Source organism: Cedecea sp. AS113, from assembly GCF_037152415.1.
Classification (GTDB): Bacteria; Pseudomonadota; Gammaproteobacteria; order Enterobacterales; family Enterobacteriaceae; genus Cedecea.
Genome location: NZ_JBBCMI010000005.1, coordinates 1 through 57671 on the forward strand (window position 1 = coordinate 1; position 57671 = coordinate 57671).

Sequence of the window (57671 nt, forward strand, 5' to 3'; positions counted from 1 at the left end):
GAAAGTGGGGGTGATCGACCTGAAGAATAAGTCGATCACCATGGGTAAAGGATGTTAAAAAGTGTTCACCATGTCTGCGAACACCTGTCTACCATGTCCCCGGACTGTACATGGGGAGAGGGCCGGGGTGAGGGGCGTGGCGTAATGCCACCTGAGACATTCACATGTCCGGTAGCGGAAGATAAAACTGAACGGACCCCGATCCGCCCCAGCACAATCGCTTGTGTTTGTGACGAAGAGGCGAAACAGAAAAAAGGCCAAAAAAAGCCCCCACGCGCTGGTGAGGGCTTCTCTATTCATCCCCTCTCCCGCACGGGGAGAGGGGCAGGGTGAGGGGAAAAACTACTCGTTAATCCTCGGATGCTGATCCACCAGCAGAGCACGCTTCGCCTGCAGCGTTTCGATTTCCTTATCCAGGTCCTCAATTTTCTGCTCGATATTGTCGTGATGCTCCTGCACGATTTCACGCGCTTCGGCAATATCAGACGCCGCAGGCGTCGCGCCTTTCAGCGGCTTATTGGCGGTCTCTTTCATGGTGATCGCGGTAATCAAGCCGATAATCGCCACCACCATCAGGTAGTAAGCCGGCATCATCAGATTTTGCGTACTTTCGACCAGCCATGCGGCAAGCGTTGGTGTCAGGCCGGCAATCAGCACCGAAATGTTAAAGGCGCTCGCCAGGGCGCTATAGCGGATGTGGGTCGGGAACATCGCCGGTAAGGTCGAGGCCATCACCCCAATAAAGAAGTTCAGCACCACCGCCAGCACCAGCAATCCGGCAAAAATCAGCCCAATGGCGCCGCTGTTAATCAGCATAAAGGCCGGGATAGCGAACGCGAACAGGCCAATACTGCCGAGGAAGACAAACGGGCGACGACCAAAACGGTCGCTCAGCAGGCCGATCATCGGCTGAACGAACAGCATCCCCACCATAATGGCGATGATGATCAGCACCCCGTGCTCTTCCGAGTAATGCAGGTTATGGGACAGGTAGCTCGGCATGTAGGTCAGCAGCATGTAATAGGTCACGTTGGTTGAAATCACCAGACCTATACAGACCAGCAGACTGCGCCAGTGCTTAGTAGCAATCTCTTTGAACGAGACTTTTGGCCCTTCGGCCAGGCCTTCACGATCGCCTTGCTCCATTTTCTCAACGTGCTGCTGGAATGCCGGGGTCTCTTCCAGCGCATGGCGCAGATAAAGCCCGATAATACCTAACGGCAACGCGAGGAAGAACGGAATACGCCACCCCCAGTCGAGGAAGTTTTCTTCGCCAACGATAGCGGTAATCAGCACAACCACGCCCGCGCCGCAGACGAACCCGGCTATCGAACCGAAGTCCAGCCAGCTGCCCATAAAGCCGCGTTTACGGTCGGGAGAGTATTCGGCTACAAAAATAGACGCGCCGGTATATTCCCCGCCGACCGAGAAGCCCTGGGCCATTTTTGCCAACAGCAGCAGGATAGGTGCCCAGATGCCGATAGTGGCGTAAGACGGGATAAGCCCGATGGCAAACGTACTGAGCGACATGATGACAATGGTGATAGCCAGGATTTTTTGACGACCGTATTTATCCCCTAGCATCCCGAAGAACAGTCCACCTAGCGGGCGAATCAGGAAAGGAACAGAGAAGGTCCCCAGGGCGGCAATCATCTGCACGCTAGGGCTGGCGTCCGGGAAGAAGACTTTACCCAGAGCGTAAGCAACAAAACCGTAAACACCGAAATCAAACCATTCCATCGCGTTGCCCAGTGAAGCGGCAGTGATGGCTTTTTTCAGACGCGCATCGTCAATGATAGTGACGTCACTGACCTTGATCGGTCTGACTTTCTTTTTCCTTTTTAACATTCTTTATCCTCGTGTTTTCCTTGCGGGGGTAAAAATTCCCTCTGTAAGTGTAGTGCGCTGCGCAATAAGCGCTGGCGAAAACTGCAGCACTCAGATGAGGCGGCAATAAAGAGAAGTGAAAAGTAATAACCAATTGAAACTATGTGAAATGCAATGCTTAAACTAGTCTCATAAATTATGTGGCTAATACTTAGAACTGTGATCAATATCAAATTTTTTAACTAAAGTAAAATTTCGCTACGCCGAAATAACATGCATACCACCAAAGAATTAACATCTGGATAACCTCTCAAAGGGAGTTGCTATGTCCGCCCATGTGCCGGTCACCCAGCGTGAATACACGCTTGATGACGATACGACCCTGATGTCCACCACCGATCTGAAAAGTTACATTACGCACGCGAACGATACCTTCGTGCAGGTCAGTGGCTACTCGCTACATGAGCTAAGCGGCGCCGCGCACAACCTCGTGCGACATCCCGATATGCCCAAAGCGGCCTTTGCCGATATGTGGTTCACCCTGCAGCAGGGCGAGCCGTGGACGGGCATCGTGAAAAACCGCCGTAAAAACGGTGACCATTACTGGGTACGTGCCAATGCGGTGCCGGTGGTGCGTCACGGCAAAACCACAGGCTATATGTCTATTCGCACCAAAGCCTCGCCGGAAGAGATTGCCGCTGCGGAGCCGCTCTACAAGGCGCTGAACGAAGGCCGCAGCAACAAGACCGTCTATAAAGGCCTGGTGCTGCGTAAAGGGCTGTTCGGCAAGCTGCCGACTATGTCTCTGCGCTGGCGTATTCGCGGGTTAATGAGCGGTTTGTTTGTTCTGCTCATGGCCTCGGCGTTTGCCCTCGGGCAAAGCCCGCTGCAGATGTTAGCTATTGCGGCATTTACCGCCTTCACTTGCGTATTACTGGAATGGCAAATTGCCCGTCCGCTGGAAAACGTGGCTCGCCAGGCGCTGGAAGTGGCCACCGGCAACAGCCACCGCGTGAAGCATCTTCAGCGCAGCGATGAAATCGGGGTGATCCTGCGCTCCATCGGCCAGCTTGGGCTGATGTGCCGCTGGCTTATCAACGACGTCAGCAGTCAGGTCGCGAACGTGCGCAGCGGCAGCGAGGCGATGGCCAAAGGGAATGACGATCTGAATGAACGTACCCGCCAGACGGTGGTTAACGTGCAGCAAACGGTGGCGACCATGAACCAGATGGCGGCGTCGGTGCAGACCAACTCGGAAACCGCCTCGGCGGCAGACAAACTTTCCAGCTCCGCCAGCGACGCGGCGGCGCAGGGCGGGCAGGCGATGGAAACCGTGGTCACCACCATGGACGACATTGCCGACAGCACCCAGCGCATCGGCTCCATCACCAGCCTGATTAACGACATCGCCTTCCAGACCAATATCCTGGCGCTTAACGCGGCGGTAGAGGCGGCTCGAGCCGGTGAGCAGGGCAAAGGGTTTGCCGTGGTGGCCGGGGAAGTGCGTAACCTGGCGCAGCGTAGCGCCAGTGCGGCCAACGATATCCGCAAGCTGATTGACGCCAGCGCCAGCAAGGTGCAGTCCGGCACGGTGCAGGTGCATGAGGCGGGGCGCACCATGCAGGATATTGTAGCTCAGGTGCAGAACGTCACTCAGCTTCTCGGGCAGATAAGCCACGCCACGTCAGAGCAGGCGGATGGCCTGGCGGACATTACCCGCGCGGTGGCAGAGCTGAACGCGATAACGCAGAAAAACGCTGCGCTGGTGGAAGAGAGCGCGCAGGTCTCGGCGATGGTGAAGCACCGCGCTACTCGCCTCCAGGATGCGGTCACGGTTCTGGGTTAAGGTGTTTCCGGCGGTTAGCCAGCGCTATCCGGCTGGCTCCGCTTATACAGGCGGCGAGGGTGACCAATCTTGCCGTACAGCATTTCGACGCTGAGAAAGCCTTTTTCTACGCAGTGTTCCAGGTAGCGGCGGGCGGTGGTTTTGCTGAGTTTGGTTTCGCTGACCACGTCGTCTACCGAGAAACAGCGCTGAGCTTCGGCTTCGCGAAACAGGCGCTGGACCAGTTCCAGCGTGTTCTCCTCGATACCTTTGCTGCCCGCATCCAGCGGGGCGTTGCGCGCCTGCAGCTCATAAAGCTTATCGACGTTCTGCTGATCCACCACTTTCCATTCGCGCTGCTGCTGGCTGAACTGCACGAAGCGCTCCAGTGAGTGGCTCAGGCGCTTCCACGAGACCGGCTTGAGGATGTAGTCAAACGCGCCGCTGCGAATCGCCTGGCTGCAGGTGTCCATATCGCTGGCGGCGGTAATGAAGATCACCGAGCAGGCGTGCTGTTTTAAAAGGTCGCTGCCAAACAGCGTGATGCCTTTCCCGTCCGGCAGATAGTTATCCAGCAGGATAAGCTGCGGCTGCTTTTCCAGCATCAGGCGCTGGGCGGCCGCCAGGCTGTTGGCTATTCCCACCAGGTGCAGGTGGGGATGCTTATCAATCAGCTCCGCGTGAAGTTCGGCCAGTTCGCTCTCATCCTCCACGATAAGCACGTTAATCATTTCATTTTGCATACTCAAAAGCCTTACGTTGGGCTGAGGTCGCTCCCCGGAACGACAACATCTGGAATAAATACTGAGAACACGGTGCCGCTCGGCAGGTTATCGGAAACCTCCACCGTGCCCTTCGCCAGCGCGACGTAGCTGGCGATCAGGTGCAGGCCGAGCCCGTGGTCGCCGTGGGTTTTGGTGGTGACGCCCGGCGTGAAAATATGGTCACGCAGTTCAGGCGCAATGCCGACGCCGTGGTCGGCCACCTCGATGACCAGCTCCCGGTCGTTTATCACGATATAGACTTCCACCGGCTGGTGCTCGCCTTCGGCGCGCTGGGTGGCCTCGATGGCGTTATCCAGCAGGTTACCAATAATCGAAATCAGCTCGGATTCCGGCACGTTGCTCGGCATTCTCGTCATGCTGCAGGCCGGATCGAACGCCAGCGACACGCCTTTCTCACGCGCTCTGGCGTATTTGCCCAACAGCAGGCCGCACAGCGTGGCGGAACAGAAGCGTGCGGAGACAAAATCCAGCACTTCCTGGGCGTGCTCGGACTGCGCTTTGATATAGCGTTTGGCGTCATCGTAGCGAGCCATGTGCAGCAGCCCGGCGAGCGTTGCCATGCGGTTAAGCTGCTCGTGCCGCATGATGCGTAGGTTGTCCACGTAGCGTTTCACCTGGCTGAGCTGGAAGCTCAGGCTATCAATATCTTTGCGGTCGCGGAAGGTGATCACCCAGCCCTGCAGCACGCCCTCAAGCTCGATACGAACCCGGCTGGCAAGCACGCTGAGATCGTTAAAGGCGCAGATTTCATCGTGGGTATCTCGCGCCAGCATGACTTCAGGATCGAAGAACGTCACCGGCTGGATCACCTCGGCAATCTGCTTGCCGCGGATCTCGCGTGAAGGTTGTTCCAGGCCCAGCAGTTTCTTCGCCGCCTTGTTGATCACCTCGATCTGCGAGCGGCTGTCGATGGCGATCACGCCTTCGTAGATCGACTCCATCATCGCTTTTTGCTGGCGCACCAGCAGGCTGATCTGCCGCGGCTCCAGCGAGAACATCTGCCTTTTGATACTGCGGGTGAAGTACCAGGAAAAGATAAACAGCGCCAGCAGCAAAATGATCGCCGCCAGCAGGATGTTGATCACCTTGCCGGACGTGACGTCATCGAGGTAGCTCTTCAGGTAGCCCACCGACACAATGCCAATCACCTTGCCGTGCTGGTCGAAGATTGGGGCTTTGCTGCGCAGCGACAGGCCGAGGCCGCCTTTGCGCAGCGTGGTGATGCTTTTGCCCTGCAGCACTTCCTCGTTATCGCCGCCGACCAGCGTTTTGCCCACGCGGTCGGCATGCACGGAATGATAGAGATGAATGCCGTGCTCGTCGCCGATGACGATAAAGCTGGCATCGCTATGCACGACCAGCTTTTGCATAAAGTTGTGTATTGCCGGAATATCTTTTTTTTCCACCGACTCCTGCAGGGTAGGAATTAAGGCAATCTCTTCCGCCTGAATTCTCGCCCGGGTGCTCATTTCCTGATAAAGCTGGCGGCCAACGTCGAAATAGTAATAGGTTCCGAGCATGGCAAAGAGGACGGAAAAAAAGGCAACCAGGTAGATAAACAAGCGTATCTGAAAGGAAACTTTCATAGGCCAGGCGTGTATTCAGTGAGGCAAAATGGCAGCTTAACACCGATGCCCCGCTGGCTGCGCGGCTTTGAACGAAAGTTTGAACAACCTCACGCAACGGCACTTTTCGTTAATTTCAGCCAATTTTTTTGCACTCTCTTAAGGTTTGTCTAAGCCAGGAATAAAAACCATAAAAACCACGAAGAAATAAAAACCATTAACGCCATAGATGCCTTTAAATTAACGGTTTTAATCTGCTACCCCTCACATTACAGGGGTATTTAATCTTTTAGTCTGCCCCGACAAATTAAAAAAAGGGGCTTGATATGAGCACGACCGATGATTCCTACAACATCATTCCTGAATCCATTGATATTAATAAGCCGACGCTCAAAGAGCGCTGGTGGCATATTCTCGACAGTTGGAAAGTGGGGATTATCCCGCTGCCGCTGTTTGTGCTGGCAGGGGCGCTGATCGCCATCGACTGCCTCGGCGGTAAACTGCCGAGCGATATCGTGGTGATGGTGGCGACGCTGGCCTTCTTCGGCTTTGCCTGCGGCGAATTTGGTAAACGCCTGCCGGTGATCGGCAAAATGGGTGCCGCCGCCATCTGCGCCACCTTCATCCCTTCCGCGCTGGTGTACTACGGCCTGCTGCCGGACGTGGTGGTGGAGTCCACCACCAAATTCTATAAATCCACCAACATCCTTTACCTCTACATCTGCTGCATCATCGTCGGCAGCATCATGAGCATGAACCGCACCACGTTAATTCAGGGCTTCCTGCGTATTTTCTTCCCGATGCTGTGTGGCGAAGTCGTGGGCATGATTGTTGGCATGGGCGTTGGTCTGGCGCTGGGCCTTGAGCCGTTCCAGATCTTCTTCTTCCTGATCCTGCCGATCATGGCCGGGGGCGTTGGGGAAGGGGCGATCCCGCTTTCCATCGGCTACGCCACGCTGCTGCATATGGATCAGGGCGTGGCGCTGGGCCGTATTCTGCCTATCGTGATGCTGGGCAGCCTGACGGCGATCGTTATCTCCGGCTGCCTGAATCAGCTGGGAAAACGCTTCCCGCACCTGACCGGCGAAGGTGAACTGATGCCGGGTAAAACCAACGGCGGTGAAAAAGAGCAAACCGCCGCCCTGTTCAACGGCAAAGCAGATGTGACCACTATCGCTTCCGGCGCGCTGCTGGCGGTGCTGCTCTACATGGTGGGTATGCTGCTGCACAAACTGATTGGCCTGCCGGCTCCGGTCGGGATGCTGTTTGTCGCGGTGCTGATCAAACTTTGCCACGGCGTTTCCCCACGCATGCTGGCGGGCTCGCAGGTGGTTTATAAATTCTTCCAGACCGCCGTGACCTATCCAATTCTGTTTGCCGTGGGCGTCGCCATTACGCCGTGGAATGAGCTGGTTGACGCTTTCACTATTACCAACCTGCTGGTCATCGTCAGTACCGTCAGCGCGCTGGTGGCGACCGGTTTCTTCGTCGGTAAAAAAATCGGTATGCATCCTATCGACGTGGCCATTGTGTCCTGTTGCCAGAGCGGGCAGGGCGGGACCGGCGACGTCGCCATTCTGACCGCCGGTAACCGCATGTCGCTGATGCCGTTCGCCCAGATTGCAACCCGCATTGGCGGGGCGATCAACGTCTCGGTGGCGCTGCTGGTGCTTGGCAACTTTCTTGTCTGACTTTTGATTAACCAGGAACTGTTATGAAACTCGCAAGTTATGTACTTCAGGGCCAGCGGAGCTACGGCGTGGTAACGCCGGAAGGCATCGTTGACCTGGGCCGCCGTTTAGGCTCGCGTTTTGCGGATTTAAAGGCTTTGCTGGCGGCAGACGCGGTGCATGAAGCGCTGGCGTTTGCCGGGCTGAAGGCCGATGTGGCGGCGTCAGACGTTCGCTGGCTGCCGGTCATCGAACGCCCGGAGAAAATTCTCTGCGTCGGCATGAACTACGCTGACAAGCGCAAAGAGTTCGACCAGCACAATCCGGCTCCAACCCTGTTTGTGCGCTTTGCAGACTCCCAGACCGGGCATGACTCCCCGGTGGTAAAACCGCATCACTCCAGCGAGTTCGACTATGAAGGCGAGCTGGCGGTGATCATCGGCAAAGGTGGGGTGAATATTTCTGCGGCGGATGCCCTGAACCACGTCGCGGGCTACAGCTGCTATATGGACGGGTCGGCGCGCGACTGGCAGCACACCTGGTTTACCGCCGGGAAAAACTGGCCGCAGACCGGGGCTTTTGGCCCGTGGATGACCACGTCGGATGAAATTCGCGATCCGCACGATCTGGCGATCCGCACCTGGCTGAACGGGCGCATGGTGCAGGAAGACAACACCAGCAGCATGATCCACAAGGTTGCCGAGCTTATCGAATACATCTCGACTTTTACCTCGCTCAGCGCGGGGGACGTGATCATCACCGGTTCTCCCGGTGGCGTCGGCAAAAAGCGCACGCCGCCGCTGTTCATGCAGCCGGGCGACCGCATTGAAGTTGAAATTGAGCGCATTGGCCATCTCAGCAACGTGATCGTTGCGGCCCGCGAGCCTCTGGCTTCCGGGGCGGTGGCGCACTAACGCTATGTTCCAGCCCAACCCCATCGAGTTCAGTACCGTCGATCCGCTGCGGCAGCCGCAGGCGCTGGCCGCCATTCGGGATCTGCTGGGGCGGAACCAGCTCGGGCTGGACGGCGACATTCAGCTGTTCGTCGTCGCCCTTTCAGGGGCAAAAATCGTCGGCTGTGCCGGGCTGGCGTGGCGCACCATCAAATGTGTGGCGGTGGATGAAGCCTGGCGTGGGGATAACCTTAGCGTGCGTTTACTGGGGGAAATCCAGCATATCGCGATGGAGCGCGGGCAGGCGCATTTGTTCCTGTTCACCCGCCCCTACAACCTCGACCGGTTTCGCCAGAGCGGCTTCTGGCCGCTGGTGCAGGTGGATGAGGCGGCGGTGCTGATGGAAAACACGCCCGTCGGCATCAGCCGCTACTGCGCCGGGCTGGAGAAACTGCGGCAACCGGGCAACCGGATCGGCGCCATTGTGATGAACGCTAACCCGTTCACTCTCGGCCACCGCTATCTGGCCGAGCAGGCGGCGCAGCGCTGCGACTGGCTGCATCTGTTTGTGGTACGTGAGGACGCTTCGTTTTTTCCGTTCGAGGAGCGGTGGGAGATGGTTCGCCAGGGAGTGGCCCACTTGCCTAACGTGGTTGTGCATCCGGGGTCCGACTACCTGATCTCCCGCGCCACCTTTCCGGGCTATTTCCTGAAAGAGAGCGGGCTTATCGACAAAACCTGGAGCGCAATGGACCTGATGATTTTCCGTGACTACGTTGCCCCGGCGCTGGGCGTGACGCACCGCTTTGTCGGAAACGAGCCGTTCTGCGCGGTGACCCGGGAATACAACCAGGCCATGCGCTACTGGCTGGAAGTGCACCGCCACCACAGCGCGGCGTCAATTCAGGTGATCGAGCTGCCGCGAAAATGCCATGCCGCCGGACGAGAGATTTCCGCCTCTGAAGTGCGAGCCTTACTCAAGAGCCAGCAAATGGCCCGCATCCGGGACATTGTCCCGGACAGTACCTTTAGCCATCTCCAGCGGCACTACGCGCGGGATGTGGCCTGAATTTTTTAACCAGGACAAAGCCTTATGAGAATCGTAAAGCAAGCCTTAGCCGGGACGCTGGAGTCCAGCGATCTGCTGGTGAGAGTCGCCCCCGCCGAAGGTGAGTTCAGCCTGATGATACACAGCGAAGTACAAAAGCAGTTCGGGGAGCAAATTCGTCGTGTGGCGGAGCAGACGCTCGCTCAGCTCGGCGTGAAAGAGGGGATTTTTATTCTGGAAGACAAGGGGGCACTGGACTGCGTGATCCGCGCCCGTTTGCAAAGCGCGGTGCTCCGTGCCGCCGATGCCGAACAGATTGACTGGGGAAAACTACAATGAAAAAACTCCGTCGCAGCATGTTGTTCCTCCCCGGCGCTAACGCCGCCATGCTCTCCACCGCTTTTATTTACCGCCCGGATTCGATCATGTTCGACCTGGAAGACGCCGTGGCGCTGCGTGAGAAAGACACCGCCCGCGTGCTGGTGTTTCACGCGCTGCAGCATCCGATGTACCGCGACATCGAAACCGTGGTTCGTATTAACCCGCTTAACACCCCGTTTGGCCTGGCCGATCTCGAGGCCGTCGTGCGCGCCGGAGTGGACGTGGTGCGCCTGCCAAAAACCGACACGCCGGAAGATATCTTCCTGCTGGAATCTCACCTCGAGCGCATTGAGCGTGAGTGTGGCCGAGAGCCAGGCTCCACCAAACTGATGGCGGCGATTGAATCCGCCGTCGGCGTGATCAACGCCGTCGCCATCGCACGTTCTTCCCCTCGTCTGATTGGTATTGCGCTGGCGGCGTTTGATTACGTGATGGATATGCAAACCGAGCGTGGCGACGGCACGGAGCTGTTCTATGCCCGCTGCGCGGTGCTGCATGCCGCGCGCGCCGCCGGGATTGACGCGTTCGACGTGGTTTGGTCTGACGTGAATAACGAGGCCGGGTTCCTGCGGGAAGTCGAGCTAATCCGCAAAATGGGCTTCAACGGTAAATCGCTGATCAACCCCCGGCAGATTGAGCTGCTGCATAACGCCTACGCGCCAACTCAGGACGAAGTCGATTATGCCCGCCGGGTGATTGCCGCCGCCGACGAAGGGGAGCGCAACGGCCTGGGCGTAGTGTCGCTCAACGGCAAGATGATCGACGCGCCAATCATTAACCATGCGCAGGTGGTGCTTGAGCGCGCCGCGGCTTCCGGCGTGCGCCGTTAAGGACAAAACAATGAGCAATATGACCGAACTTTTACACCTTGAGTATCCGCATCTGGCCCATCTGCGAAGCTTCGACGGGGCGCATCAAACCACGCCGTGGCTGGCGGATGCCGAAGCGAAGAAAACCCGTAAGCTTTGCGACACGCTGGAGCAGGCGATTGCCCAAAGCGGGCTGAAGGACGGCATGACCATCTCCTTCCACCATGCTTTCCGGGAAGGCGATCGGGTGATTAATCACGTGGTTGCCACGCTGGCTCGCCTTGGATTTAAAGATCTGACGCTGGCCTCAAGTTCGCTGATGACCTGCAACGAAGCGCTGATTGAGCCCATTCGTAACGGTGTGATCACCCGCATTTACACCTCCGGGATGCGCGGCAAGCTGGCGGAAGCGATCTCTCATGGCCTGATGGCCGAGCCGGTACAAATCCACTCCCACGGCGGGCGCGTGAAGCTGCTGCAGGACGGCGAGCTAAAAATCGACGTGGCATTTCTCGGCGTGCCGTGCAGCGACGAATACGGCAATGCCAACGGCACTCACGGTAAATCCTGCTGCGGCTCGCTGGGCTACGCCAAAGTAGACGCCCATTTTGCCCGCAAAGTCGTGCTGTTAACCGAAGAACTGGTGCCGTTCCCCAATATGCCCGCGAGCCTGATGCAGGATGAGGTGGACTACATCGTGCAGATCGACACCGTAGGCGATCCGGCCAAAATCAGCGTCGGGGCAGCACGTGTCACCAGCAACCCCCGCGAGCTGATGATTGCCCGCACCGCAGCGGAAGTGATTGAACATTCGGGCTACTTCCGCCCCGGCTTCTCCATGCAGACCGGCTCCGGCGCGGCGGCGACCGCCTGCACGCGCTTTATGGAAGAAAAAATGGAGCGTAATGGCGTCGTCGCTCGCTTTGCCCTCGGGGGGATCACCGGCAGCCTGGTGGATCTCCATGAGAAAGGGCTGATCGAAAAACTGCTCGACACCCAGTGTTTTGACGGCCAGGCCGCCGCCTCTCTGGCGCGTAACCCGAACCACGTTGAGATCTCCACCAACGTTTATGCCAATCCCGGAGCGAAGGCCACGAGCTGCGATCAGCTTGATGTGGTGATCCTCAGCGCGCTGGAGATCGATATCGACTTTAACGTCAATGTGATCACCGGATCTGACGGCGTTATGCGCGGCGCATCCGGCGGACACTGCGACGTGGCGAGCGCGGCAAACCTGACTATCGTGGTTGCTCCGCTGCTGCGCACGCGCATTCCTACCGTTGTTAAACGGGTGACCACGCGCGTTACGCCAGGTGAAAGCATTGATGTGCTGGTGACGGATCACGGCGTGGCGGTTAATCCGGCCCGGCCGGAGATCCGTGAACGGCTTGAGGGTGCGGGAATGAAGATCGTGAGCATAGAAGATCTTTACCAGCGCGCTATTTCCCTGACCGGCGAGCCGAAGCCGATCGAATTTACGCCGCGCATCGTCGGCGTGATCCGCTACCGCGACGGCAGCGTGATCGACGTGGTGCGTCAGGTCAAAGAGGAGTCAGCCCAATGAGTGAAACGCTTGTGGAAGCGGAAGGCGTTACCCTTGCAGCCCTGCTTGAGGCGAAAGAGCGGCGGGCGCACCGGCAGCAAGAGTGGCTGGTTAAGTACCGGCAGCCGGTGCTTTCCCTGACGCTGGTGACGCCCGGCCAGGTAAAGGACAGCATTCGCTACCGCAACTGCATGGCGGTAGCGCTGCAGGCCTGCGACCAGCTGCTGTGGGGCAACCGCTGGCCGGTGCTCGAGCGGCAGGTACTGTGGCTGCCGACCGGGGCCGAAGCGATGTGGAGCGTGGCGCATTCGGCCAGCGAACTTAAGGCGGCAACCGTCGGGCTGGAGCAAACCCATCCGCTCGGCAGGCTGTGGGATGCGGATGTGATTTGCCCCGACAATGGCCCGGTCGGGCGGACTTCGCTGGATTTGGCGGGCCGGCGCTGCCTGGTGTGCAACGAGCCCGCGCATGCCTGTGCACGCTCCCGCCGCCACCCCATGGATGAAGTGACCGCGCGCGTCGAGAGGCTGATAGATGGCTGGTTTGCCAGGGATTAAATCAAATACTGCCGCCGCCCCGGATGTGCCAGCCCTGGCGCGGCAGGCGCTGCTGGACGAGGTGTGGCTAACGCCAAAGCCGGGGCTGGTGGATGCCGCCAACAACGGCTCGCACCGGGACATGGATCTGCCAATGTTTCTCGGCAGCATTGCGGCCATTGGCCCCTGGTTCAGCACGTTCCACGCTTTAGGACGTGAACATGCCGGGCGAGGTGCCAGTGAGATGCTGCGGCTCATCCGTCCGGCGGGCATCGCCTGCGAACAGGCGATGTATCAGGCCACTCATGGCGTGAATACGCACAAAGGTGGCGTGTTTTCGCTGGGGCTGCTTTCTACCGCCGCTGGCCGTCTGCAGGGGCAGGACAAAGCGCTAACTGCATCGGCGGTGTGTTCCACCGTGAGCGAGATCTGCAGCGGGATTGTGGAAAGAGAACTGGTCGCGGCCCGGAAGGCTTCTTCCGTTGGCGAAAGGCTTTATCAGCAGTTTGGCCTGACCGGCGCACGCGGCGAGGCGGAAAGCGGATTCCTTACTGTGCGCCAGCACGTGCTGCCTTACTGGCAGGCGGAAAGCTGCCCGAAGCGCCGTCTGCTTGCGGCGATGTTGCGTCTGATGGCTGCTAACCCAGACACCAATCTTGTGTCGCGCGGCGGGCTAAACGGACTGCGCTATGTGCAGCGTTACGCTGCGCGCCTGATTCAGCAAGGCTGGCACGAGGACGATCTTCGGCAAATGGATGCCGATCTTATTGCCCGCAACCTCAGTCCCGGCGGGAGCGCGGATCTGCTGGCCGTCAGCGCTGTTTTAGCGGAAATTGCGGTGTGAAGGCAACGCAGCACGAATTTCATGCTAATGAGACCCGTTTTTGTCTAGTCTGAGGTTTTCACTCTTGATAATAAAAGGAGTAACTCATGGCTCAGACCGCAGAGAAAAACCGTCGCTTTGTGCTGGCGAAGCGCCCGCAGGGGATGCCGACCCGCGAAGATATCCATCTGGAAGAAGTGGCTGTTCCGACGCCGGGAAAAGGTGAAGTGCTGCTACGCACGCTTTTCCTCTCCCTCGACCCGTATATGCGCGGGCGCATGAGCGACGCCAAATCCTACTCGGCGCCGATTGCCATCGGTGAAGTTATTGTGGGGGGAACCGTCAGCCGCGTGGAAAGCTCTCAGCATCCTGATTACCAGCCGGGCGACCTGGTTCTGGCCGACTCTGGCTGGCAGGATTATTCACTTTCCAACGGGGAAGGCCTGCAGAAGCTGGAGAAAAACATGTCTCATCCTTCCTGGGCGCTGGGACTGCTTGGCATGCCGGGCTTTACCGGCTATATGGGGCTGACGGACATCGGTAACCCGCAGCCGGGTGAAACCGTGGTGGTTGCGGCAGCCAGCGGCGCGGTGGGTTCGGTTGTAGGGCAAACGGCTCGCCTTCGCGGGGCGAGAGTTATCGGCATTGCCGGCGGGGAAGATAAGTGCCGCTATGTGAAGGACACGCTGAAGTTTGATGAGTGCCTCGATCACCGTGCCAGTGATTTCGCTGAACAGCTCGCCAAAGCCTGCCCGAACGGCATCGACGTCTACTTTGAAAACGTCGGCGGGGCGGTGTTTGACGCCGTCTTCCCGCTGCTGAATACCAAAGCGCGTATCCCGGTTTGTGGCATGATCAGCCAGTACAACGGCAACAACAGCGCCTTTGAGCACGATCGTCTGCCGGAGCTAATGGCGACTATCCTGAAAAAACGTATGCGCGTGGAAGGGTTTATCATCAGCCAGGATTACGGCCATCGTTACCCGGAATTCTACAAACAGATGAGCGAGTGGATCGCCGCCGGAGAGATTGAGTTCCGCGAGGATATCGTGGACGGGCTGGAAAACACCGTGGAGGCGTTCCAGGGGCTGCTGGCCGGGAAGAACTTCGGCAAGCTGATTGTGAAGGTGGCGGAGTAAAGGGAGGACTCTGGCGGCAGAGTGTCGCCTCTTAGTCAAAATCTTTACGATTATGTAGAGTCGGCTAAGGTTCCGTTCACTTCCAGCCCTGTTTTATATGTAACCCGGCATAGGTGAACGTCTCAGGGGAGTCACCGTCACTCCCCTAAGAACCCGGACTCCCGGCCAAATAAATCGACCGCTGAAGCGGCAGACCTCCGTTTTATCTCCCAGTCCTGGGTCGCCTGAGATGCGTTCCCGACGCTCTCGGCCACAACGTCTCTGCTTCTTTTACCCTCTCCCTCGAAGGGAGAGGGAATAAACAATGTTTCCCGTAGATTTTGTTTTCTCCCTCGCCCCTTTGGGGAGAGGGCTGGGGTGAGGGGAGATTTGTTCCCGGCTCTCATCGCCCCCGGGTATGACCCAACTCAGGCGGGGTTGAGCTGTCGGGAACAGCGAAAGAGAGCGATCGTCGGGAACGCATCGCGAACGACCCCGAATGTTTGGGTGATGGCCGGTGGGTTTACCGCTTCAGCGGCGATGAGCTCGCCGGGCGCCGGGGGTTGTCAGGGGGCATGGCGTAGTGCCCCCTGACACGTTCACTGTCTCTGTACCTGTAGGGTAAAAAGAGATACGGGTGAACGGAACTTAAGCCGCTCTCTTTATAGATAACTTGTGTGAACAGCCAACAGTTTCATGTCCCCCTTAAATGAGAATTTTTTTTATTTCCCTGCTGTACTTGCTAAATGACGGCGGACGTGAGAGATTAGCACCCGGTTTGGAACACAGACCTTATGAAAGCAGTTTTAGTAAAGCAGTCCTCAGTTCAAGCGCTATCTTAGATATCCCTTCTTCTCGAGTCTCCTCCTAAGTGCCCAAATAAGTCCAACTCTGCTGAACAGACCATGTTCGCCGCGTTTAGTGGCTCAAGAAACTGAAAAGGTAATATCTATGTCTAACAAAATGACTGGTTTAGTAAAATGGTTCAACGCTGAGAAAGGTTTCGGCTTCATCTCTCCTACCGATGGCAGCAAAGATGTATTCGTACACTTCTCTGCAATCCAGAGCGACAGCTTCAAAACCCTCGACGAAGGCCAGAAAGTTGAGTTCTCTATCGAGAACGGCGCTAAAGGCCCAGCTGCTGCTAACGTTGTTGCGCTGTAATCCAGCCTGACGTTTCAGAAGTGAAGAAACCCGCTACGGCGGGTTTTTTTGTGCCCGCAGTTTGTAGATGTCTGATATCTTTTGCCCTCTCCTGCCTAATGTTGTGTGTTAAATTGTGATTTTGGTTAACCAATTATCCCTTCCTGATTGACACGCTTGCCGAATTGGCCGAACTTAGACGTTATCTTATGCACCAAAAGAGGTGCTTAATCATCAGTGTGTACTGGTCAACCAATTTGAGTTGTGAGGGGATATTATGAAGCAAACCTGGCGCTGGTATGGTCCAAACGATCCGGTCAGTCTGGCCGACGCCCGGCAGGCGGGGGCGACAGGGATCGTCACCGCGCTGCACCACATTCCGAACGGTGAAGTGTGGCCGGTCGAAGAAATACTGAAACGCAAAGCCGTGGTGGAGGCCGCCGGGCTGGTCTGGTCGGTGGTGGAAAGCGTGCCTATCCACGAAGAGATCAAAACCCATCGCGGGCAGTACGATTTGTGGATCGGCAATTACTGCCAAAGTCTGCGTAACCTGGCGGAATGCGGTATCTACACCGTGTGCTACAACTTCATGCCGGTGCTGGACTGGACGCGCACCGATCTCGAATACCCGCTGCCGGACGGTTCCAAAGCGCTGCGCTTTGACCAAATCGAATTCGCCGCGTTTGAGCTGCATATTCTGAAGCGCAAAGGGGCTGAAGCTGACTACAGCGCGGAAGAAATCGAACAGGCAAACCGACGCTTCGCGGAAATGCGCGAGGATGAAAAAGCGCGGCTGACTCGCAACATCATCGCTGGCCTTCCTGGCGCAGAAGAAGGCTACACGCTCGACCAGTTCCGCGCCCAACTGGACACCTACCAGGATATCGATAAAGCGAAACTTCGCGAAAACTTTGCCTACTTCCTTGAGGCAATTATCCCGGTTGCGGAGCAGGTTGGCATCAAAATGGCGGTTCACCCGGACGATCCTCCGCGTCCCATCCTTGGCCTGCCGCGCATTGTTTCAACTGTGGAGGATATGCAGTGGATGGTGGAGGCGGTGAACAGTCCGGCGAATGGCTTCACGATGTGTACCGGCTCTTACGGCGTGCGGGCCGATAACGACCTGGTCGGCATGATTAAACGCTTTGGGCCTCGTATCTACTTCACGCACCTGCGCTCAACGCTGCGGGAAGAAAACCCTAAAACCTTCCACGAGGCCGCACACCTTTATGGTGACGTGGATATGTATGAAGTGGTGAAAGCCATTGTGGAAGAGGAGCAGCGCCGGAAAGAAGCAGGGCAAAGTGAACTGATTCCGATGCGCCCGGATCACGGCCATCAAATGCTGGATGACCTGAATAAAAAGGTGAATCCAGGCTATTCGGCGATTGGCCGCCTGAAAGGGTTGGCCGAAGTGCGTGGCGTTGAGATGGCCATCCAGCGCGCGTTCTTTGGTAAATAGCCCTCACTGGGCCAGGGAATGGGTCAACCAGTTATGCTATAGTCCGGCTCATTCCCTACCTGCCGTGAGTAAAGATGAAACCGCAAATCCAGGACAAACCTGCCGCGCAGCCGCAGCGGCCTTATCAGGAAGTGGGCGTGATGCTGCGCGACATGATTGCGCGACAGCAATACGCCCTGGGGGATCGTCTTCCGCCCGAGCGTGAAATCGCGGCGCTGCTGTCGGTGAGCCGGACCGTGGTGCGTGAAGCGCTGATCATGCTGGAGATTGAAGGGCTGGTGGAAGTCCGCCGTGGGGCGGGTATTTTTGTGGTTGCCATGCCGGATAAACTTGTTAACCCTCCCGTTAGCACGAGCCAGTGCAACGATGCCGGGCCGTTTGAGCTATTGCAGGCGCGTCAGCTACTGGAAAGCAATATCGCGGAGTTTGCCGCCCAGCAGGCCACACGGGAAGATATTCTCAAAATGCGTCAGGCCTTGCAGGTAGAAGAGCAGGAACTGGCTGCCGGGGATAACGAAAGCGGCGACAGGCAGTTCCATCTTGCCGTGGCCGAGGCCACCCACAACAGCATGCTGGTGGAGTTGTTTAAGCAGTCCTGGCAGTGGCGTGAAAACAACCCGATGTGGATCCAGCTGCACAGTCATCTGGAGAACAACCACTATCGGCAAGAGTGGCTCGCCGACCATAAACAAATCCTTGCGGCGCTGATCAAGAAAGACGGCAAAGCGGCCAAACACGCGATGTGGCAGCACCTGGAAAACGTCAAAAACCGGCTGCTGGAACTGTCCGACGTCGATGATATTAACTTCGACGGATATTTGTTCGAGTCTTGGCCGCTGAACGAGCCTGGGCGTTAACCCGGGCTTATTTCACACGAACTGCCGCTGCAGCAGCTCGCCGCTTTGCTGTAAATCCTGCTGCGGGTTGCGGCCTATCAGCACATATTCATACCCCTTACTGCGCCACCAGACCAGGTTAAGGCCGCGGCGGACTTCGTGCTTCAGCGTAGGGCTGTCGGCTGCCTTGCTGCGGGAAATACACAGCGCCATCGGCCCGTAGCTGGCGTGCAGGTAGGCCATCTGCGCGATGGAGGTGCTGTCGTAGCGCAGCATCCTCACGCTTTTTAGCTCGGCTTCCGGCAGCTCAACTTCACCTTGCTGCAGCCTGAGGCCGATATCCTGCTGCATACGGTTCAGGCCGTTTTGCAGCGCCTGAGGCGTGACGTTGATGTCCGCCAGCGTTTCGGCGCTGTAAAGCGACATGTACTGCGCAATCAGGTCGCGAATTTCTGGCTCGCCGCTAAGTTTTTGCTCGCCGGGACGAATAAAGCGCCCGGCCAGCACGCCGACGGCGAGGAAGCTGAGGGAGGCGGCGATCAGGCTGCGGCGGCTAACGCCTTGTGTTTGCGGCTTCATGTTCACCGGCTGATGCAGCAGCACGTTGAGTTTGGCCTGCATTCTATCGACTGGCGCTTCTTCCAAAAGTGGGGCAAAAGCCTGTTCCAGCGGCAGATGGCTTTGCATGAGCGGCTCAACGCGCGCGGCCAGATCGGCGTCGTTATTCAACTGCTGCTCAAAGACGTGGCGTTCATCCTCGCGCATTTCGCCGTCCAGCCAGGCCACGATAGCCTCATCGCTCCACGGAGCGGAGAAGGATTGACGCGTCATTGGAGCTCCTTCTTCATCGTCGGCATCAGGCGCCTGGCCAGCGTCAGGCGCGCGGCGGCCAGGCGGCTCATCACGGTGCCAATGGGAATGGCCAGCGTGTCGGCTGCTTCCTGATAGGTAAAGCCCTCGACATACACTAAAAACACGGTATTGCGCTGGGCTTCAGGCAGCTCGCTAACCTGCTGCAGCAGCGCGTGATACTGGTGCTTGTCTTCGGTATTTTCGCTGTCTGCCAGCTGGCTCAGTTCGTCGATGTCGACAAAGCCCTGGCCCTGGCGAACGCGCAGGGCGCGAATTTCGTTGATCCAGATAGAGTACAAAATCGCAAACAGCCAGCGGTCTATCCGTGTCCCGGACTGAAACTGACTGCAGCGCTCTAAAGCGCGCACGCAGGTGGACTGAACCAAATCTTCAGCCACATCACGATTGCGGGACAGCACCATGCCGTAACGCCAGAGGCGAGCAAGGTGCTGGGCCAGCTGTAAACGAACTTCGTTGACGGTGATTTTTATGCCCTCAGCCTTAGGACTCTGGGTGCCCGTCAATGGCGGCTTTTAAATCGCGATACTCCTCGCAGCCGGTTCCGCAGAGCGTTTTAATGGTCCCTAACTGGGCTTTCGCCAGGTCAGGGCGGCCCTTAATCATCCACGCTTCGCCAAGATATTCGCGCACTTTGGCATAGTGCGGATCCAGGGCGATGGAGCGCTGATAATAGCCGATTCCTTCGTCGGTGCGCCCCAATTTTCTTGTGGCGTAGCCCCGGTAGTTCCAGGCTTCACGCGTGTTGGGCTGCTGCAGGGTATCCAGCAGGTTTAACGCCTCCTGATACCGGCCTGATTTTGCCAGATGGTAAGCATATTGCGTCTTGTCGCTGTCGCTTAACATGCTGCTCTTTTCCACGGTACAGGTTTTGGTTTTGCTGTCGTACACCTGGCCTTTCGGGCAGTCCGGCGTTTTGGCATCATCGTCGCCCATGGCGCTGGCGGTGGCGGAGTAGAAAAGTCCGCTGGTCACGAGGCACAGCAAAGGCAGCAGTTTACGAGTTGAAGGCATGTTCATGGTGTCGTCCTGTAGGTTAACGAGAGTGGCCTTTGCAGGTGGGGAGCATGCGGCGCAGCGTGCCGTCACGCAGAACATAGTGGTGGATCAGGGCGGCGACAGCATGCGCGCCCGCCAGCAGGATTAGCGCCCAGGCCACGTTGTTGTGCAGCATCGCCAGGGTATGGCGCAGCGTCGGATCGATGTTAAACACGTCCGGGACTTCAAACAGGTTGAAGAACCAGAAGGGTTCGCCCTGCGCCCAGCGGAACAGGAAGCCAAGCGTGACCTGAGTCAGCAACAGGATGTAAAGCACGCCGTGCGTGGCATGGGCGGCAAGGCGGAATGCGCCCGGCATCGGCACTTTCTCCAGCTTTCGCGACGGCGAAAAAGCGGCGCTGATGCGCCAGATTAGCCGGACGACCATCACCGCCCCAAGCAAAATGCCGAACGAAATGTGTAGCGATTGCAGGCCTTTGCGAAGCGGAGTGCCGCGCTCAAGCACTTCCCAGACGTGCGCGCTGGCAAACAGAAATATCACGCAGAAGGCGGTTAGCCAGTGGAGGGCCATGCTAAAGGCGTCGTAGCGCTTGTGAGGCGGCGTAGCTTCGGGGGGCAGGTAACTCATGATTGTCTCTTCCTCAGGTTCTTGTAAGGAGTAAACAATCGGGGTGGGGAAATTATTCGGCGAAAACGAAAAAAAAGTCAGGCGCTCCGCAGAGGCCTGACTTGATCGGGGCTGGAGGGCAGCTTAAAGGGCTTTTTCCCACACGGACTGCGGCAGTAAATAAACCGCTTTTTCAGCGTGCTGGCCGTCGGTCACGATGTGTTTGATGCCGCTTGCCATCACGGCCAGCGTCACGTCGAAGGCGTTCAGGCTGTCGCCGAAGCCGGCGGTCAGGTTCAGCATTGAGCCGTTCGCCATCAGGTAAAGCGTTTTGCCGTTGAGCTGGTACGCGTTGATAAACGGCATCACTTCTTCGGTCGGATATTGCTGCAGGTAGCCGCAGTCGATCTCTTCCGCAACGTGGCCCACGTTCAGCACAAACACGCCGTCTTTGGCTTTATCCAGTACCGCTGCGCTGACGACTTTTTTCGCCCCGGTGGCGGTGGCGACAACGTCAGTGGTAGCAATCACGTCATGAATATCAACCACGTGCCAGCCGTCATAGGCGGCCTGCAGGCGGCGGGCCGGATCTAACTCGGCAACCATCACCTGGCCACCGTAGGCTTTGGCGGCGGCAGCAACGCCCTGGCCCACCAGGCCATAGCCAATCACCAGCACTTTCTTTTCGTGCAGGGTGAGGTGAGTGGTCTGGAAGAAGGTCTGCCAGGCGGTGAGGCCAACCATGTGGCGGTTATGCAGGCCTTCTTTTACCGGCAGATCGTCCCAGTTAAAGATCGGGTAGCCAGGGCGGAGATCCGCGAGGCGGTTGACCCCGGAGCCGGTTGCTTCCAGGCAGGCAACCACGTCGCCAAACTCGCCACGCTGATGCAGCAGCGTGGTGATGTCCGCGCCCATTTCGCACAGATGCGTTGGGCGCCAGGCGATGGCTTTTTCCCACGAGTCGCGCCAGTCGGCGTCGTTCATATTGCGCCATGCGCTGGCTTCCGCCCCGGCGGCGACCAGGTAAGCGACAACGTCATCCTGTACGGTGGTTGGGTTGCAGGTGGTGAGGAAGACTTTGGCATTTTTCTTCAGCAGGCCTTCAACCAGCGGGATCATTTTCAGGTCGAGATGCATATTGCAGGCGATGCGAACGTGGCTTAAGTCGGGCAGCGCCTGAACCTGTTTGAGGGTGCGAACCATGTGGCGAGTAGACCACGCAATCTCTTTGTTAAACATCTCGTTCTGGGTGCTCACGTCTTTTCCTTATTAATTGTTTTTACTGATTTTTATAGAATATATCATCACGTTAACGGACGTCAGAATAGCAAAACGATGGCCGGTTGTTAATCGCTGAACCCGGCGCGGCAGGCGTGACGTCTGCTTACCAATGTTTTGTTTTTTTCCTCGGTTTCTTCTCTATAGTAAAAGTTTCATTCCCTGATAAAAACGAGAAAAACATGATCAAAAAAGCGCTTGTTATGTTGCTGAGCAGTGCCTTCTTGACCCCGATGATAGCGAATGCCGACAGCACGATAGTCTTCCTGCGTCACGGTGAGAAACCGGCTAACAATAGCGGGCAGCTCACCTGCAAAGGGCTGAATCGCGCGCTGCAATTGCCGTCGGTTCTGCTGAGCCAGTACGGCAAACCGGATGCCATCTACGCCGCCGCGCCGAAAGAGAACAAAACCGGCAGCTCGCTGCGCCCGTTAACCACCATCACGCCGACCGCGATCCGCCTTTCTCAGGCCATCGACCTGCACCACCACGCGGAGCAGACGGATGAGCTGGCGGATGATTTACTGAAAACTCAGAGCAGCGGCCGCCTGACTTTTGTCTCGTGGGAGCACAAAAACCTGGTGATCGCGGCGCAAAAGCTGGTGAAGGCAACCGGCGGCGACCCAACCGTGGTGCCAAAATGGCCGGGCAGCGATTTTGATTCGCTGTACATCATCAAACTGGACGATCAAAAGCGATTTAAATCTTTCACCCACGGGGCTGAAGGGCTGAATAACGTGCCGGACAGCTGCGCGGGCGCGAGCTGACAGAAAAGAAAAACCCGTCTGGAAGACGGGTTTTTTTATGCACTTAGCCAAAGAGGATTACCACCACACTTCAGCCTGAACGCCAGCCATAAACTCGTTCTTGCTGTTTTCGTTAAAGCGGAAGTTTGACAGCTCGTTGTCCAGAATATTCAGGTATGTGCCGTAGAAACGAATTTCAGGCCGCGAGCCGAGCAGGCTTGGGCCAACCTTCAGAGCGTGATAGAGCGTGGTTTTGTAGCCCGACTCTTTCAGGTTAACCCCTTGCTCGGTTTTGTTTTTCTGGGTAAACCAGCTCAGCTCCAGGCCGGTCTGATTCCAGGTATCCCAAATCCACGCCGGGCGAATCACGGCCCGAATGCTGCTGAAGTCGCTGTGGGCGCCGCTCTCATAGCTATAAACATCGCTACCCTGGGAGTAAACCAGCGCGTTAGCCATGATGATCCTGTCCGCGAGGTACATTTCCCCCTGCGAAATCAGACGCCAGGCCACGCCGTCCGTCTGTTCGCCGTAGTAATATCGGCCCGGTGCCATGGAGTTGCTGGCTCCCGAGAAGTTCGCGAAGCTGCTGGCATAAGAGTTATTGGCCACCTGCAGGGTAAACTCGTTGAAGGTGTCGCGCGGCAGATCCTGGCGCACAATGGCCGTCGCCATCCAGGTATCCTTCAGTTTAAAGAAGGAGCCGTTATTTTCGTTGTCCTTCTGGTCGTCAGTTTTATTGGCAAAGGCGTATTTGCCCATCAGCGACAGCGAGCCTTTTTCCCACAGCGGAATGTTGCGGTAGCGCAGGTCAACCGAGTTGGTGTTCATCTGCGTGGTGTGGCTGAAGTCGCGGGAATAAACGTCGACGTCGTTGCGGCTGAGGGAGGCGTCAAGCTGGCCGACGCCCAGGTTCCAGTTTTGGATCCCGACGGCCGCCGCCACCTGGGTGGTTAAGGATTTCCAGTCGAGCATCTGGATTTCGTACTCAGGCAGCTTGTGCTTCCCGACCCAGAAGTCTGCTTCCGGCGCAAACGGCAGGAAGCCTCTGGTGGTCAGGAAAATATCGCTGAACTGCATGATGTTTTCATTGCCATTGTTGTCGCCAAACCAGGCGTCGTTATACTGCTCCCCGACGTTACCGTCGTAGGTCACGATGGCGTTGGCGGTTTTGCCGTCCTGGTTGTAGACGCGCTGGTTCAGCGTTAAGTCGAACCAGCCGCTCATTTCGTTGCCGAAACGACCCAGCGACCCGGCGGCGTAGGTTTGAGCCGACCCGCGATTGGCCGCTGCCCAGCCGGAACGGAAATAACCTTCGTAGCTAAAGCCAATATCATCTTTAATGTATTTACTGATGTCTTTCAGGGTAACGTTTTCTACGGTAGTTTTGCCACCTTCGTTATTGACCACGGCCACTTTTTGCGTGCCTTTCACCGGCGTTGGTGCCGGCTTAGTATCGAGATGATTATTTTCATTCTCAATGTTGTCGGCTACCGGAGAATAAACCGTCTGATTGACCGGTGCCGGGCCAGACTGCACGTTGTTACCGGCTGGCTGCAGTTGGGCGACCTTATCTTTATATATGGCCAATTCTTTCTGTGTTTTATTTAATTCTGATTTGTTTTCTGATAATTGTCTTTCAAGTAATTCCAGACGCTGCTCTACCGTTAATTTTGCTGCCATTACGTGGGTTGAGGATAACGCCAGAAGGATGGATGAAGACAATAAGCTAACCTTCAATAAATTTGAATTCATAGAATGTCCCAGAAGTATAATTATTATTTGCCTCCGGTTTTAATAGCCGGAGGCGGGTGGAAATTAAATTGCTATCATCGGTTTATTTATTACTGCGCCGCCTGTGCTGCATTTACCTTATTGGCGGCCATAACGAACGGTAAATAAATTAGCGTGGAGATGGCCAGGCATAGCAGCCCGACAATCAATGCCATCCAGTTCCCCCCGGTGCCGAAGAAGGCGATGAGCGGCCCCGGCGTTGTCCACGGTACGGCATAGGCAATTGGTGGAATAATCTCCAGAGTGACGAAGGTGTAGCCCACCAAAGAGTTGACGAACGGCACCATGATAAACGGAATGATCAGGATCGGGTTCAGCACGATGGGCAGGCCGAAAATCACCGGTTCGTTGATGTTAAACAGGCCCGGCACGAAGGCCATTTTCGCCAGATCGCGGTAGTCGGCACGGCGGGAGGCAATAAAAATAGCCAGCAGCAGGCCGAGCGTCATTCCCGAGCCACCGTAGTTGGCGAAGGCGTCGTTGATGCTCCCCCAGGTGATAGGGTATGGCGCCCCCCACGTAGTGCCGTTGGATGCGGCAAAAGAGAGGTTTTCGAGGTTAGCTTCGGAGAAAATAGTCTCGCGAATCGCCGCCGTGGTGTTCGGCCCGTGAATGCCCAGCACCCACAGGAAGTTGGTGACCACGCCAAGCACCAGCACCGCGACGATATTGGTGCCCATGTTTTTCAGCGGGGCCTGAATCAGGGTATAAATCAGTTCGTTCAGGCCATTCGGGGAGATTTTCGTCAGGCAGTAGTTCAGCACCGAGAAGAAGATCATCACGAAGAAGATAGGAATTAAAACTTTAAATGAGCGTGCAACCGCCGGCGGTACGGCGTCTGGCATGGTGATGGTGATCTTCGGGTTGCGCGCCAGGCGGCAGAAGATTTCCCCGGTAATCAGCGCGACAATCACCGCCACAAAAAGCCCCTGCGGCCCCAGATATTGCGTGGTCAGATACGACTGCCCGCCCATCATTTGATAAGGGGTATAGACCACGAAGAACGCGCCGATAGCGGTCAGGCCGCACAGCAAGTCGTCCTGCTGATAGCTGATAGCGATATTGCGTGCGACCAGGAAGGCAATCATGATCGACATGATATTCACCGACCCATTCATCACCGGGGAGAATATGTTTTGAGCTTCGGCTAAGTTAGGGAATAACACGCCGAGATGCAGCAGTGAAGCAATGAAACCATCCGGTGAAAGGATGGCAAAGTTAATCAGCACGATCAGCGAGCTGGCCATAACGATGGGGAACGACAAAATAAATGCATCGCGGATGGCCGAGACGTGTATCTGAGAGTTTAATTTAATCGCAATAGGAACAAGGAGCTTTTCCATACCGCGCTCAAAGGCATTCATAATACTCATGATGCGCCCTTTATCATTAGAGAGATATTGACTGATGATATAAGTTTATTGGTGAAGCCTCTGCTTAATAGCAGGTCGCGTAACGATAAACCTAATCAATTACCCATTGGGTTGTTATTTTGGCTGGAAAGCTTAGCGTTCACCGAGTAAATTCAGTGCGGAATCAAGAACTGATTTGCCATCCATTTGCCCGTAATACTTCATGTCGATTACCGCTACCGGAATTTTCCCCTGGGCGATTTCTTCTATTTCACTTTTTTGGAAGCGAACCTGAGGTCCCAGCAGAACAACATCTGCTTCATTTCTTTTAATTCTTTCTTTCGCCTCGGCAATCGCCAGTGCATTAATATTGACCGAAATATTTCCCGCGCTGGCGTGATCCTGCATTCTTTTCACCAGCATGCTGGTAGACATCCCGGCCGCACAAACCAATAATATATTCTTCATTTTTCCCCTTAACGCTTCGTAGATAATCAACCAGCGGCTAACTTAATGAATATCAATGCGTTCATCTGCCATTTCGATCACAGTTAGTCATGCCCGAGTGGTGCAGAAAGCAAAGTGAAAATGGACCTGTGTTGCGCTTTTATTATGACTCGAACGGTAATTGACTGTTTTTAAATAAGTTCAGGAGGTTCAAAAGTGGTATACAAAGATGTTGTTAACTTACTAAAAAACAGGATCAGCAGCCCAACTTATCATATCGGCGACATCCTCCCTTCGGAGAAAGAGCTGGCTGAGTTCTACAATGTGTCACGTAATACCTTGCGTAAAGCATTGAAAGTACTGGAAGATGAGGCGTTGATTGAGCGTAGGCACGGCTCCGGCACCTATGTGCGAAATAAACATTTTCAGGCTTCGGTTACGCATCTGGACAGCTTCACCGAGATTGCCCGAAGTGAAGGGAAAAAACCGTCCAGCCAGGTGCTGAGATTTGAGCTGCAGCAGGCATCGGAAGAGATTGCCAGCCGCCTGCAGCTGGCCATCGGCGAACCGGTCTATTACGCCAAACGACTGCGCCACATCGACAACGTGCCGATGCAGCTGGAAGAGACCTGGCTGTCGGTGAACCGCTTCCCCGACCTGACGGTCAACCACATGAAGCGTTCGAAATTTTCCTACATCGAAGATGAATGCGGCGTCAAAATTCACGGCTGCTACGAGGCGTTTCAGCCCATTCTGCCGTCAACCGAGATTGCCAAAATGCTGCACATCAGTACCCGTGACCCGATTATCCGCATGGAAACCCAGTCCGTTGACGCCAGCCACAGCCCGATTGATTACTCGATCCTCTACACCAACGTGTTCGAGTTCCAGGTGAAGTATTTTTTGCCTCGTAAGGCGGGCTAGCCGCTGTGGCTGACCTTGTATTCGCCACGTCGGTCACAGTTCTGCTTTAAAAAGAGGTTCAATAATGTTCATGAAAATGAACCTGTCGATTCTGAAAGATGAATATCAGCGGTAACTCACTGTATATCATATCTTTTGACAGGTTCAAAAGTTGTTCAATGTGTTATCCCCCTTCTATTGCCTGATGCGCCTCCCATTGATTAAGATTTTCTTCGTTTTCAGAACTGATAATTAAAAATTGAACTCGTCAATTTTTGTATTCCTTTTACCAGGCATGAATATGACCGGTGCGAAATAGTTTCCTCGTTTCAGTGGAAATAAACGATGAGCCGGAAATATGCAGGAGGAATTAGCGTATGAATATCGCCGCATTTGATATCGGTGGTACGGCTTTAAAAATGGGGATCGTCAACTCGCAGGGCGAGATACTGGCAAAAGGCAAAGAGACGATCGACGACAGCGATGGCGAGCAAATTTTACAGGCCATTTTAGCGTGGATTGCCGAGCATCCCGGCTGTGAAGGTGTGGCGATCAGCGCCCCTGGCTATGTCAATCCGCACACTGGCTTTATCGAAATGGGCGGGGCCATCCGCCGCTTCGACAACTTTGCCATCAAAGAATGGCTGGAAGAAAGCACGCAGCTGCCTGTTGCCATCGAAAATGACGCCAACTGCGTCCTGCTGGCTGAACGCTGGCAGGGGAAAGCGGCGGGGATGAGCAACTTCCTCGTACTGACCATCGGCACCGGCATCGGCGGGGCGATTTTCTGCAATAACCAACTGGTACACGGCGCGCGCTTCCGGGCGGGAGAATTCGGTTACATGCTGACCGAACGCCCTGGCCCACGCGATGTTCGCCGCTACACCATGAACGATACCTGCACCCTGAGAACCCTGCGCAAAGACTACGCGGAGTATGTCGGCAAGCCGCTTGAGGCCGTCAGCGGGGAAGAGATTTTCGACCGCTTTGATGCCGGCGACGTGGCGTGCCAGCGTATGGTGAACGCGTTCTTCAACGATCTCGGCACCGGCCTTTATAACCTCGTCAATCTGTTCGACCCGGAAAAAATCCTGCTCGGCGGCGGCATTGTGGAACGCCCAGGCTTCCTTGCGCTGCTGCGCGAACATCTGGCCTGGTTCACCCTCGACGACTATATCGACACCGTCAGTCACGGCAACGATGCCGGACTCATTGGCGCGGTCTACCATTTTAATCAGCACTATCGGTCGCAGCATGCGATCTCTAATTAAGGGAGAGAATATGTCTGGATTCAAAGAAGGTTTTCTGTGGGGCGGCGCGGTTGCGGCGCACCAGCTGGAAGGTGGCTGGAAAGAAGGCGGCAAAGGCGTTAGCGTTGCGGATGTGATGACGGCCGGCGCCCACGGCGTCCCGCGTGAAATTACCGATGGCGTGCTGCAGGGGAAAAACTACCCTAACCATGAAGCGATCGACTTCTACCACCGCTACAAAGAAGACATCCAGCTGTTTGCCGAGATGGGCTTCAAATGCTTCCGTACCTCTATTGCCTGGACGCGTATTTTCCCGCTGGGCGACGAGCTGGAGCCGAACGAAGCCGGCCTGCAGTTCTATGACGACCTGTTTGACGAATGCCTGAAGCACGGCATTGAGCCGGTGATTACGCTGTCGCACTTCGAAATGCCTTACCATCTGGTCACCGAATACGGCGGCTGGCGTAACCGTAAGCTGATTGATTTCTTCCTGCGCTTCTCGAAAGTGGTCTTCACTCGCTATCAGCACAAAGTGAAGTACTGGATGACCTTCAACGAGATCAACAACCAGGCCAACTACCACGAAGACTTCGCGCCGTTCACCAACTCGGGCCTGAAGTATCAGCCGGGTGAAGATCGCGAGCCGGTGATGTACCAGGCGTCTCACTATGAGCTGGTTGCCAGCGCTCTGGCGGTGCGTGCAGCCCGTGAAATCAACCCTGCGCTGCAGGTTGGCTGCATGATTGCCATGTGCCCAATTTACCCGCTGACCTGTGCGCCAGGCGATATGATGATGGCGATGAATGCGATGCACCGCCGCTACTGGTTCACCGACGTCCACGTGCGCGGTAAGTACCCGCAGCACCTGCTGAACTACTTCGAGCGCCGTGGTTTTGAGCTGGATATTACCGACGAAGATCTTGCGGCGCTGGCCGAAGGCTGCGTCGATTACATTGGCTTCAGCTACTACATGTCGTTTGCCACCAAAGCCAGCGCCGACAACCCGCAGTTTGACTACGACGAATCAAAAAGCCTCGTGTCTAACCCGTACGTGCAAAAATCCGACTGGGGCTGGCAGATTGACCCGGTGGGCCTGCGTTACTCTCTGAACTGGTTCTGGGATCACTATCAGCTGCCGCTGTTTATTGTGGAAAACGGCTTCGGGGCGATTGACGTGGCGCAGGCCGACGGCTTCGTGGACGACCAGTACCGCATCGATTATCTTTCGGCGCACGTCGCAGAAATGAAAAAAGCGGTAGTGGAAGACGGCGTTGACCTGATGGGCTACACCCCGTGGGGCTGTATCGACCTGGTCTCTGCCGGGACGGGCGAAATGAAAAAACGCTACGGCTTTATCTACGTCGATAAAGACAACGAAGGCCACGGCAGCCTGAGCCGCAGCCGTAAGAAATCCTTCCAGTGGTACAAAGATGTGATTGAGAGCAACGGCGAAAAGCTCTGATAACGCCTGTGGCTGACTGACTGAACGCTGGTTTAAACACCAGCGTTTTTATTTGAATGTGTTCAACCCCTGAACTGAATTCACTCGGCTACCAGGTTGACGCTATTCCTGTATTTTTAGAATAAAGCGTTAAGTTAAATTATGGCTATCACCTTCTGTATTTAGTTTATTTTGTTCTAAAATATTCTTTTACCGTTTAATGACAATCAAAGTTAGCCTGTATTGAAACACCCGTCTGGATGTTTTTTCACTCCACATTTTCTTTATATATATTTAATTTATTAACTAAATAAACTTGTCGTGCATGATATTGACGAAATTGATTACCTCTGGTGTACTAACCTTGAATTTTGTTTTTTGTTACGGTGCTTTATTCACCGAAAAAGTGCTGGCTGAAATTAACCCTGGACACGATCATGAAAAAAATAACACGGCTTATGTTGGCCACCACAAGTTTACTTGTTTCAATGCTTGGACATGCCGAAGCCACAAAGACAGATGCCAGCGAACACCGTATTCCAGCGATAAAATTGATTAACACGGCTGATAATCACTCTGCGTTTGTAAAAGGTTCAATTCCCTCTCTGGCGAAACTTTCTTCTGAAAATCTCTATTTCAGTAATACCTTTGAAGAGTGGCAGAAAGGGGTGCATCCGGCACCGAAAAAGCAGTATGTGGTTACCCTGAAAGGCAAGCTGAAGTTTAAGGTTAGCGACGGCTCTACGTTCATCATCGAGCCAGGTACAGTACTGCTTGCAGCAGATACCGCCGGCGAAGGGCACAGCTGGGATATCGTTGATGGGAAGGAGTGGGTGCGCGTTTATATCCCGGTGGGAGACGACGATCGCTTCATCGCAGATAAATAAATCCTGCACAGATAAAGCGCTAATTTCAGTCCCGTTAACCACACAATGGAACGGGGCTGCCACTCCTAAAAATAGTAGTTTTAATTCTGTTTAGAACATTAATTCGTTCATTACTTGTCATCTCTTTGTCATTATTTTATGTGGCCAGATCATTATAAATAATGGCTAAAGAAGTCTCTCAGGCTGCCGATAAAAAATCGATAATTAAAAAAACACCGTCGCAACCGTTGATGTGATTTCTACCAATTACCTCCTCTTATTGCCTGCGATATAACCATTAAAGCTCAGAGGGATTTATGAACAAACTGAAGAATATGCGCCTTAGTACTATGCTGGGGGCTGGCTTTGCGCTGGTCATCGCTATTGGATTCTTTGTCGCATTATTTGCCAGAATGCAGTTGGTTTCTGTTGGAAATAACCTTAATTATGCTGCCAATGTCCGCCTGGTGAATTTGCTGCTGATCGTAAAGATTAAGGATAATATTACGGACAATGCCCACGATATTCGTGATATGGCGTTGTTCACCACGCTGCCGCATACCGAAGCTGAGAGTCGGGACTACATTACAAAAACCAACCAGGTACTCGAAAAGCGTATCGCGGACAACAACGTCCTCTTGAAACAGCTGGATAAGGCGCTGAGGCTTAAGCATTCTCGCGAGCTGTTCGACAACCTGAACAATGTTCGCCCGGCATATTCCCAGGCGCTTCGCAAGGTGATGAGCGTCAGCGCGGCGGGGCAGTATGATGCCGCCCGCGCGTTAGTCATCAGCGAAGTGGTTGGCCCCCAGGCCAGAGTACTCGATGCGCTCAGCGAGATGATTAGCGATCATTCCGGTAGCACGGTGGGCATGGCCCGTGGCTATGTGGAGGAAGCTCATTTTGCCGGTAACTTGTTGTTGATTATTACGATTATCAGTGCCGTGATTGGCTCTTTGATTGCCTGGAGCATCGGGCGAGCGGTGAAAGGTCAGCTTGGCGGCGAGCCCGTTTATGCCGTCTCCGTGGCCAAACAAGTTTCTGAGGGTCAGCTCAATACCGCCGTTGAACTGAAGCAAGGGGACACCAGAAGCCTGCTCGCGGCTATGGATGAGATGCGTAGCCGTCTGCTCGGGGTTGTGCGTGAAGTGCGAGACAGCAGCCATTCTATCTCCGTGGGTGCCAGCGAGATTGCGGCTGGCAGCACCGATCTCAGCCAACGCACCGAAGAGCAAGCGGCCAGCCTGCAGGAAACGGCCGCTTCGATGGAACAAATGAGCCAGACTATTCAGCAGAATGCCGAGACGGTGCGCACTGCGACTCGCCTGGCCAACTCTGCCAGCGAAACGGCCACGCAAAGCGGGAATGCCGTTAATAATCTGGTGCTGACGATGCGTGAAATTAGCGAAAGCTCACAGAAAATTGGCGACATTATTAGCGTTATTGACGGCATCGCATTCCAGACGAACATTCTGGCGCTGAATGCTGCCGTGGAAGCCGCTCGTGCAGGGGAGTCCGGGCGCGGTTTTGCAGTAGTTGCCGGGGAAGTTCGCTCGCTGGCGCAGCGTTCTGCTTCGGCGGCCAGTGAGATCAAAGCCCTGATTGAGGACAGCATGCGTACGGTAACAAAAGGATCGGATATGGTGAGTTCGGCGGGAACGACGATCGATGACCTGGTGCAACAGTCCCACCGCGTGGCCGGGCTTATTTCTGAAATTGGCGTGACGACGGAAGAGCAGGGGCAGGGGATTGCGCAGATCAACGTGGCGATCACTCAACTGGATCAGGTTACGCAGCAGAACGCTGCGCTGGTGGAGGAGTCTGCCAGCGCCGCTGAGAACCTCAGCGATCAGGCTACTCGGTTGGTGCAGCTGATGAGTATCTTCAATACCGGGCAGGTCATTGCCGCAGCTAACGCCCGCCAGGATAAACCCGCACCGGCTTCTACCACTCGCAGGCCACAGCTTGCCGCGAACGGTGGCCGTTTAGATAACTGGGAGCAGTTCTAAAATCTGCCGTAAGCTGTTTTAAAACTAAGGCCCGGGTTTACTCGGGCCTTACTGTTTTTAGGTTAAATTCACCTCGTTCTGCAAAGTTGATAAAAACAGGTGGGTGGGATATCTTTATTTTTAACATAGTGCCAATCTTATAAATGTTGAGAATATGAAAAGCGAATTATTTAAGTTTACTGAAGAAAATAATAATGGTTATACCTTTAGATGGACAAAAAGACATTATGAGTACTGTGCGGATAATAAGATATTTTTAGGTCACAAAGGCAGGAAGGTTTATAAAGAGAGAAGTTTATTGCGTTTCGTCAAAGGCGATAAAATAAAAATTGATGATAATGTTATCGCCGAAGAGTATTCCACTATGCCGATACGTAATTTTTCCAGCGTGGGCGCGTTTTCATTTCCAAGTTGCCATTTTTCAGGCAATACTGTCATCGGCAGATTCTGCAGTATTGCTGGGAATGTAAAGGTGATGGGTGGCAATCATCCCATGGACAGATTTACCACACATATGCTGACCTACAACGGGGGATTTGATAAATATGCCATGACTGAATTTAATCAGCAGTGGATATTAAAACCGTTTGATACGACGCAAAAAAATCCTGTAATAGGCAACGATGTCTGGATCGGCAATGATGTGGTTTTAAAAGGGGGAATTACCATCGGTGATGGCGCAGTTATTGCTGCAAACGCTGTGGTGACAAAGGATGTGCCTCCTTATGCCGTTGTTGCAGGTGTGCCAGCCAGGGTAATTAAATACCGTTTTAATGCTGATGTAATTAATGAGTTATTACATTTGAAATGGTGGGAATATAACTATCCAGAACTTCCTGATAATAACAAATGTGACGATATCGATTATTTTATTAAAGAGATTGGTGATGGGATTGCCAGTGGAAGATTGAAGGTAAAAGAGTATAAGAAATTCAATCTTTCTAAAGACTTTAAGACGCTTTAATTTTGCGACTGCTCATTGTCGTGAGGCTTTATTTTTCGTTTCTGCGATCCTCTGGGAACGTTTATCAATCATTGCCTTTCCCGCTCGATATTACAGGCTGGCATGTTCTTCACCATGCCGGCTTTGAGTGATAAAACAACGGAAATAGGGCTGGCGGGAAGGAAAGAACCCTTTGTACTGGTCATAAACGTGACTGACCCTGAAAAAATGAAGTTTGATTAATGGTACATTTGATCTCGCTTGTCACAGTCTTATTGATTAAGTGGTTAATTTTAAGGATAAATTATGCCAACAGCGATTGATAAAGCATTAGACTTCATTGGCGGTATGAATACCTCGGCCTCTGTGCCGCACCCTATGGATGAGAGCACCGCGAAGGGAATGTTGAGATATCTCAAACAGCTGGGCGTTCCGATTAGCGCTGAAGACATCACGGCCCGAGGTGCCCAGGAGGGATGGAACACCGACTTCACGAAAAAAGTCGCCGGTTGGGCGCACAAGGTTGAGTCCGGTAACCGCCTCGTGATTAAAAACCCTGAATACTTTTCTGCCTACATGAAGGAAGAGCTTCGGGCACTGGTGTAAACGAAATCCCCATGACCCGCACAGCAAAAAGGCTGACGATTTCTCGTCAGCCTTTTTTGTCTGGTGGCCCCTGCTGGACTTGAACCAGCGACCAAGCGATTATGAGTCGCCTGCTCTAACCACTGAGCTAAGGGGCCGTGGCGCTGAATTATAATGTAACTGTCGATGGCAATCCAGCGCTTAAATTACATGTGCTGATTTTATAAACAATGGCTAATCAATCCCTTATACTTCCCGCTCGATTCCTTCAGATGAGAAATGCAATGGTTAGCGATATCCTTCAGCCTGACCTTCGGGTCGTGTTTTGCGGCATTAATCCGGGAAAATCATCCGCTCATCTCGGGCTGCCTTTTGCTCATCCTGCCAATCGTTTCTGGAAAGTGCTTCATCTTGCGGGTTTTACGGACCGCCAGCTCAAGCCTGAGGAGGCGCAGCTGTTGCTTTCCTACGGCTGCGGCGTGACGAAACTGGTGGAGCGGCCAACCGTGCAGGCAAACGAAGTGGCACTGCAGGAGCTGCGTGCTGGCGGGCGAGAGCTGATTACAAAGATGCAGGAGTACCAGCCGGGAGCGCTGGCGATTCTGGGCAAGCAGGCCTTTGAGCAGGCGTTCAGGCAACGTGGCGCGAAATGGGGCAGACAGGAGATTACCCTCGGTGATACCGAGGTGTGGATTTTGCCTAATCCGAGTGGCTTGAGCCGCATCAAGGTGGATAAGCTGGTGGAGGCCTATAGAGAGCTGAATGAGTCGCTGACGGCGCGCGGGCGGTAGGTAAGGTGTTGCCGTTTTCCCTCACCCCGGCCCTCTCCCAGAGTGAGAGGGGAATGAAAAGAGGCTCCAGGAGGGTGAAAGGGAATGAAAATAATCTCCCTGAGGGAAAAGGGGAATTAAAAGCTGTGTACTGAGAGAGAGAAGTGAAAAAGAGGTGCCTGCGGGAGGCGGGAGAAACCGCAAATTCAAGGCAAAAAAAAGCTCCCTGGCGGGAGCTTTTCAATTTTTGACACCGATTAATCGTCCAGGAAGCTACGCAGGACTTCAGAGCGGCTTGGGTGGCGCAGTTTGCGCAGCGCCTTCGCTTCGATCTGACGGATACGTTCGCGGGTAACGTCGAACTGTTTACCCACTTCTTCCAGCGTGTGGTCGGTATTCATGTCGATACCGAAGCGCATACGCAGGACTTTCGCCTCACGCGCTGTCAGGCCAGCCAGAACATCGTGCGTTGCGGAACGCAGACTTTCGGAGGTGGCAGAATCCAGCGGCAGCTCGAGGGTGGTGTCCTCGATGAAATCACCCAGATGCGAATCTTCATCGTCGCCGATTGGCGTTTCCATGGAGATAGGCTCTTTGGCAATTTTCAGCACTTTACGGATTTTGTCTTCCGGCATCAGCATACGTTCGGCTAACTCTTCCGGCGTTGGCTCACGGCCCATCTCTTGCAGCATCTGGCGCGAAATACGGTTGAGCTTGTTGATGGTCTCAATCATGTGCACCGGAATACGGATGGTACGCGCCTGGTCGGCGATAGAGCGGGTGATAGCCTGACGGATCCACCAGGTTGCATAAGTCGAGAACTTATAGCCACGGCGGTATTCAAACTTATCCACGGCTTTCATCAGGCCGATGTTGCCTTCCTGAATCAGGTCGAGGAACTGCAGGCCACGGTTGGTGTATTTCTTAGCGATAGAAATAACCAGACGCAAGTTGGCTTCAACCATCTCTTTCTTCGCACGGCGCGCTTTCGCTTCACCAATGGACATGCGACGGTTGATGTCTTTTACCTGCTCGATGGTCAGGCCGGTCTCTTCTTCGATCTGCTGCAGTTTCTGCAGGCTGCGGTGAACGTCTTCGGAGACTTCATGCAGCTTCTCAGACCACGGCTTGTTCATCGCAATGGCCGCGTTGAACCAGGTTTCGCTGGTTTCGTTGCCGGTGAACAGCGTGATGAAGTTTTTCTTCGGCATTTTGCACTGCTCAACGCATAGCTTCATGATGATACGTTCTTGGGTACGAACGCGGTCCATCATGACGCGCATGCTGTTGACCAGGTAGTCGAACTGTTTCGGCACCAGGCGGAACTGTTTGAACACTTCAGACAGCTGCAGGATCTCCGCGGCGGCGTCAGCGTGGCTGCGGCCCTTCGCTTTGATGGTGTCGCGAGTCAGTTCGTACTGCTTGCGCAGCTCACCAAATTTTTCGCGCGCCAGTTCCGGGTCGATGCTGTTGTCATCGTCGGAGCTGTCGTCATCAGACTCTTCGTCTTCGTCCTCATCGTCGTCCATCTCTTCCTGAGAGAGTTCGGAGCCGACGTGGGTTGCGGTTGGCGCGAGATCTTCTTCCGCGTTAGGGTCAACAAAGCCGGTGATGAGGTCGGACAGGCGTGCTTCTTCAGCTTCAACGCGATCGTACTGCTCCAGCAGATAGGTGATCGCTTCCGGGTACTCGGCAACCGAGCACTGTACCTGGTTGATACCGTCTTCGATACGCTTCGCGATATCGATCTCACCCTCACGGGTTAACAGTTCAACGGTCCCCATTTCGCGCATGTACATACGCACGGGGTCGGTGGTACGTCCAATTTCGGACTCCACGCTGGACAGCACCTGGGCAGCCGCTTCTTCCGCGTCTTCATCGGTGCTGTTAGAGTTTTCAGCAAGCAAAAGATCATCGGCATCAGGGGCTTCTTCCATCACCTGAATGCCCATGTCGTTGATCATTTGGATGATGTCTTCGATCTGATCGGAGTCGACGATATCTTCCGGCAGATGGTCATTGACCTCGGCATAGGTCAGATAGCCTTGCTCCTTACCACGTTGGACAAGAAGCTTGAGCTGTGACTGCGGGTTTTGCTCCATAAGACGGTATCCACACTTCAGTATTAGGGTTGTGTCGGTAGGCGTTGCCGCCAACAATAACGTACGAGGGCTGATTTATTTTTATGCCGCAGCCCGTCCGTGCGGCGTTCGGGGGTGACCCGATCAATGTTCGGCAGTTAAGCCGCGAATCTATTTTTTGGCGCGTGATTGCGTGATCACGCGAACTTCTTCACGTTCCGCAGGGGTCAGCCCCGTCGTTCTGGAACGTGCCATTAATTCTTCAAACCTCAGCTCCAGCGCCGACTCAAAAAGATGGTCCAGCGAGTCGGTGAACGTTTTTTCAGCAATGTCCTTATCTGCTATATCGTCCCACGCCGAGAGTTTTTCAAGGGTTGTGGCCTCATTTGTGCCACGATATTGTTCCAGTAGCTGCCCGGTGGTCAGCCCCGGATGCGCCAGGCAAGCGTCAACCAGGTCGCTAAACAGCGTTAAACCCGGCAGCTTTGCGGCATCCAGCCCGCTTAGTGGCGGGACCAGCGGAGCCAGTTCCGGATTCTGTACCAATAACCCTATCAGTATACGCATGGTTGTGCGTTTTAGCTGAGGCGCCGGACGAGGTGTTGCCCCCTCGACCTGTTTGGGCATCAGCTTTTCAAGCTGGCTGTCGTCCAGAATACCGAGCTTGTTGCCCAGCTCCTGGCGCAGATAGATACGCAGCGTTTCGCCGGGTACCTGGCTAATCAGCGGCAGAGCCAGCGTGCTTAGTCGCGCTCTTCCGTCTGGCGTACTCAAATCAACCTGCGGCAGCAGGCTGTTAAACAGGAACGTGGAGAGCGGCTGAGCCTGCTCCATCCGCGCTTCAAACGCGTCCTTTCCTTCTTTGCGCACCAGCGTATCCGGGTCTTCACCGTCGGGCAGGAACATAAACCGCAGCTGACGACCGTCCGTCATATAAGGTAGCGCAGTTTCCAGCGCTCGCCATGCCGCGTCTCGTCCTGCGCGATCGCCGTCATAACAGCAGACGACATTATCTGTTACCCGGAACAGCAACTGAATATGATCGGCGGTGGTGGAGGTACCCAGGGAAGCAACGGCGTAGGAAATGCCGTACTGCGCCAGCGCCACCACATCCATATATCCTTCGACTACCAGAAGGCGTGCCGGTTCCGGCTGGCTCTGCTGGGCTTCATACAGGCCATACAGCTGGCGGCCCTTGTGAAAAATGTCGGTTTCCGGGGAGTTCAGGTATTTCGGCAGGGCATCGCCCAGCACGCGTCCACCAAACCCGATGACCCGGCCGCGTTTATCGCGAATCGGGAACATGACCCGCTCGCGAAAACGGTCGTAACTGCGGCCCTGGTCGTTGGTGACCAGCATGCCTGCGTCCGTCAGCGCCTGGCGATTTTCGCTGTTGCCGCCAAAGCGTTTAAGCGCATTATCCCAGCCGGGTGGCGCATAGCCGATGGCGAAATGGCGAATGACCTCATCGCTCAGGCCACGCTTGCCCAGATACTGACGCGCCGGTTCTGCGGCGGGCTGCTTCAGGGACTGCTGATAAAAGGCGTTCAGGCCGTCCATCAGTTGATACAGGCTTTGGCGCTGGTGTCGTTCGATCTGGCTTGGGCCATTGCCCGCTTCGTACGGCACTTCAAGGTTGTGCATGGTCGCCAGCTCTTCAACGCTTTCGACAAACTCGAGCTTGTCGTAGTTCATCAGGAAGTCGAGGGCGTTACCGTGTGCGCCACAGCCAAAGCAGTGGTAAAACTGTTTATCACCGTTCACGGTGAAAGAGGGGGTTTTCTCGTTATGGAATGGACAACATGCGTGGTAGTTCTTGCCCTGCTTTTTCAGCTTCACGCGAGCATCGATCAGGTCGACGATGTCGGTGCGAGCGATCAGGTCATTGATAAAAACACGCGGGATTCGTCCAGCCATAGGCCCCATGCTATATCCGTCATCTCTCAGGCGGTGGCCTAAAAGCTCAGGGATATGTCAGTTTATAAACGAGAATAAGCCGCGCATTCCTTTCGGAAGCACGGCCTTATAACTACTACTCAGTCTGATGTTGAGGAGTGAATCCTCAGAAGATTAGTACAGACGAGTGCGGCGTGCGTTTTCGCGAGCCAGTTTCTTCGCGTGGCGTTTCACAGCAGAAGCTTTAGCGCGCTTACGTTCGGTCGTTGGTTTTTCATAGAACTCACGACGACGGACTTCCGCCAGAACGCCTGCTTTCTCGCAGGAACGCTTGAAGCGACGCAGTGCTACGTCGAACGGCTCGTTTTCACGTACTTTAATTACCGGCATGTAACTCTCACCTTTAATAATTCGGTTTGCCGCTGGCATACAGGCCAGCTTAATTCAAAATGGTGCGGAATTTTACTGCAACTCTTGCTGCTTTGTAAAGCACCGAACGACCAGAAACCTGGCTTTTAGGGCCGGTATCTTCCAGGGCCGCAGATTATACACCATTAGTCCCGTCCTGGGGCAGCAAAGTTTTACAAAGGAAGCCACCGGGATTAAACTTCGCGCCGGGCCAAAGAGGTAAAACAAGCCATGCGTGTACTGGGAATCGAAACATCCTGTGATGAAACCGGCATCGCCATTTATGACGATGAGAAAGGGTTATTAGCCAACCAATTGTATAGTCAGGTGAAACTTCACGCTGACTACGGCGGCGTGGTGCCGGAGCTGGCCTCCCGCGATCACGTTCGCAAGACCGTGCCGCTTATCCAGGCTGCCCTAAAAGAGGCTGGATTAACCGCCAAAGATATCGACGGCGTGGCGTACACTGCCGGGCCGGGCCTGGTTGGCGCGCTTCTGGTTGGCGCAACAATTGGCCGCTCGCTGGCGTTTGCCTGGGACGTGCCTGCCGTGCCGGTCCACCACATGGAAGGCCACCTGCTGGCGCCGATGCTGGAAGACAATCCGCCCGAGTTCCCGTTCGTCGCGCTGCTGGTTTCCGGCGGCCATACCCAATTGATCAGCGTCACCGGCATTGGTAAATATGAACTGCTGGGTGAGTCTATCGATGATGCGGCAGGCGAAGCGTTCGATAAAACCGCTAAGCTGCTGGGGCTTGACTACCCAGGCGGGCCGCTGCTTTCCAAAATGGCGGCCCAGGGTACGCCGGGGCGTTTCACCTTCCCACGTCCTATGACCGACCGCCCGGGCATGGATTTCAGCTTCTCTGGCCTGAAAACCTTCGCGGCAAACACCATTCGTGATAACGACGCTGACGATCAAACTCGCGCGGATATCGCCCGCGCCTTTGAAGATGCGGTGGTGGATACGCTGGCCATTAAATGTAAACGTGCGCTCGAACATACCGGCTTTAAACGTCTGGTGATGGCGGGCGGCGTGAGCGCCAACCGCACCCTGCGCGCTAAGCTGGCCGAGATGATGACCAAACGTCGCGGCGAAGTGTTTTACGCGCGGCCGGAATTTTGCACCGATAATGGCGCCATGATCGCCTATGCCGGGATGATTCGCCTCAAAGCAGGTACTTCCGGCGAGCTGAGCGTTAGCGTTCGCCCGCGCTGGCCGCTGGCAGAGCTACCCGCCGCCTGATAAACGAGAAAAAAGGAGTGGGAACCACTCCTTTTTTATTTGGGCTAGAAAGGCGTTGGGCCAAGCACGGTCACTGCGAGTTGTTCGGCAATGGCCATAAGCTGGTCCATATCCTGAGCAGCAATCAGCCGCAGCGCCTGCTCAACGCCTCCGGGTGTACAGGTCATTAGCAGCCGCATGGGCTTATCGGTTCTGTTGGCCCATGCGTGTGGAATACCTCTTTTTAACAGCAGCGATTCGCCGGCGCTGGCATCAATAACCTTTTCCCCGTAGGCAATCCGGGCAGTGCCCTCGAGGACAAGGGCATACTCATCTTCGTTGGCATGAACGTGAAGCGGCGTTCCGTCGCCCGGCTGTGAAACGATCTCCACCACCGAGTAAAGTCCACCGGTCTGCTCCGCAGAGACGCGAATCAGGCAAGCTTCGCCCGGCCGCGTTTGCAGCCACTGTGACGATGCTTCCAGCGCCGTTGAGTGCGATGTTGTATTCAAGATGTTGGCCTCAGTAAAAGTGTTTTGCAGGTGAAACTGTTTTTTTGTTCCTCTCCACTTTAAGTTCCCCACATCCCGCGCTGCATCTCTGGAGTGTAATAATATGCAACAAACGAAAGCGGCCTTAGCCCGGTACTTTCAGCTCAGGATCCGGCACTCTAAGGTGATACCCGACTGAACCTGGAGAACCCTGTGTCCGATATCCTCAGCAAAATTATCGCCGTTAAACATGAAGAAATTGCCGCCGCCAAAAAAGCAATTACCCTGAGCCAGCTTGCCGAACAGGCCGCTGCTCAGAACCACCGTGATTTTGTTGCCGCGCTGCGTCATAAGCGTGATGCAGGCCTGGCGGGCGTGATTGCCGAAGTGAAAAAGGCCAGCCCATCGAAAGGGTTGATTCGTGAGAATTTCAATCCCGCTGAGATAGCCGTTTCTTACCAGCAGGGTGGGGCTGCATGTTTGTCGGTGCTAACCGACGAACAGTTCTTCCAGGGAAGCGCGGCCTATCTGCAGCAGGCGCGAGCTGCCTGCGACCTGCCGGTTTTACGCAAAGATTTTATGATCGATCCGTGGCAGGTTGTGGAAGCCCGGGCGATGGGGGCGGATTGCATCCTGCTTATTGTTTCTGCGCTTGAAGATGGCCAGATGCAGGAGCTTGAGGCGCAGGCCCACGAGCTGGGCATGGCGGTGCTGGTAGAGGTGCATGATGCCGATGAGCTGGAACGTTCGCTCCGGTTGACCACGCCGCTTATCGGTGTCAATAACCGTAATTTGCGCACCTTTGAGACCACGATAGAAACCACCATCAGCCTGTTGGCACAGCTGCCGGCGGATCGCATGGTTGTGACCGAGTCAGGCATCGCTACGCGCGAACATGTGGTTCGCCTGCGTGAAGCTAACGTGAACAACTTCCTCGTGGGTGAAGCTTTTATGCGGGCAGATGAGCCGGGACAGGAGCTAGCTGCGATGTTTTTCCCCGCTCGGTAAACGGCAGAATACATGTTAAACCAGAGCTAAAGCCCGCTGAGATAGCGGGCTTTTTTATTGATTTTTGCCAGAATTATGTTGATAAATGTCGTGCACTTAAAGTGCATAATAAATGCAATTTATACAATAACGATAATGAGTGGGACAATATGAGCGATAAATGGTTAACAACGCTGATCGCTGACGATCCGCAGGCAGGATATGAACTGGCGGTGACGCTGAGCCGTCGGGGAGTCAAAACCGTACAGCCGGACCCGGAAGTGCTGAAAAAGCTGCGTCCGGTATACGCGAATGATGCCGATGCGCTGATTGCGTCATCTCAGGTCATCGCGATTCATTTCCAGACGATTGCTGCGGCGAATAATTACTGGAAGGATTAGTGCTTAGCTGATTTACCTAATAAAAAGGAGTGATTTATCACTCCTTTGTTGTTTCTACAGGGCTCGAATAATCCTGTCTTATTCAGACTCGTCTTTTTTCTTTTTCTTTTTAAATCGCGCCCAGATTTTCGTTTCCTGGCCTCGCCACAGGCGCTGAATATTGTCGTGATGGCGCATCAGGATCAGGCAGGAGAGCATTGCCACCGGGAAGGTAAACTGCGGTTTGAACCACCAGACATAAAACGGGGCTATCAGCGCGCTGATAATGGCACCGAGGGAAGAATAGCCGCTCAGAAGTACGCTTAGCAGCCAAGTTCCGGCCATCACGCCGGTTAAATCCCAGCCGATAGGTGCAATGGCGCCAAACGCCGTGGCGACGCCTTTACCGCCTTGAAACTTAAAGAATACTGGCCAAATATGGCCCATGCAGGCGGCAATAGCAATCAGGCCAAGCCAGAAGGGCGTCACACCCAAGGCCCAGGCCGCCCAGACCGGCAGCATGCCTTTCAGCACATCAAAAATTAGTACCGCTACGGCTGCACCTTTGCCGCCAATGCGTAACACATTGGTTGCTCCTGGGTTACCGGAGCCGCTCTCGCGTGGATCGGGGAGACCGGCAATGCGGCACACCAGAATGGCGCTAGAAATCGAGCCGCAAAGATACGCGAGGAGAATCATACCAGGCGCGATTGCACTCATAACGCTGTTCCATGTTGAAAGTGTCGAAGTCTTCTTTGCATCTGTGGATAATACGCATATTTCGCCGGAAGTGGTATCCGGCATGACTAAAAACCGGGCAGGGCGTGATGGACATTGTATTTATAGAGCAACTTTCGGTAATCACCACTATTGGTGTTTACGACTGGGAACAAACCATTGAACAGAAGCTGGTGTTCGATATCGAAATGGCCTGGGATAACCGCAAAGCCGCAGGCAGTGATGATGTCAACGACTGCCTCAGCTATGCGGATGTCAGCGAAGCGGTTATAAAGCACGTGAGCGGGGGGCGTTTTGCGCTGGTAGAGCGCGTTGCTGAAGAGGTTGCGGAACTGCTGCTGACCCGCTTTAATTCACCGTGGATTCGGCTGAAGGTGAGCAAGCCCGGCGCTGTTGCACAGGCCGCTAACGTGGGCGTTATCATCGAGCGTGGCGGTAATCTGAAACAAAGCAAATAATGGGCTGAACGTTAAACCAAACGGCGAAAGGCTGGTCTTAACGATGTATCTTTTTGCGGCAGGCGTCAAACGTGTGCCGTTTTTTTGTGTTCGTTTTTGGGATGAGGGGTAAGTGATGAGCGATTTACCAACGTTGGCGATAGCCGCCATTCTTGGCGTTGTGGAAGGTTTAACGGAGTTTTTACCGGTATCGTCTACCGGGCACATGATCATCGTAGGGCATCTTTTAGGCTTCGAGGGGCAAACGGCGGAAACCTTTGAAGTGGTTATTCAACTGGGTTCTATTCTCGCCGTGGTGGTGATGTTCTGGCGTCGTCTGTTTGGTTTGATTGGTATCCACTTTGGTCGTCCTCCTGAGCATGAAGGGGTAGGTACCGGCCGTCTTTCTCTGATTCATATTTTGCTTGCTATGATCCCGGCGGTAGTGCTCGGCCTTGTCCTGCACGATGCCATTAAATCGCTGTTTAACCCGATCAACGTGATGTATGCCCTGGTGGTTGGCGGCGTGCTGCTGATTGTCGCCGAGTGCTTTAAGCCAAAGGTACCGCGTGCCGTAGGCGTGGACGACATCACCTATCGTCAGGCGTTTATGATTGGCTGCTTCCAGTGTCTGGCGCTTTGGCCGGGGTTCTCTCGTTCCGGGGCAACGATTTCCGGTGGGATGCTGATGGGCGTTAGTCGCTATGCGGCTTCTGAGTTCTCATTCCTGCTGGCGGTGCCAATGATGATGGGGGCGACGGCGCTTGATCTCTACAAGAGCATCGGCTTCCTGACGATGGGTGATCTGCCGATGTTTGCCGTGGGCTTTGTCACGGCGTTTATCGTGGCGCTGGTCGCCATCAAAACCTTCCTGCAACTCATCAAGCGTATTTCGTTTATTCCGTTTGCGATTTACCGTTTTATTGTTGCCGCCGTGGTGTTCTTTATCTTCACCTAGTGGCAGCGGCCCTCAGCCTTGCGGCTGGGGGCAATTCGCTTCCTTCCAGGCCGCAACGGCCTTAATTCTCCGCTTCGTTAATTCTTCACGGATCGCAGGGCCGCTGAAGCCTGCTTCGATCACTTCTTTATTGGTTACGCTCTGCGCGGCAATCCAGGCCGCGCGTAGCATTCTGCCCTGCGGATAATCGCTGGCCTCAAAGCCGGTGCGCCCGCGAGCATCTGCTTCGCTGGTTAAGGCGATTTGCTCCACGCGCTGCGGCTTGCGCCAGGCGTCAATGGCGTCGAACAGCTTGATCACCGTTTTGGGCTGCAAAATCGGGAAGGTATGGATCAGGTCGTGGAATTCTGCGACCAGTTTAGCCAGATCACGAATCTCGTTTGGTACGCGCAGGCGAGCACAAAGTTGCTCCACAAGCTTAACGCCCGCCAGGCCGTGGCCGTGGTGGCTGGGCCATTTTTCCTTTGGCGTCAGCCCTTTTCCGAGATCGTGACACAGCGTGGCGAAACGCACATCTACCGCCGGACTAAGCTGCGCGGCAATAGACAGCGTCATCAGCGTATGAATACCGGTGTCGATCTCCGGATGCCATTTGGCCGGCGCGGGGACACCGTAAAGCGCGTCGATTTCCGGGAACAGAACTTTCAGGGCGCCGCATTCACGTAGTACGGCAAAAAAGACCTGCGGATTGCGGCTGGTCAGCGCATTTTCCGTCTCTTTCCACACGCGTTCGGCGGTGAGATGCGCAATTTCGCCGTTGTCCGTCATGGAGCGCATCAGGGCGAGTGTTTCTGGCGCTATCTGGAAATTAAGATGGGCATAACGTGCAGCAAAACGCGCCACGCGCAGCACGCGCAGCGGGTCTTCATTGAACGCCGGTGAAACATGGCGAAGCAGGCGACGCTCGATATCGGCAAGGCCGTTATACGGGTCGATAAGCTCGCCATTCTCATCCTGGGCAATAGCGTTGATCGTCAGGTCGCGACGCAGGAGATCCTGTTCAAGCGTGACGTCCGGGGCCGAATAGCAGGTAAAGCCGGTATAACCCTGGCCCGATTTCCTTTCGGTACGGGCCAGCGCATACTCTTCGTGGGATTGAGGATGCAGAAACACCGGGAAGTCTTTTCCGACCTGCTCGTAGCCTTCGTCCAGCATTTGCTGAGGCGTCGCCCCAACCACAACCCAGTCTTTATCCTTAACCGGCAGTTTTAATAACCCGTCACGAACCGCACCACCGACAAGATAAATCTTCACGCTTTACACCCCAGGCACCGTTATTGAACCACGAATGGTAAGTGTAGATGCGAGGGGGAATCAACGGCTAATGTGCCGTCGTTAGTTCATCCAGCGGTCTTTCTTCTTGCGGCTTGGGATCATGTGCGGAAGCAGCAGGCCAATCAGCAGGCCAAACCCTGCCACGCCGCCGCCGTACATAAACCATTGCATGATGATGGCACGCTGTTTGTCGTCAAGCTGGACGTTGGCGGCATCCACCTTTTTCTTGGCGACGATAAGCTGGTTTTTGAGCTGCTGATTCTCGTCCTTCAGGCCATTAATCACGGTGTCGCTCTGGGCCACTTTCTGTTGCATTTCAGCGGTACGCTGGTTCCAGGTCGTGTCGATGTTGTTCAGCTTGTCTGTCAGCGTTTTGACCTGGTTTTCCAGATCGGGAACGCGGGTACGCAGGCTTGGGGTGGTGCTTAGCTGCGCGAGGGGGATCCAGGAGGTACGCCCGTTGCTGTCACGTACCTGGCCGTATTTGGTTTCTTCGTTGCTTTGCAGCAGCGTGACTTGTTCCCCTGCGTTGACGGTGCCAACCAGGCGGTAGTTATCGCCCGGGCCGCTGCGGACCCAGGTGTTTAATTCATCAGAGACATAACGTTTTTCTTCGGCATGAGCCACGACGGAAACGCTAAGGGAGAGCAAAGTGAGGCAAATCAGGCGTAATTTCTGCATTATTTCGTCGTTATTTTCATAAAGTGTGGAACGATAGTAGTGGCAACAGTCTGACGGCGCAATCCGTAAACCTGAATGAGAATCATCCTGATGTCAATTTGACCACCCGGCGTTCCCGCCCTACCGCAAATTCGCTACCCGACAGGGTATTTTGTCGTACTATTACAGACCTAATCGACGCTATTTAGTTCGCCGGGCGATCGCCTGGCGTGACGTAAACATAAGTAAAGAAGACATGGCCCAGGAAATCGAACTTAAATTCATCGTTAATCCTGCAGCGCTTGACGCGCTGCGCGACAAATTAAATGCCCTGCCGGGCGAGCACAGCGACCCGCGTCAGTTGCTCAATATTTATTATGAAACGGCGGATAACCTGCTGCGCCGCCACGACATGGGGCTGCGTATTCGCGGCGATGCCGGGCAATACGAAATGACGATGAAAATCGCCGGGCGAGTGACCGGCGGGCTGCATCAGCGTCCTGAATACAACGTGGCGCTAAGCAAGCCCGAGCTGGATCTTGCTTTGCTGCCAGCAGAAGTTTGGCCGGAAGGGCTGGACGTGGCGACTTTACAGGCCGACGTGAAGCCGCTGTTCAGTACGGATTTTGCGCGCGAAAAGTGGGTAGTTACTCACGGTGAAAGCCGCATTGAACTGGCGTTGGATCTGGGTGAAGTGCAAGCCGGTGAGCACCAGACGCCCATCTGCGAGCTTGAACTTGAGCTGCTGAGCGGTGAGACGGCGGATTTACTGGCCCTGGCGGAAAGTCTGGTCACCGAACCTGGCCTGCGTCAGGGCAGCCTGAGCAAGGCGGCACGGGGCTATCACCTGGCCCAGGGCAATGCGGTGCGCGAAGTGAAACCGCTGGGCGTACTGTATCCGCCGGCTAAAGCCAACGTTGAGCAGGGGCTGGAAGGTGCTCTGGAGCTGGCGCTCGCCCACTGGCTGTACCATGAAGAATTATGGCTTAGCGGCGTGAAAGCGGCTAAGCAGCAGGTGATTGACGCCGTGGGCCTGGTGCGCCATGCCCTCGCGCTTTTTGGCGGCATCATTCCAAGAAAAGCGAGCACCCACTTACGTGAGCAACTGATTGCGCTCGAAGCACGCTTTGCCGGTGACGAAAAAGCTGAAGTGATTGTCTATAGCGCGCAGGCGAGCAGCGCTAAGCTGGCGCTGACCCGCTGGCTGGTGGAGCGCCAGTGGCAGCCGTTCATTGATGAGAAAGGCCGCGCGAAGCTGGATAGTTCCTTTAAACGTTTCGCGGATACGCATCTTTCCCGCCATGCGGCTGAGTTAAAAGAGACGTTCCAGCGCCCGCTGGGGGATGCATACGCAGACCAGTTACCGCGTCTGGCGCGTGAGACGGATGCTATCCGCCTGCTGGCCGGGGTGTACAGCGATGCGCAAACCCAGCCGTGGCTGGAAAACTGGCAGGGGTTGCGTCACGCCATTGTTACCCGCCAGCGCATAGAAATTGAGCATTACCGAAACGAAGCGATCTCGCAGGCGCCTTTCTGGCTGCACAGCGGGAAATAATAGACTGGTAACGGATACCCACCATGATGGCGCTGACCCCTTTGTTACAGCAGCACCTGCAGGCGTTTTTGCCGCGCCTGCCGCAAGAGATTGACTCCCTGACACTGAGCGAAGAAGCTCGCGCGGTGCTGGCGATAAGTGATTTTGTTGGTGACAGCGTGGTGGCGTATCCCGCCTGGCTGCAAACCCTGCAGCAGGACGCCCCTACGGCTGACGAATGGCAACATTATGCCGCCTGGCTGCAGCAGGATCTGCAGGATGTGCACGACGAAGCGGCATTGATGAAAGCGCTGCGGTTTTTCCGTCGCCGTATCATGGTGCGTATCGCCTGGGCGCAGGCGCTGGAGCAGGTGGATACGCAAAGCACGCTGCAGCAGCTGAGCGTGCTGGCGGAAACGCTAATTGTTGCCGCCCGTGACTGGCTTTATGCGGCCTGCTGCCGCGAATGGGGCACGCCTTGCAACGCCGCCGGTGAGCCGCAGCCGCTGCTGATCCTTGGCATGGGCAAGCTGGGCGGAGGCGAACTGAATTTCTCTTCCGATATCGACCTGATTTTTGCCTGGCCGGAAAACGGCTCCACCCAGGGCGGGCGCCGTGAACTGGATAACGCCCAGTTCTTCACCCGCATGGGGCAGCGCCTGATTAAAGTCCTCGACCAGCCAACGCAGGACGGCTTTGTGTACCGCGTGGATATGCGTCTGCGTCCGTTTGGCGACAGCGGTCCGCTGGTACTGAGCTTTGCCGCGCTGGAAGATTATTACCAGGAGCAGGGGCGCGACTGGGAACGCTACGCGATGGTAAAAGCGCGGATTATGGGCGACAACGACGATGTCTGGAGCCAGGAGCTACGCAACATGCTGCGGCCATTTGTGTTCCGCCGCTACATCGACTTCAGCGTGATTCAGTCCCTGCGAAACATGAAGGGCATGATTGCCCGCGAAGTCCGTCGCCGTGGGCTAACGGACAATATTAAGCTCGGCGCCGGCGGCATTCGCGAAACCGAGTTTATCGTGCAGGTCTTCCAGCTCATCCGCGGTGGCCGGGAGCCTTCTCTGCAGTCCCGTTCGCTGCTGCCTACCCTGGAAGCCATTCAACAGCTTCATCTGCTGCCGGAAGAAGATGCCCAGAAACTGCGTGCGGCTTACCTCTACCTGCGTCGGCTGGAAAACTTACTGCAAAGCATCAACGACGAACAGACGCAGACCTTGCCCGGTGACGATCTAAACCGTGCCCGGCTGGCCTGGGCGATGCAGGCGACTGACTGGGAAGCCCTGCAGCAAACGCTGCAGCTGCATATGAACGACGTGCGTCAGGTCTTTAACGATCTGATTGGCGACGATGAGCCGGAAGCCGGTGAAGATAAAGTTGCTGAAGGCTGGCGCGAGCTGTGGATCGACGCCCTGGACGCCGATGAAAACATGGCGGTGCTGAGTCATTTGAGCGCTGAGGCGCGGGCAGAGTTACTGAAGCAAGTTAGCCATTTCCGGCAGGAGATCGACAAGCGCACCATTGGCCCACGTGGCCGTCAGGTGCTGGATCAACTTCTGCCGCACCTGCTGAGTGAAGTCTGTTCCCGGGCCGACGCGCCGCTGACGTTTTCCCGTCTGACGCCGCTGCTGTTTGGGATCCTCACCCGCACAACCTATCTGGAACTGTTAAGTGAATTCCCCGGCGCGCTTAAACACCTGATTACGCTCTGTGCGGCCTCGCCGATGATTGCCGCGCAGCTTGCCAGCTATCCGCTGCTGCTGGATGAACTGCTCGACCCTAATACGCTGTATCAGCCCACGGCAATGGACGCCTATCGCGACGAACTGCGTCAATATCTGCTGCGCGTGCCGGACGAAGACGAAGAGCAGCAACTGGAAGCGTTGCGTCAGTTCAAGCAGGCGCAGATGCTGCGCGTGGCGGCGGCCGATATCGCTGGCACCTTGCCGGTGATGAAGGTCAGCGACCATCTGACCTGGCTTGCGGAAGCGATTCTCGATGCGGTGGTGCAGCGTGCCTGGGCGCAAATGGTGGCGCGCTACGGCCAGCCTCGTCATTTGCAGGACAGAGAAGGGCGCGGCTTTGCCGTGCTGGGCTATGGCAAACTCGGTGGCTGGGAGCTGGGCTACAGTTCCGATCTGGATCTGGTTTTCCTGCATGATTGCCCGATGGAAGTGATGACGGACGGCGAGCGTGAAATCGATGGCCGTCAGTTCTATCTGCGCCTGGCGCAGCGCATCATGCATCTGTTTAGCACGCGTACCTCGACCGGGATTTTGTACGAAGTTGACGCTCGCCTCAGGCCGTCCGGTGCGGCAGGTATGCTGGTCACCACCGCAGAATCGTTTGCTGATTATCAGAAGAATGAAGCCTGGACCTGGGAACATCAGGCGCTGGTTCGCGCCCGTGTGGTGTACGGCGATCCGGCGCTTAACCGCCAGTTTGACGCCATCCGCCGCGAGATCCTGTGCACGCCGCGTGAAGGGGAAGCCCTGCAGGTAGAAGTGCGCGAGATGCGTGAAAAAATGCGCGCGCATTTGGGCAATAAGCACCGCGATCGCTTTGATATTAAAGCCGATGAGGGTGGGATCACCGACATCGAATTTATTACGCAATATCTGGTGCTGCGCTATGCCAGCGAAGCGCCGAAGCTAACCCGCTGGTCCGATAACGTGCGCATCCTGGAACTGATGGCGCAGAACGACATCATGGATGAAGCCGAGGCCAAAGCGTTGACGCATGCCTATGTCACGCTGCGGGATGAATTGCACCATCTGGCGCTGCAGGAATTGCCGGGCCACGTTGCGCTGGACGCCTTTGTGAAAGAGCGTGAGCAGGTGCGTCGGAGCTGGCAAACCTGGCTTGGCGAGCCGCAAACGCACGCGGGAGAGTAATTATGTTATCATCCCGCGCAAAATTTTATCCCTCGCTGGAGAGTCAGGAATGAAAGTAACGCTGCCCGAATACAGCCGTGCAGGCGTCATGGTGGTTGGTGATGTGATGCTGGATCGCTACTGGTACGGCCCAACCAGCCGTATTTCGCCGGAAGCCCCTGTGCCGGTGGTGAAAGTCGATACCATCGAAGAACGCCCTGGTGGCGCGGCTAACGTGGCGATGAACATTGCTTCGCTGGGCGCGAATTCTCGCCTGGTTGGCCTGACCGGCATTGACGATGCGGCGCGCGCGCTCAGCCAGAGCCTGGCCGGGGTCAACGTGAAGTGTGACTTCGTTTCTGTTCCGACTCACCCGACGATTACCAAACTGCGCGTGCTGTCCCGCAACCAGCAGCTGATTCGCCTCGACTTCGAAGAAGGGTTTGAGGGCGTCGATCCTGAGCCGCTGCACGAACGTATCAGCCAGGCGCTGCCGCAGATTGGTGCGCTGGTGCTTTCCGACTACGCAAAAGGCGCTCTGGCGGCCGTACAGCAGATGATTCGCCTGGCACGTGTTGCCAAAGTCCCGGTCCTCATCGACCCGAAAGGGACTGACTTTGAGCGCTACCGTGGCGCAACGCTGCTGACTCCGAACCTTTCAGAATTTGAAGCCGTGGTTGGCAAGTGCAAAACCGAAGCCGAGCTGGTGGAACGTGGCATGAAGCTTATCGCCGATTATGAACTGTCGGCGCTGCTGGTGACGCGTTCAGAGCAAGGCATGACGCTTCTGCAGCCGGGCATTGAGCCTTTCCATCTGCCGACTCAGGCACAGGAAGTCTATGACGTGACCGGGGCCGGTGACACGGTGATCGGCGTGCTGGCGGCAACGCTTGCGGCGGGGAACTCGCTGGAAGAAGCCTGTTACTTCGCGAATGCCGCGGCTGGCGTGGTGGTTGGCAAGCTGGGGACATCAACCGTTTCTCCGGTCGAGCTGGAAAACGCGGTGCGCGGTCGCGCGGAAACGGGTTTTGGCGTGATGACCGAAGCCGAGCTGAAAGTTGCGGTTGCCGCTGCCCGCAAGCGCGGTGAGCGCGTGGTGATGACCAACGGCGTGTTCGATATTCTGCATGCGGGCCATGTTTCCTATCTGGCCAACGCGCGCAAGCTGGGTGACCGCCTGATTGTCGCGGTTAACAGCGACGCGTCAACCAAACGCCTGAAAGGGGAAACCCGGCCGGTTAACCCGCAGGATCAGCGCATGATTGTGCTGGCTGCGCTGGAAGCGGTGGACTGGGTGGTACTGTTTGAAGAAGACACGCCTCAGCGCCTGATTGGTGAAGTCCTGCCGGATCGTTTAGTGAAGGGCGGCGACTACAAACCAGAACAGATTGCCGGGAGCAAAGAGGTTTGGGCCAACGGCGGGGAAGTGATGGTACTGAACTTCGAAGATGGCTGCTCCACCACCAATATCATCAAGAAGATTCAAAATAACGGCTAAATTGGCCGTTAAGAAAAAAGCCTCTCGTTTGAGAGGCTTTTCTGTTTCTAGTGCTTCACCAACGTAGCGAAGTAGTACGCCAGCGGAATGGCCAGCAGGTAAAGCCCCACCGGGATTTCACGCCATTTACCGGCAATCACCTTAATGATGATATAGAACAGCAGGCCGCCAGCGATCCCGGTCCCGAAGCTGTTGGCGATAAGCGTGATCATCACCATCATCAGCACCGGCAGACCTTCGGTGAAGTTGCCCAGATCCACTTTGCGCAGGCCGCTGAACATGTTCAGGCCGATAAGGATCAGCGCGGGCGCGGTTGCCTCTTTCGGGATCATCAATGCCACCGGGGTAAACAGCAGCATCAGCAGGAACATTACCGCTGCCGCCAGCGCGGTGAGGCCGGTTTTACCGCCCGCTTCTGCCGCCGCTGAAGACTCAATCAGCGCGGTAGCCGCCGGAATGCCGACCCACGGGCCTAGCGCGGCGGCAATAGAATCCACCATAAACGGGCGGTTGATGTGCGGCATGTTGCCATGTTCGTCCAGCAGGCCAGCTTCGCCACCCACCGCCAGCGTCGTGCCCATGGTGGAGAAAAACTCTGAGGCAAAGAAGACAAACAGGAACGGCAGGAAGGCGATATTCAGCGCGCCGAGCATATCCACGTGCCCCAGCACCGGCGTCAGCGAGTGCGGCATGGCGATAAAGCTCTGCGGCAGGTGAGTGACGCCCAGAGGAATACCGACCAGAGTGGCAAACAGAATCGCCCATAAAATGGCTCCCGGCACGCGGCGAGCCTGAAGCGCAATCGCCAGGAACAGGCCGCACAACGCCACGACAGCGCCAGCAGAAGTGAAGTCACCGAGCGCCAGCGCGTTGGTTTTGGCGTTGGCGAGCACCAGCCCGGCGTTGCGGAAGCCCAGCACCGCAACAAACAGGCCGATGGAGGCCGTCAGCCCAAGCTTGATCGACTGCGGTACCGAGCGCGTGACCACTTCACGCAGGCCAAGGCGGGTAAGCGCAAAGAACAGAATGCCTGACCAGCAGGCGATGCCGAGGCCAATCTGCCAGCCAATATGCTCGCTCCCGGCAAGCGTCACGCCGACCAGCACCGAACCGCCGATGCCCGGCCCGACAATAAACGGCAGGTTGCCGTAAAACGCCATCAGCAGCGTGCCGAGGACAAAAACAACGATCGTCCCGGTGGTTGCCGCGCCTTTATCCATCCCGCCCACGGCCAGCAGGCCAGGGATAACAACCAGCAAATAGGCGGCGGCGAGAAAGCCAGTGATGCCCGCGAGGCATTCGGTTTTCACTTTGCTTTGGCGGCTGCGAAGCTGGAATCGCCGCTCCAGCCAGCTTTCGCTGGCGGCCTGAGACACTGAATTTTCGGCCATTACTTGGCTCTCCGGATTAATGTGTTGTGTGTGCGTCTGCCGGGTGTTCGTGGCATTCAATAAGCGGGTCGACGATCTGGCGAGTACTGCCGTCCGTCAATCCCAGGTCGGTCAGATGTGGCCCGGCGTTACAGGCCAGGCAGGTGCCTTCGATGGCCTTGAAAACTCGGTACGGTGGCTCCCAGTCGGCGACTTTATTGCTCAATTCACGGAGTTGAGCAAACTGCTGCGCCAGGTCGGCGGCGGGCAGGTCGGAGAGCATCCCGGCAATCGGCATTTCCACCTTCGCCAGCATCTGTCCGTTCTGGCTCAGCGCCATCCCGCCTCCACAGGCGATCAGCGCGTTGGCGGCGAGCGCCATGTCCTGCGGATCTCTGCCGAGGACAACGAGGTTGTGCGAGTCGTGTGAATAGGTAGTGGCAATCGCGCCGCGCAGCTCACCCCAGCCTTCAAGCAGCGCCAGCTGTGGTTTTGCCTCATGGCGACCGTGGCGATGCTGAACCCAAATCAGGCTGAAGCCGTCCGGGACCTGAACTTCGCCGTGCCGGACTTCCACCTCGACTTCGCTCCACTGGGTGAAGCGAGCACCCTTGATGTGGCGCAGGCGCGCGCGCCCATTATTCACTGGCACCTTGAGAACAAAATCGTTCGGGCTGAGCGACTGAAGTCGGACGGTGTCTCGCGGGGGAACGATGGACGGTGCCGCGACGGGCTCCAACATTTTTCCCTGTTCCGCGATGAGTTTCCCGGCGACATAAACGGTTTGAGCGCTCAGTTTTTCCAGCGTATCGAAGACCACCAGGTCGGCAGTGCGGCCCGCGGCAATCAGGCCGAGATCCGGGCGTTGCAGGCGCAGCGAGGCGTTCAGCGTGGCCAGGCGCAAAGCATCTTCGGCTTTCATGCCGTGCTCGATGAGCAAGTTCAGCAGGGCAACGATACCGCCTTTCGCCAGCAGCATGTCCGGCGGCACGTCGTCGGTGCAGACGGTGACCTGCGATGACAGATGCGGCAGGCCGTTCAGCGTGGCGACGATCTCTGGCAGCAAATACGGATGTGACCCGCGAATCTCCAGGGTCAGCCCGGCACGCAGTTTTTCCAGCGCGTCGGCGGCGGAAGTCAGTTCATGATCTGACGTCACGCCAGCGGCAAGGTAGGCCTGTAATCCCGCGCCATTCAGGCCGCGGGCGTGTCCTTCAATCAGTTTGCCGCTTTCCAGGCCAGCGTTAAGAATCCCCAGCATTCTTTCGCTGCCGTTCAGCACGCCGTGCATATCCATCACTTCGGCTACGCCCGCCACTTCCGGCCATGAAAGCAGTGTTTCCATCTCTTTCCCGGCAAAATCAGCGCCGGACATTTCCAGGCCCGGCGTTGAAGGCACGCTGGACGGGGCCGCGCAGATCACGCGCAGCGGCAGGTTGCGGCTGGCGTCAACGGCGTAACGCACGCCCTCAATACCGAGCACGTTCGCCAGCTCGTGCGGATCCCAAAAAATCGTTGTGGTGCCCTGGGCGACGACAATTTCCGCATAGCGCGCGGGCGGCAGGTGGGAGCTTTCAACGTGGACGTGGGTATCCATCAGCCCTGGGCTGAGATAGTTTCCGGCGAGATCGTGAGTCTGGGCGGCATCTTCGCGGCTGCCGCGTGGATGTACGCTGGCGATGAGCGTACCGACGATACCGACATCCGCCTCACGGATTTCACCGGTGGCCATATCCACGATCCGACCATTGATGAGCAGCAGGTCGAAAGGCGTTTCGCCGAGAGCGGCTTTCACCGCGCGGCGACGTAAATCAGCAGGAGTCATGACAGGTTCCAAAACAGGGGCTCTGGCGGCTACTCTAGGCAGGGGAATACGCTTTGCCCAGATGATTTAATTTATCAGCCGATAAGAAACGTTTATCCTGTGGCAAACGTTTACCTGGCAACCCTGATACTCCAATGGCTGAACCCTGGCAGCGCCTTCCCGCACTCTCGTTAAAACAGATCCAGTATTTTGTGACGCTGGCCAAACTTCGTCATTTCACCGATACCGCCAACCGGCTGGCCATTAGCCAGCCCGCGCTAAGCAGCGCGTTACGGCAGATTGAGTCCGTGTTGGGCGGGAAACTGGTTAACAGAACCGCTGCGGCAGTGACGCTGACGGACCTGGGCGCAGCGCTACTGCCCCATGCCGAACGCGTGCTCAACGTCGCGCAGCGCGCGTTTGACGACATGCAGCGCATTGTCCAGGACGGCGGTGACGGCACGCTTCGCATAGGCCTGGTGCCCTCGGTCGGCAGCCTTTTATTTCCCGATATTCCTCAACGTATTGCAGAGGCTTTTCCTCGCCTGCGGGTGGAGTTTCACGACCGCACCAATGACGCGCTGATTGCCCAGCTTGAAAGCGGCCAGCTGGACTTTGGCCTGGGGGCGCTGGACAGCTCGGTGCCCAAAACGCTGGAGATCCATCCGCTGCAGGAAGATCCCTTCGTGGCGGTAGTCAACTGTCACGATCCTCTGGCAGAATCCAGCCACGCGCCGTGGCGAAGCCTGGTGAAGCGGGACATCGCGGTGTTTTCAAAAGGGAATATCAGCCGGCTGGTCGCGGCGATGGCGGAAAGCCAGCGCCTGACGCTGAATGCGCGCTATCAGGTTGATTTTATTGAAACCCTTTATGGACTGGTGCGCTCACAGCTGGCGGTGGCGATTTTACCGCAGCTTTACACCACCTTTTTGCAGGACCCCGAGCTGAAAGTGATTCATCTGCAGCAGCCTTCGCTGAGCCGCACCGTGGCATTGATGCGCAGCACTGAGCCGTTCGCGCCGCAAATAGAAGCCTGCTTCCAGCTTATTGTCCGCCTATTACAACAACGAAAAGTACTCTGACTTTACAAGGAAAACCTGGCATGAAAAAGATCCTGCGCGTGGTGGTTGTGCTGCTGATTTTGCTGGTGGCCGCCGTCGCAATCCGCCTGTGGCTGCTGCATCGCCACAGTGATGCTCTGTGGAATATCATCAGCCAGCAGTGCATTCCCAATCAGCAGCAGAACCACTCCCCAGCGCCTTGCCTGAAAGTCGATCTGGCCGGGCGCTACCTGGTATTTAAAGATGCCAAAGGCCCGCTGCATAATTTGCTGATGCCGACGGACAAAATCACCGGTATCGAGAGCCCGAAAATCCTTGAAAACGGTGCGCCAAATTACTTCCTGGATGCCTGGGAGAATCGCCACTATCTGCTGGATGAAACCACAAAAGCGGTTCGGGACGATGATTTGGTATTAGCGATCAACTCTCGCTACGGACGTTCTCAGAACCAGCTGCACATTCACCTGTCCTGCCTGCGCCCTGAGGTGTATCAATCCATTAACCAGCTTGCCGACAAAGTCGGTGACCAGTGGCAGCCGTTTGGTGCGGAGATCCTTGGCCATAAATATCTGGCGAGAAAAGTCCCGGCAGAGGCGAATCCGTTTACCGTGCTGGCGGAGTACGTGAAGGCTCAGGGCGATGAGATGGAAAACTTTGGCCTGGCGCGAGTGGTGACAACGAAGGGGGATGTGGTGCTGTTGGCTAACCCTCGTCAGCTGCTGGGCGGGAACCAGGGTTCGGCGGAAGAGATGCTGGACTACAGCTGCTCGCTGGCAAACTAAAACAAAATGGCCTCTTAGCAAGAGGCCATTTCGGACTGATGACAAACCCCAAGCGGATAAAATTCTGCAATCTGTCGCCATAGA

General features: G+C 55.7%; 51 protein-coding genes, 1 tRNA gene and 1 pseudogene. 32 read left to right on the plus strand and 21 right to left on the minus strand.

What is annotated here, in order from left to right; all coding sequences use genetic code 11:
• Positions 1–342: 342 nt before the first annotated feature.
• The gene (gene proP, locus WFN87_RS07270; RefSeq protein ID WP_008460508.1) at positions 343–1848 is read right to left on the minus strand and encodes a glycine betaine/L-proline transporter ProP; all 1506 of its coding nucleotides are present in this window, start codon (positions 1846–1848) and stop codon (positions 343–345) included.
• A gap of 304 nt (positions 1849–2152) precedes the next feature.
• Here proP and WFN87_RS07275 point away from each other — a divergent pair, with 304 nt between their 5' ends.
• The gene (locus tag WFN87_RS07275; protein WP_336983898.1) at positions 2153–3673 is read left to right on the plus strand and encodes a methyl-accepting chemotaxis protein; all 1521 of its coding nucleotides are present in this window, start codon (positions 2153–2155) and stop codon (positions 3671–3673) included.
• 14 nt (positions 3674–3687) lie between these two features.
• Here the strand turns inward: WFN87_RS07275 and WFN87_RS07280 are convergent, their stop codons facing one another.
• Positions 3688–4395, minus strand: a complete 708-nt coding sequence (locus WFN87_RS07280) for a response regulator (protein WP_008460511.1) — start codon at positions 4393–4395, stop codon at positions 3688–3690.
• Positions 4396–4406: 11 nt separating this feature from the next.
• A complete protein-coding gene (locus WFN87_RS07285; protein WP_008460512.1) occupies positions 4407–6023 on the minus strand; it encodes an ATP-binding protein in 1617 nt (538 codons plus the stop codon).
• Positions 6024–6328: 305 nt separating this feature from the next.
• Here WFN87_RS07285 and WFN87_RS07290 point away from each other — a divergent pair, with 305 nt between their 5' ends.
• The 12 genes from WFN87_RS07290 (at position 6329) to uxuR (ending at position 18285) form a co-directional block, all read left to right on the plus strand.
• Positions 6329–7693 (plus strand): 2-hydroxycarboxylate transporter family protein, encoded by a 1365-nt coding sequence (locus tag WFN87_RS07290; RefSeq protein WP_008460515.1) that lies wholly within the window; start codon positions 6329–6331, stop codon positions 7691–7693.
• A 23-nt stretch (positions 7694–7716) separates the two neighbouring features.
• Entirely contained in the window at positions 7717–8586 is an 870-nt protein-coding gene (locus WFN87_RS07295) for a fumarylacetoacetate hydrolase family protein (protein ID WP_008460517.1), read from the plus strand.
• Positions 8587–8590: 4 nt separating this feature from the next.
• Positions 8591–9634, plus strand: coding sequence for a [citrate (pro-3S)-lyase] ligase (gene citC / locus WFN87_RS07300; RefSeq protein WP_336983899.1), 1044 nt, complete (start codon positions 8591–8593; stop codon positions 9632–9634).
• A 24-nt stretch (positions 9635–9658) separates the two neighbouring features.
• Complete coding sequence (citD, locus tag WFN87_RS07305) at positions 9659–9952, plus strand: citrate lyase acyl carrier protein (RefSeq protein WP_008460521.1); 294 nt, start codon at positions 9659–9661, stop codon at positions 9950–9952.
• Entirely contained in the window at positions 9949–10824 is an 876-nt protein-coding gene (gene citE / locus WFN87_RS07310; protein ID WP_008460523.1) for a citrate (pro-3S)-lyase subunit beta, read from the plus strand. Before citD ends, citE begins: the two co-directional genes overlap by 4 nt.
• Before the next feature lie 10 nt (positions 10825–10834).
• Positions 10835–12367, plus strand: a complete 1533-nt coding sequence (gene citF / locus WFN87_RS07315) for a citrate lyase subunit alpha (RefSeq protein ID WP_336983900.1) — start codon at positions 10835–10837, stop codon at positions 12365–12367.
• Entirely contained in the window at positions 12364–12903 is a 540-nt protein-coding gene (citX, locus tag WFN87_RS07320) for a citrate lyase holo-[acyl-carrier protein] synthase (protein WP_008460526.1), read from the plus strand. The genes citF and citX overlap by 4 nt, the downstream gene beginning before the upstream one ends.
• On the plus strand, positions 12881–13726 hold the full coding sequence (gene citG, locus WFN87_RS07325; protein WP_336983901.1) for a triphosphoribosyl-dephospho-CoA synthase CitG: 846 nt from the start codon (positions 12881–12883) through the stop codon (positions 13724–13726). Before citX ends, citG begins: the two co-directional genes overlap by 23 nt.
• 86 nt (positions 13727–13812) lie before the next feature.
• The gene (locus WFN87_RS07330) at positions 13813–14844 is read left to right on the plus strand and encodes an NADP-dependent oxidoreductase (protein WP_008460530.1); all 1032 of its coding nucleotides are present in this window, start codon (positions 13813–13815) and stop codon (positions 14842–14844) included.
• Between the two features lie 930 nt (positions 14845–15774).
• Positions 15775–15987, plus strand: a complete 213-nt coding sequence (cspE, locus tag WFN87_RS07335) for a transcription antiterminator/RNA stability regulator CspE (RefSeq protein WP_008459989.1) — start codon at positions 15775–15777, stop codon at positions 15985–15987.
• 256 nt (positions 15988–16243) lie between these two features.
• Positions 16244–17428 carry a mannonate dehydratase gene (gene uxuA / locus WFN87_RS07340; protein WP_336983902.1) on the plus strand — a complete coding sequence of 395 codons (1185 nt, stop codon included), beginning with the start codon at positions 16244–16246 and terminating at the stop codon, positions 17426–17428.
• 74 nt (positions 17429–17502) lie between these two features.
• Positions 17503–18285, plus strand: a complete 783-nt coding sequence (uxuR, locus tag WFN87_RS07345) for a Uxu operon transcriptional regulator (protein ID WP_336983903.1) — start codon at positions 17503–17505, stop codon at positions 18283–18285.
• 12 nt (positions 18286–18297) lie between these two features.
• On the opposite strand, the gene WFN87_RS07350 is transcribed toward uxuR, so the two are convergent.
• From WFN87_RS07350 to WFN87_RS07370, 5 genes are all read right to left on the minus strand, one after another.
• Positions 18298–19095: an anti-sigma factor family protein gene (locus WFN87_RS07350; RefSeq protein WP_336983904.1), complete on the minus strand. Its 798-nt coding sequence runs from the start codon at positions 19093–19095 to the stop codon at positions 18298–18300.
• A complete protein-coding gene (locus tag WFN87_RS07355) occupies positions 19092–19640 on the minus strand; it encodes an RNA polymerase sigma factor (protein ID WP_336983905.1) in 549 nt (182 codons plus the stop codon). The genes WFN87_RS07350 and WFN87_RS07355 overlap by 4 nt, the downstream gene beginning before the upstream one ends.
• Complete coding sequence (locus tag WFN87_RS07360) at positions 19618–20070, minus strand: tetratricopeptide repeat protein (protein WP_442892759.1); 453 nt, start codon at positions 20068–20070, stop codon at positions 19618–19620. The genes WFN87_RS07355 and WFN87_RS07360 overlap by 23 nt, the downstream gene beginning before the upstream one ends.
• 100 nt (positions 20071–20170) lie before the next feature.
• Positions 20171–20761, minus strand: coding sequence for a cytochrome b (locus WFN87_RS07365; protein WP_336983906.1), 591 nt, complete (start codon positions 20759–20761; stop codon positions 20171–20173).
• 123 nt (positions 20762–20884) lie between these two features.
• Positions 20885–21979, minus strand: coding sequence for an adenosylhomocysteinase (locus tag WFN87_RS07370; protein WP_166877660.1), 1095 nt, complete (start codon positions 21977–21979; stop codon positions 20885–20887).
• Positions 21980–22200: 221 nt separating this feature from the next.
• Here WFN87_RS07370 and WFN87_RS07375 point away from each other — a divergent pair, with 221 nt between their 5' ends.
• On the plus strand, positions 22201–22785 hold the full coding sequence (locus WFN87_RS07375) for a histidine phosphatase family protein (protein ID WP_336983907.1): 585 nt from the start codon (positions 22201–22203) through the stop codon (positions 22783–22785).
• A 57-nt stretch (positions 22786–22842) separates the two neighbouring features.
• Here WFN87_RS07375 and WFN87_RS07380 read toward each other — a convergent pair whose 3' ends face one another.
• The 3 genes from WFN87_RS07380 to WFN87_RS07390 all read right to left on the minus strand — a co-directional run bounded on the left by WFN87_RS07380 (position 22843) and on the right by WFN87_RS07390 (position 26375).
• Complete coding sequence (locus tag WFN87_RS07380) at positions 22843–24516, minus strand: carbohydrate porin (protein WP_336983908.1); 1674 nt, start codon at positions 24514–24516, stop codon at positions 22843–22845.
• Positions 24517–24605: 89 nt separating this feature from the next.
• Positions 24606–25928 (minus strand): PTS sugar transporter subunit IIC, encoded by a 1323-nt coding sequence (locus WFN87_RS07385; RefSeq protein WP_008460011.1) that lies wholly within the window; start codon positions 25926–25928, stop codon positions 24606–24608.
• 132 nt (positions 25929–26060) lie between these two features.
• Positions 26061–26375 (minus strand): PTS sugar transporter subunit IIB, encoded by a 315-nt coding sequence (locus WFN87_RS07390; RefSeq protein WP_166877064.1) that lies wholly within the window; start codon positions 26373–26375, stop codon positions 26061–26063.
• A gap of 195 nt (positions 26376–26570) precedes the next feature.
• Between WFN87_RS07390 and WFN87_RS07395 the strand changes: the two genes are divergently transcribed.
• From WFN87_RS07395 to WFN87_RS07425, 7 genes and pseudogenes are all read left to right on the plus strand, one after another.
• A complete protein-coding gene (locus WFN87_RS07395) occupies positions 26571–27278 on the plus strand; it encodes a GntR family transcriptional regulator (protein ID WP_008460014.1) in 708 nt (235 codons plus the stop codon).
• 356 nt (positions 27279–27634) lie between these two features.
• Positions 27635–28528: a beta-glucoside kinase BglK gene (bglK, locus tag WFN87_RS07400; RefSeq protein WP_336707695.1), complete on the plus strand. Its 894-nt coding sequence runs from the start codon at positions 27635–27637 to the stop codon at positions 28526–28528.
• Between the two features lie 10 nt (positions 28529–28538).
• On the plus strand, positions 28539–29969 hold the full coding sequence (locus WFN87_RS07405; RefSeq protein ID WP_008460019.1) for a 6-phospho-beta-glucosidase: 1431 nt from the start codon (positions 28539–28541) through the stop codon (positions 29967–29969).
• A 416-nt stretch (positions 29970–30385) separates the two neighbouring features.
• Positions 30386–30835 carry a hypothetical protein gene (locus WFN87_RS07410; RefSeq protein WP_336982737.1) on the plus strand — a complete coding sequence of 150 codons (450 nt, stop codon included), beginning with the start codon at positions 30386–30388 and terminating at the stop codon, positions 30833–30835.
• A 296-nt stretch (positions 30836–31131) separates the two neighbouring features.
• A complete protein-coding gene (locus tag WFN87_RS07415; RefSeq protein WP_336982739.1) occupies positions 31132–32823 on the plus strand; it encodes a methyl-accepting chemotaxis protein in 1692 nt (563 codons plus the stop codon).
• Between the two features lie 154 nt (positions 32824–32977).
• Entirely contained in the window at positions 32978–33787 is an 810-nt protein-coding gene (locus WFN87_RS07420; RefSeq protein WP_336982741.1) for a CatB-related O-acetyltransferase, read from the plus strand.
• Between the two features lie 262 nt (positions 33788–34049).
• Positions 34050–34372 (plus strand): annotated as a pseudogene (locus tag WFN87_RS07425) (DUF1889 family protein).
• Between the two features lie 61 nt (positions 34373–34433).
• On the opposite strand, the gene WFN87_RS07430 reads toward WFN87_RS07425, so the two are convergent.
• Positions 34434–34509, minus strand: a tRNA-Ile gene (locus WFN87_RS07430).
• Positions 34510–34635: 126 nt separating this feature from the next.
• On the opposite strand from WFN87_RS07430, the gene mug reads away from it, so the two are divergent.
• Positions 34636–35142 carry a G/U mismatch-specific DNA glycosylase gene (mug, locus tag WFN87_RS07435; RefSeq protein ID WP_336982742.1) on the plus strand — a complete coding sequence of 169 codons (507 nt, stop codon included), beginning with the start codon at positions 34636–34638 and terminating at the stop codon, positions 35140–35142.
• A 236-nt stretch (positions 35143–35378) separates the two neighbouring features.
• Here mug and rpoD read toward each other — a convergent pair whose 3' ends face one another.
• The 3 genes from rpoD to rpsU form a co-directional block, all read right to left on the minus strand.
• Complete coding sequence (gene rpoD, locus WFN87_RS07440; protein WP_008460031.1) at positions 35379–37223, minus strand: RNA polymerase sigma factor RpoD; 1845 nt, start codon at positions 37221–37223, stop codon at positions 35379–35381.
• Between the two features lie 150 nt (positions 37224–37373).
• Positions 37374–39119: a DNA primase gene (gene dnaG / locus WFN87_RS07445; RefSeq protein ID WP_336982744.1), complete on the minus strand. Its 1746-nt coding sequence runs from the start codon at positions 39117–39119 to the stop codon at positions 37374–37376.
• Between the two features lie 153 nt (positions 39120–39272).
• Entirely contained in the window at positions 39273–39488 is a 216-nt protein-coding gene (gene rpsU, locus WFN87_RS07450) for a 30S ribosomal protein S21 (RefSeq protein ID WP_001144069.1), read from the minus strand.
• A 249-nt stretch (positions 39489–39737) separates the two neighbouring features.
• Between rpsU and tsaD the strand changes: the two genes are divergently transcribed.
• Entirely contained in the window at positions 39738–40751 is a 1014-nt protein-coding gene (gene tsaD, locus WFN87_RS07455; RefSeq protein ID WP_039300165.1) for a tRNA (adenosine(37)-N6)-threonylcarbamoyltransferase complex transferase subunit TsaD, read from the plus strand.
• Positions 40752–40795: 44 nt separating this feature from the next.
• On the opposite strand, the gene WFN87_RS07460 is transcribed toward tsaD, so the two are convergent.
• The gene (locus tag WFN87_RS07460) at positions 40796–41242 is read right to left on the minus strand and encodes a cupin domain-containing protein (RefSeq protein ID WP_166877022.1); all 447 of its coding nucleotides are present in this window, start codon (positions 41240–41242) and stop codon (positions 40796–40798) included.
• A gap of 192 nt (positions 41243–41434) precedes the next feature.
• On the opposite strand from WFN87_RS07460, the gene trpC reads away from it, so the two are divergent.
• Together trpC and WFN87_RS07470 are read left to right on the plus strand one after the other, a co-directional pair.
• On the plus strand, positions 41435–42229 hold the full coding sequence (gene trpC / locus WFN87_RS07465; protein WP_336982748.1) for an indole-3-glycerol phosphate synthase TrpC: 795 nt from the start codon (positions 41435–41437) through the stop codon (positions 42227–42229).
• A gap of 149 nt (positions 42230–42378) precedes the next feature.
• The gene (locus WFN87_RS07470) at positions 42379–42609 is read left to right on the plus strand and encodes a hexameric tyrosine-coordinated heme protein (RefSeq protein ID WP_008460037.1); all 231 of its coding nucleotides are present in this window, start codon (positions 42379–42381) and stop codon (positions 42607–42609) included.
• A gap of 78 nt (positions 42610–42687) precedes the next feature.
• On the opposite strand, the gene plsY is transcribed toward WFN87_RS07470, so the two are convergent.
• Positions 42688–43308: a glycerol-3-phosphate 1-O-acyltransferase PlsY gene (plsY, locus tag WFN87_RS07475; protein WP_008460038.1), complete on the minus strand. Its 621-nt coding sequence runs from the start codon at positions 43306–43308 to the stop codon at positions 42688–42690.
• Between the two features lie 107 nt (positions 43309–43415).
• Here plsY and folB point away from each other — a divergent pair, with 107 nt between their 5' ends.
• Positions 43416–43784 (plus strand): bifunctional dihydroneopterin aldolase/7,8-dihydroneopterin epimerase, encoded by a 369-nt coding sequence (folB, locus tag WFN87_RS07480; protein ID WP_166867010.1) that lies wholly within the window; start codon positions 43416–43418, stop codon positions 43782–43784.
• A gap of 115 nt (positions 43785–43899) precedes the next feature.
• Positions 43900–44721, plus strand: coding sequence for an undecaprenyl-diphosphate phosphatase (gene bacA, locus WFN87_RS07485; protein ID WP_336982751.1), 822 nt, complete (start codon positions 43900–43902; stop codon positions 44719–44721).
• A gap of 12 nt (positions 44722–44733) precedes the next feature.
• Here bacA and WFN87_RS07490 read toward each other — a convergent pair whose 3' ends face one another.
• Both WFN87_RS07490 and WFN87_RS07495 read right to left on the minus strand, forming a co-directional pair.
• Positions 44734–45975, minus strand: a complete 1242-nt coding sequence (locus WFN87_RS07490; protein WP_336982753.1) for a multifunctional CCA addition/repair protein — start codon at positions 45973–45975, stop codon at positions 44734–44736.
• Positions 45976–46056: 81 nt separating this feature from the next.
• The gene (locus WFN87_RS07495) at positions 46057–46677 is read right to left on the minus strand and encodes a TIGR04211 family SH3 domain-containing protein (RefSeq protein ID WP_008460042.1); all 621 of its coding nucleotides are present in this window, start codon (positions 46675–46677) and stop codon (positions 46057–46059) included.
• A 235-nt stretch (positions 46678–46912) separates the two neighbouring features.
• On the opposite strand from WFN87_RS07495, the gene WFN87_RS07500 reads away from it, so the two are divergent.
• The 3 genes from WFN87_RS07500 to hldE are packed head-to-tail and all read left to right on the plus strand — an operon-like array spanning position 46913 to position 52570.
• Positions 46913–48211, plus strand: coding sequence for a CYTH domain-containing protein (locus tag WFN87_RS07500; RefSeq protein WP_336982755.1), 1299 nt, complete (start codon positions 46913–46915; stop codon positions 48209–48211).
• A 23-nt stretch (positions 48212–48234) separates the two neighbouring features.
• Positions 48235–51093, plus strand: a complete 2859-nt coding sequence (gene glnE, locus WFN87_RS07505; protein ID WP_336982757.1) for a bifunctional [glutamate--ammonia ligase]-adenylyl-L-tyrosine phosphorylase/[glutamate--ammonia-ligase] adenylyltransferase — start codon at positions 48235–48237, stop codon at positions 51091–51093.
• Positions 51094–51142: 49 nt separating this feature from the next.
• Positions 51143–52570: a bifunctional D-glycero-beta-D-manno-heptose-7-phosphate kinase/D-glycero-beta-D-manno-heptose 1-phosphate adenylyltransferase HldE gene (gene hldE / locus WFN87_RS07510; protein WP_336982759.1), complete on the plus strand. Its 1428-nt coding sequence runs from the start codon at positions 51143–51145 to the stop codon at positions 52568–52570.
• Positions 52571–52617: 47 nt separating this feature from the next.
• Here the strand turns inward: hldE and WFN87_RS07515 are convergent, their stop codons facing one another.
• Both WFN87_RS07515 and WFN87_RS07520 read right to left on the minus strand, forming a co-directional pair.
• Complete coding sequence (locus tag WFN87_RS07515) at positions 52618–53961, minus strand: NCS2 family permease (RefSeq protein ID WP_008460050.1); 1344 nt, start codon at positions 53959–53961, stop codon at positions 52618–52620.
• 16 nt (positions 53962–53977) lie between these two features.
• Positions 53978–55765, minus strand: a complete 1788-nt coding sequence (locus WFN87_RS07520; protein ID WP_336982762.1) for an adenine deaminase — start codon at positions 55763–55765, stop codon at positions 53978–53980.
• Positions 55766–55899: 134 nt separating this feature from the next.
• Here WFN87_RS07520 and WFN87_RS07525 point away from each other — a divergent pair, with 134 nt between their 5' ends.
• Both WFN87_RS07525 and WFN87_RS07530 read left to right on the plus strand, forming a co-directional pair.
• Entirely contained in the window at positions 55900–56826 is a 927-nt protein-coding gene (locus WFN87_RS07525; protein WP_008460054.1) for a LysR family transcriptional regulator, read from the plus strand.
• A gap of 20 nt (positions 56827–56846) precedes the next feature.
• The gene (locus WFN87_RS07530; RefSeq protein WP_008460056.1) at positions 56847–57587 is read left to right on the plus strand and encodes a CDP-diacylglycerol diphosphatase; all 741 of its coding nucleotides are present in this window, start codon (positions 56847–56849) and stop codon (positions 57585–57587) included.
• The last annotated feature ends 84 nt before the right edge of the window (positions 57588–57671 follow it).

Bases quoted from the DNA above. Each gene is read 5' to 3' on its own strand.
- proP (WP_008460508.1), bottom strand. From the start codon at position 1,848: ATGTTAAAAAGGAAAAAGAAAGTCAGACCGATCAAGGTCAGTGACGTC.
- WFN87_RS07275 (WP_336983898.1), top strand. From the start codon at position 2,153: ATGTCCGCCCATGTGCCGGTCACCCAGCGTGAATACACGCTTGATGAC.
- WFN87_RS07280 (WP_008460511.1), bottom strand. From the start codon at position 4,395: ATGCAAAATGAAATGATTAACGTGCTTATCGTGGAGGATGAGAGCGAA.
- WFN87_RS07285 (WP_008460512.1), bottom strand. From the start codon at position 6,023: ATGAAAGTTTCCTTTCAGATACGCTTGTTTATCTACCTGGTTGCCTTT.
- WFN87_RS07290 (WP_008460515.1), top strand. From the start codon at position 6,329: ATGAGCACGACCGATGATTCCTACAACATCATTCCTGAATCCATTGAT.
- WFN87_RS07295 (WP_008460517.1), top strand. From the start codon at position 7,717: ATGAAACTCGCAAGTTATGTACTTCAGGGCCAGCGGAGCTACGGCGTG.
- citC (WP_336983899.1), top strand. From the start codon at position 8,591: ATGTTCCAGCCCAACCCCATCGAGTTCAGTACCGTCGATCCGCTGCGG.
- citD (WP_008460521.1), top strand. From the start codon at position 9,659: ATGAGAATCGTAAAGCAAGCCTTAGCCGGGACGCTGGAGTCCAGCGAT.
- citE (WP_008460523.1), top strand. From the start codon at position 9,949: ATGAAAAAACTCCGTCGCAGCATGTTGTTCCTCCCCGGCGCTAACGCC.
- citF (WP_336983900.1), top strand. From the start codon at position 10,835: ATGAGCAATATGACCGAACTTTTACACCTTGAGTATCCGCATCTGGCC.
- citX (WP_008460526.1), top strand. From the start codon at position 12,364: ATGAGTGAAACGCTTGTGGAAGCGGAAGGCGTTACCCTTGCAGCCCTG.
- citG (WP_336983901.1), top strand. From the start codon at position 12,881: ATGGCTGGTTTGCCAGGGATTAAATCAAATACTGCCGCCGCCCCGGAT.
- WFN87_RS07330 (WP_008460530.1), top strand. From the start codon at position 13,813: ATGGCTCAGACCGCAGAGAAAAACCGTCGCTTTGTGCTGGCGAAGCGC.
- cspE (WP_008459989.1), top strand. From the start codon at position 15,775: ATGTCTAACAAAATGACTGGTTTAGTAAAATGGTTCAACGCTGAGAAA.
- uxuA (WP_336983902.1), top strand. From the start codon at position 16,244: ATGAAGCAAACCTGGCGCTGGTATGGTCCAAACGATCCGGTCAGTCTG.
- uxuR (WP_336983903.1), top strand. From the start codon at position 17,503: ATGAAACCGCAAATCCAGGACAAACCTGCCGCGCAGCCGCAGCGGCCT.
- WFN87_RS07350 (WP_336983904.1), bottom strand. From the start codon at position 19,095: ATGACGCGTCAATCCTTCTCCGCTCCGTGGAGCGATGAGGCTATCGTG.
- WFN87_RS07360 (WP_442892759.1), bottom strand. From the start codon at position 20,070: ATGGGCGACGATGATGCCAAAACGCCGGACTGCCCGAAAGGCCAGGTG.
- WFN87_RS07365 (WP_336983906.1), bottom strand. From the start codon at position 20,761: ATGAGTTACCTGCCCCCCGAAGCTACGCCGCCTCACAAGCGCTACGAC.
- WFN87_RS07370 (WP_166877660.1), bottom strand. From the start codon at position 21,979: ATGTTTAACAAAGAGATTGCGTGGTCTACTCGCCACATGGTTCGCACC.
- WFN87_RS07375 (WP_336983907.1), top strand. From the start codon at position 22,201: ATGATCAAAAAAGCGCTTGTTATGTTGCTGAGCAGTGCCTTCTTGACC.
- WFN87_RS07380 (WP_336983908.1), bottom strand. From the start codon at position 24,516: ATGAATTCAAATTTATTGAAGGTTAGCTTATTGTCTTCATCCATCCTT.
- WFN87_RS07385 (WP_008460011.1), bottom strand. From the start codon at position 25,928: ATGAGTATTATGAATGCCTTTGAGCGCGGTATGGAAAAGCTCCTTGTT.
- WFN87_RS07390 (WP_166877064.1), bottom strand. From the start codon at position 26,375: ATGAAGAATATATTATTGGTTTGTGCGGCCGGGATGTCTACCAGCATG.
- bglK (WP_336707695.1), top strand. From the start codon at position 27,635: ATGAATATCGCCGCATTTGATATCGGTGGTACGGCTTTAAAAATGGGG.
- WFN87_RS07405 (WP_008460019.1), top strand. From the start codon at position 28,539: ATGTCTGGATTCAAAGAAGGTTTTCTGTGGGGCGGCGCGGTTGCGGCG.
- WFN87_RS07410 (WP_336982737.1), top strand. From the start codon at position 30,386: ATGAAAAAAATAACACGGCTTATGTTGGCCACCACAAGTTTACTTGTT.
- WFN87_RS07415 (WP_336982739.1), top strand. From the start codon at position 31,132: ATGAACAAACTGAAGAATATGCGCCTTAGTACTATGCTGGGGGCTGGC.
- WFN87_RS07420 (WP_336982741.1), top strand. From the start codon at position 32,978: ATGAAAAGCGAATTATTTAAGTTTACTGAAGAAAATAATAATGGTTAT.
- mug (WP_336982742.1), top strand. From the start codon at position 34,636: ATGGTTAGCGATATCCTTCAGCCTGACCTTCGGGTCGTGTTTTGCGGC.
- rpoD (WP_008460031.1), bottom strand. From the start codon at position 37,223: ATGGAGCAAAACCCGCAGTCACAGCTCAAGCTTCTTGTCCAACGTGGT.
- dnaG (WP_336982744.1), bottom strand. From the start codon at position 39,119: ATGGCTGGACGAATCCCGCGTGTTTTTATCAATGACCTGATCGCTCGC.
- rpsU (WP_001144069.1), bottom strand. From the start codon at position 39,488: ATGCCGGTAATTAAAGTACGTGAAAACGAGCCGTTCGACGTAGCACTG.
- tsaD (WP_039300165.1), top strand. From the start codon at position 39,738: ATGCGTGTACTGGGAATCGAAACATCCTGTGATGAAACCGGCATCGCC.
- WFN87_RS07470 (WP_008460037.1), top strand. From the start codon at position 42,379: ATGAGCGATAAATGGTTAACAACGCTGATCGCTGACGATCCGCAGGCA.
- plsY (WP_008460038.1), bottom strand. From the start codon at position 43,308: ATGAGTGCAATCGCGCCTGGTATGATTCTCCTCGCGTATCTTTGCGGC.
- folB (WP_166867010.1), top strand. From the start codon at position 43,416: ATGGACATTGTATTTATAGAGCAACTTTCGGTAATCACCACTATTGGT.
- bacA (WP_336982751.1), top strand. From the start codon at position 43,900: ATGAGCGATTTACCAACGTTGGCGATAGCCGCCATTCTTGGCGTTGTG.
- WFN87_RS07495 (WP_008460042.1), bottom strand. From the start codon at position 46,677: ATGCAGAAATTACGCCTGATTTGCCTCACTTTGCTCTCCCTTAGCGTT.
- WFN87_RS07500 (WP_336982755.1), top strand. From the start codon at position 46,913: ATGGCCCAGGAAATCGAACTTAAATTCATCGTTAATCCTGCAGCGCTT.
- glnE (WP_336982757.1), top strand. From the start codon at position 48,235: ATGATGGCGCTGACCCCTTTGTTACAGCAGCACCTGCAGGCGTTTTTG.
- hldE (WP_336982759.1), top strand. From the start codon at position 51,143: ATGAAAGTAACGCTGCCCGAATACAGCCGTGCAGGCGTCATGGTGGTT.
- WFN87_RS07515 (WP_008460050.1), bottom strand. From the start codon at position 53,961: ATGGCCGAAAATTCAGTGTCTCAGGCCGCCAGCGAAAGCTGGCTGGAG.
- WFN87_RS07520 (WP_336982762.1), bottom strand. From the start codon at position 55,765: ATGACTCCTGCTGATTTACGTCGCCGCGCGGTGAAAGCCGCTCTCGGC.
- WFN87_RS07525 (WP_008460054.1), top strand. From the start codon at position 55,900: ATGGCTGAACCCTGGCAGCGCCTTCCCGCACTCTCGTTAAAACAGATC.
- WFN87_RS07530 (WP_008460056.1), top strand. From the start codon at position 56,847: ATGAAAAAGATCCTGCGCGTGGTGGTTGTGCTGCTGATTTTGCTGGTG.